Origin of the sequence: Halomonas sp. H10-59 (assembly GCF_040070555.1) — a bacterium.
GTDB classification, from domain to species: domain Bacteria; phylum Pseudomonadota; class Gammaproteobacteria; order Pseudomonadales; family Halomonadaceae; genus Halomonas; species Halomonas litopenaei.
Map to the genome: position 1 here is coordinate 2283143 of NZ_CP098828.1, position 57339 is coordinate 2340481.

The 57339-nt window shown below is 63.0% G+C and carries 53 protein-coding genes (2 of these 53 only partly in view); 38 read left to right on the plus strand and 15 right to left on the minus strand.

Going from position 1 to position 57339, the window contains the following annotated elements; genetic code table 11:
- From NFG57_RS09870 to can, 5 genes are all read right to left on the minus strand, one after another.
- A protein-coding gene (locus NFG57_RS09870) for an ABC transporter ATP-binding protein (RefSeq protein ID WP_108133615.1) crosses the window boundary here: on the minus strand, positions 1 to 755 show its 5' portion. It extends 268 nt beyond the left edge of the window; 755 of the gene's 1023 nt are visible here — the first part of the coding sequence; it begins with the start codon at positions 753 to 755; the stop codon falls past the left edge of the window.
- 10 nt (positions 756 to 765) lie between these two features.
- Entirely contained in the window at positions 766 to 1707 is a 942-nt protein-coding gene (locus NFG57_RS09875) for an ABC transporter permease (protein ID WP_045992061.1), read from the minus strand.
- On the minus strand, positions 1704 to 2750 hold the full coding sequence (locus tag NFG57_RS09880; protein WP_348816105.1) for an ABC transporter permease: 1047 nt from the start codon (positions 2748 to 2750) through the stop codon (positions 1704 to 1706). The genes NFG57_RS09875 and NFG57_RS09880 overlap by 4 nt, the downstream gene beginning before the upstream one ends.
- 104 nt (positions 2751 to 2854) lie before the next feature.
- Complete coding sequence (locus NFG57_RS09885; protein WP_108133617.1) at positions 2855 to 4426, minus strand: ABC transporter substrate-binding protein; 1572 nt, start codon at positions 4424 to 4426, stop codon at positions 2855 to 2857.
- 397 nt (positions 4427 to 4823) lie between these two features.
- Positions 4824 to 5471: a carbonate dehydratase gene (gene can / locus NFG57_RS09890; RefSeq protein ID WP_045992064.1), complete on the minus strand. Its 648-nt coding sequence runs from the start codon at positions 5469 to 5471 to the stop codon at positions 4824 to 4826.
- Between the two features lie 222 nt (positions 5472 to 5693).
- Between can and gorA the strand changes: the two genes are divergently transcribed.
- The 12 genes from gorA to NFG57_RS09950 all read left to right on the plus strand — a co-directional run bounded on the left by gorA (position 5694) and on the right by NFG57_RS09950 (position 18755).
- Positions 5694 to 7055 carry a glutathione-disulfide reductase gene (gorA, locus tag NFG57_RS09895; protein ID WP_240184148.1) on the plus strand — a complete coding sequence of 454 codons (1362 nt, stop codon included), beginning with the start codon at positions 5694 to 5696 and terminating at the stop codon, positions 7053 to 7055.
- A 460-nt stretch (positions 7056 to 7515) separates the two neighbouring features.
- Positions 7516 to 8094, plus strand: a complete 579-nt coding sequence (gene ectA / locus NFG57_RS09900; RefSeq protein ID WP_045992066.1) for a diaminobutyrate acetyltransferase — start codon at positions 7516 to 7518, stop codon at positions 8092 to 8094.
- 85 nt (positions 8095 to 8179) lie between these two features.
- Positions 8180 to 9445 (plus strand): diaminobutyrate--2-oxoglutarate transaminase, encoded by a 1266-nt coding sequence (gene ectB / locus NFG57_RS09905; RefSeq protein ID WP_045992067.1) that lies wholly within the window; start codon positions 8180 to 8182, stop codon positions 9443 to 9445.
- 194 nt (positions 9446 to 9639) lie between these two features.
- Positions 9640 to 10032, plus strand: coding sequence for an ectoine synthase (locus NFG57_RS09910; protein ID WP_045992068.1), 393 nt, complete (start codon positions 9640 to 9642; stop codon positions 10030 to 10032).
- Positions 10033 to 10315: 283 nt separating this feature from the next.
- Positions 10316 to 11287, plus strand: coding sequence for a transporter (locus NFG57_RS09915; RefSeq protein ID WP_348816107.1), 972 nt, complete (start codon positions 10316 to 10318; stop codon positions 11285 to 11287).
- Positions 11288 to 11876: 589 nt separating this feature from the next.
- Positions 11877 to 12884 (plus strand): TRAP transporter substrate-binding protein, encoded by a 1008-nt coding sequence (locus NFG57_RS09920; protein ID WP_045992069.1) that lies wholly within the window; start codon positions 11877 to 11879, stop codon positions 12882 to 12884.
- A gap of 57 nt (positions 12885 to 12941) precedes the next feature.
- Entirely contained in the window at positions 12942 to 13571 is a 630-nt protein-coding gene (locus tag NFG57_RS09925) for a TRAP transporter small permease (protein ID WP_231498708.1), read from the plus strand.
- A gap of 2 nt (positions 13572 to 13573) precedes the next feature.
- Positions 13574 to 14854: a TRAP transporter large permease gene (locus tag NFG57_RS09930; RefSeq protein ID WP_348816108.1), complete on the plus strand. Its 1281-nt coding sequence runs from the start codon at positions 13574 to 13576 to the stop codon at positions 14852 to 14854.
- A gap of 74 nt (positions 14855 to 14928) precedes the next feature.
- Complete coding sequence (locus NFG57_RS09935; protein WP_348816109.1) at positions 14929 to 16071, plus strand: mandelate racemase/muconate lactonizing enzyme family protein; 1143 nt, start codon at positions 14929 to 14931, stop codon at positions 16069 to 16071.
- Positions 16068 to 16931 carry an amidohydrolase family protein gene (locus NFG57_RS09940; protein WP_348816110.1) on the plus strand — a complete coding sequence of 288 codons (864 nt, stop codon included), beginning with the start codon at positions 16068 to 16070 and terminating at the stop codon, positions 16929 to 16931. Before NFG57_RS09935 ends, NFG57_RS09940 begins: the two co-directional genes overlap by 4 nt.
- 49 nt (positions 16932 to 16980) lie before the next feature.
- Complete coding sequence (locus NFG57_RS09945) at positions 16981 to 17793, plus strand: NAD(P)-dependent oxidoreductase (RefSeq protein ID WP_213227834.1); 813 nt, start codon at positions 16981 to 16983, stop codon at positions 17791 to 17793.
- A 203-nt stretch (positions 17794 to 17996) separates the two neighbouring features.
- Positions 17997 to 18755, plus strand: coding sequence for a FadR/GntR family transcriptional regulator (locus tag NFG57_RS09950; RefSeq protein ID WP_348816111.1), 759 nt, complete (start codon positions 17997 to 17999; stop codon positions 18753 to 18755).
- Positions 18756 to 19154: 399 nt separating this feature from the next.
- Here NFG57_RS09950 and NFG57_RS09955 read toward each other — a convergent pair whose 3' ends face one another.
- The 3 genes from NFG57_RS09955 to NFG57_RS09965 all read right to left on the minus strand — a co-directional run bounded on the left by NFG57_RS09955 (position 19155) and on the right by NFG57_RS09965 (position 20452).
- Positions 19155 to 19667 carry an N-acetyltransferase gene (locus tag NFG57_RS09955; protein ID WP_348816112.1) on the minus strand — a complete coding sequence of 171 codons (513 nt, stop codon included), beginning with the start codon at positions 19665 to 19667 and terminating at the stop codon, positions 19155 to 19157.
- A gap of 72 nt (positions 19668 to 19739) precedes the next feature.
- Positions 19740 to 19955: a hypothetical protein gene (locus tag NFG57_RS09960; protein ID WP_348816113.1), complete on the minus strand. Its 216-nt coding sequence runs from the start codon at positions 19953 to 19955 to the stop codon at positions 19740 to 19742.
- 41 nt (positions 19956 to 19996) lie between these two features.
- Entirely contained in the window at positions 19997 to 20452 is a 456-nt protein-coding gene (locus tag NFG57_RS09965) for a type 1 glutamine amidotransferase domain-containing protein (protein WP_348816115.1), read from the minus strand.
- A 679-nt stretch (positions 20453 to 21131) separates the two neighbouring features.
- Between NFG57_RS09965 and NFG57_RS09970 the strand changes: the two genes are divergently transcribed.
- From NFG57_RS09970 to yidD, 6 genes are all read left to right on the plus strand, one after another.
- Positions 21132 to 21983: an ATP-dependent zinc protease gene (locus tag NFG57_RS09970; protein ID WP_108133627.1), complete on the plus strand. Its 852-nt coding sequence runs from the start codon at positions 21132 to 21134 to the stop codon at positions 21981 to 21983.
- Positions 21984 to 22044: 61 nt separating this feature from the next.
- On the plus strand, positions 22045 to 23559 hold the full coding sequence (locus NFG57_RS09975) for an inactive transglutaminase family protein (RefSeq protein ID WP_108447945.1): 1515 nt from the start codon (positions 22045 to 22047) through the stop codon (positions 23557 to 23559).
- Between the two features lie 3 nt (positions 23560 to 23562).
- Entirely contained in the window at positions 23563 to 24543 is a 981-nt protein-coding gene (locus NFG57_RS09980) for an alpha-L-glutamate ligase-like protein (RefSeq protein WP_045992077.1), read from the plus strand.
- 72 nt (positions 24544 to 24615) lie between these two features.
- Entirely contained in the window at positions 24616 to 25134 is a 519-nt protein-coding gene (locus NFG57_RS09985; protein WP_348816116.1) for a transcriptional repressor, read from the plus strand.
- 5 nt (positions 25135 to 25139) lie between these two features.
- The gene (hisI, locus tag NFG57_RS09990) at positions 25140 to 25583 is read left to right on the plus strand and encodes a phosphoribosyl-AMP cyclohydrolase (protein WP_108447947.1); all 444 of its coding nucleotides are present in this window, start codon (positions 25140 to 25142) and stop codon (positions 25581 to 25583) included.
- 100 nt (positions 25584 to 25683) lie between these two features.
- Positions 25684 to 25983: a membrane protein insertion efficiency factor YidD gene (yidD, locus tag NFG57_RS09995; protein WP_348816173.1), complete on the plus strand. Its 300-nt coding sequence runs from the start codon at positions 25684 to 25686 to the stop codon at positions 25981 to 25983.
- Positions 25984 to 26017: 34 nt separating this feature from the next.
- Here yidD and NFG57_RS10000 read toward each other — a convergent pair whose 3' ends face one another.
- Positions 26018 to 26443, minus strand: coding sequence for a SufE family protein (locus tag NFG57_RS10000; protein ID WP_045992080.1), 426 nt, complete (start codon positions 26441 to 26443; stop codon positions 26018 to 26020).
- Between the two features lie 173 nt (positions 26444 to 26616).
- Here NFG57_RS10000 and NFG57_RS10005 point away from each other — a divergent pair, with 173 nt between their 5' ends.
- The 3 genes from NFG57_RS10005 to NFG57_RS10015 all read left to right on the plus strand — a co-directional run bounded on the left by NFG57_RS10005 (position 26617) and on the right by NFG57_RS10015 (position 27480).
- Complete coding sequence (locus NFG57_RS10005) at positions 26617 to 27036, plus strand: hypothetical protein (RefSeq protein WP_213227843.1); 420 nt, start codon at positions 26617 to 26619, stop codon at positions 27034 to 27036.
- A complete protein-coding gene (locus NFG57_RS10010; RefSeq protein ID WP_156088610.1) occupies positions 27036 to 27194 on the plus strand; it encodes a hypothetical protein in 159 nt (52 codons plus the stop codon). The genes NFG57_RS10005 and NFG57_RS10010 overlap by 1 nt, the downstream gene beginning before the upstream one ends.
- 157 nt (positions 27195 to 27351) lie before the next feature.
- Positions 27352 to 27480, plus strand: a complete 129-nt coding sequence (locus NFG57_RS10015; protein ID WP_348816117.1) for a hypothetical protein — start codon at positions 27352 to 27354, stop codon at positions 27478 to 27480.
- Positions 27481 to 27564: 84 nt separating this feature from the next.
- Here the strand turns inward: NFG57_RS10015 and NFG57_RS10020 are convergent, their stop codons facing one another.
- Entirely contained in the window at positions 27565 to 28767 is a 1203-nt protein-coding gene (locus NFG57_RS10020) for a site-specific integrase (RefSeq protein ID WP_222516804.1), read from the minus strand.
- 221 nt (positions 28768 to 28988) lie between these two features.
- On the opposite strand from NFG57_RS10020, the gene NFG57_RS10025 reads away from it, so the two are divergent.
- The 6 genes from NFG57_RS10025 (at position 28989) to NFG57_RS10050 (ending at position 40655) form a co-directional block, all read left to right on the plus strand.
- Positions 28989 to 29198: a hypothetical protein gene (locus NFG57_RS10025; protein WP_108195028.1), complete on the plus strand. Its 210-nt coding sequence runs from the start codon at positions 28989 to 28991 to the stop codon at positions 29196 to 29198.
- A gap of 910 nt (positions 29199 to 30108) precedes the next feature.
- Positions 30109 to 31143 (plus strand): DNA-binding protein, encoded by a 1035-nt coding sequence (locus tag NFG57_RS10030; RefSeq protein ID WP_348816118.1) that lies wholly within the window; start codon positions 30109 to 30111, stop codon positions 31141 to 31143.
- Positions 31144 to 31536: 393 nt separating this feature from the next.
- On the plus strand, positions 31537 to 34761 hold the full coding sequence (tssI, locus tag NFG57_RS10035; protein WP_348816119.1) for a type VI secretion system tip protein TssI/VgrG: 3225 nt from the start codon (positions 31537 to 31539) through the stop codon (positions 34759 to 34761).
- 107 nt (positions 34762 to 34868) lie between these two features.
- Positions 34869 to 39689: a polymorphic toxin type 17 domain-containing protein gene (locus tag NFG57_RS10040; protein ID WP_348816120.1), complete on the plus strand. Its 4821-nt coding sequence runs from the start codon at positions 34869 to 34871 to the stop codon at positions 39687 to 39689.
- Positions 39655 to 40029, plus strand: coding sequence for a hypothetical protein (locus tag NFG57_RS10045; RefSeq protein ID WP_306168751.1), 375 nt, complete (start codon positions 39655 to 39657; stop codon positions 40027 to 40029). Before NFG57_RS10040 ends, NFG57_RS10045 begins: the two co-directional genes overlap by 35 nt.
- Positions 40030 to 40427: 398 nt before the next feature.
- Positions 40428 to 40655: a hypothetical protein gene (locus NFG57_RS10050; RefSeq protein ID WP_124804743.1), complete on the plus strand. Its 228-nt coding sequence runs from the start codon at positions 40428 to 40430 to the stop codon at positions 40653 to 40655.
- Between the two features lie 641 nt (positions 40656 to 41296).
- Here the strand turns inward: NFG57_RS10050 and nfuA are convergent.
- Positions 41297 to 41887, minus strand: a complete 591-nt coding sequence (gene nfuA, locus NFG57_RS10055) for a Fe-S biogenesis protein NfuA (protein ID WP_045992189.1) — start codon at positions 41885 to 41887, stop codon at positions 41297 to 41299.
- A 320-nt stretch (positions 41888 to 42207) separates the two neighbouring features.
- Here nfuA and metH point away from each other — a divergent pair, with 320 nt between their 5' ends.
- From metH to NFG57_RS10080, 5 genes are all read left to right on the plus strand, one after another.
- Positions 42208 to 45909: a methionine synthase gene (gene metH / locus NFG57_RS10060; RefSeq protein ID WP_348816121.1), complete on the plus strand. Its 3702-nt coding sequence runs from the start codon at positions 42208 to 42210 to the stop codon at positions 45907 to 45909.
- A complete protein-coding gene (locus NFG57_RS10065; protein WP_181248657.1) occupies positions 45909 to 47324 on the plus strand; it encodes an MATE family efflux transporter in 1416 nt (471 codons plus the stop codon). Before metH ends, NFG57_RS10065 begins: the two co-directional genes overlap by 1 nt.
- Positions 47325 to 47464: 140 nt before the next feature.
- Positions 47465 to 49117, plus strand: coding sequence for a nitrite/sulfite reductase (locus NFG57_RS10070; protein WP_045992193.1), 1653 nt, complete (start codon positions 47465 to 47467; stop codon positions 49115 to 49117).
- The gene (locus NFG57_RS10075) at positions 49110 to 49652 is read left to right on the plus strand and encodes a DUF934 domain-containing protein (protein WP_045992194.1); all 543 of its coding nucleotides are present in this window, start codon (positions 49110 to 49112) and stop codon (positions 49650 to 49652) included. Before NFG57_RS10070 ends, NFG57_RS10075 begins: the two co-directional genes overlap by 8 nt.
- A gap of 553 nt (positions 49653 to 50205) precedes the next feature.
- Positions 50206 to 51039, plus strand: a complete 834-nt coding sequence (locus tag NFG57_RS10080; RefSeq protein ID WP_348816122.1) for an AraC family transcriptional regulator — start codon at positions 50206 to 50208, stop codon at positions 51037 to 51039.
- A 57-nt stretch (positions 51040 to 51096) separates the two neighbouring features.
- On the opposite strand, the gene NFG57_RS10085 is transcribed toward NFG57_RS10080, so the two are convergent.
- Together NFG57_RS10085 and smrA are read right to left on the minus strand one after the other, a co-directional pair.
- Positions 51097 to 51543, minus strand: coding sequence for a hypothetical protein (locus NFG57_RS10085; protein WP_348816123.1), 447 nt, complete (start codon positions 51541 to 51543; stop codon positions 51097 to 51099).
- 245 nt (positions 51544 to 51788) lie between these two features.
- On the minus strand, positions 51789 to 52406 hold the full coding sequence (gene smrA, locus NFG57_RS10090) for a DNA endonuclease SmrA (protein ID WP_124804749.1): 618 nt from the start codon (positions 52404 to 52406) through the stop codon (positions 51789 to 51791).
- 168 nt (positions 52407 to 52574) lie between these two features.
- Between smrA and NFG57_RS10095 the strand changes: the two genes are divergently transcribed.
- From NFG57_RS10095 to NFG57_RS10115, 5 genes are all read left to right on the plus strand, one after another.
- A complete protein-coding gene (locus NFG57_RS10095) occupies positions 52575 to 53006 on the plus strand; it encodes a gamma-glutamylcyclotransferase family protein (protein WP_348816125.1) in 432 nt (143 codons plus the stop codon).
- A gap of 81 nt (positions 53007 to 53087) precedes the next feature.
- Positions 53088 to 53438 carry an arsenate reductase family protein gene (locus NFG57_RS10100; RefSeq protein ID WP_108133412.1) on the plus strand — a complete coding sequence of 117 codons (351 nt, stop codon included), beginning with the start codon at positions 53088 to 53090 and terminating at the stop codon, positions 53436 to 53438.
- Positions 53439 to 53509: 71 nt separating this feature from the next.
- Positions 53510 to 54130 carry an NAD(P)H:quinone oxidoreductase gene (gene wrbA, locus NFG57_RS10105; RefSeq protein ID WP_045992200.1) on the plus strand — a complete coding sequence of 207 codons (621 nt, stop codon included), beginning with the start codon at positions 53510 to 53512 and terminating at the stop codon, positions 54128 to 54130.
- Positions 54127 to 54531 (plus strand): DUF2069 domain-containing protein, encoded by a 405-nt coding sequence (locus tag NFG57_RS10110; protein WP_045992201.1) that lies wholly within the window; start codon positions 54127 to 54129, stop codon positions 54529 to 54531. The genes wrbA and NFG57_RS10110 overlap by 4 nt, the downstream gene beginning before the upstream one ends.
- A 131-nt stretch (positions 54532 to 54662) precedes the next feature.
- Entirely contained in the window at positions 54663 to 55151 is a 489-nt protein-coding gene (locus NFG57_RS10115; RefSeq protein ID WP_045992202.1) for a cytochrome c, read from the plus strand.
- A gap of 12 nt (positions 55152 to 55163) precedes the next feature.
- Here the strand turns inward: NFG57_RS10115 and NFG57_RS10120 are convergent, their stop codons facing one another.
- The gene (locus tag NFG57_RS10120) at positions 55164 to 55979 is read right to left on the minus strand and encodes a cytochrome b/b6 domain-containing protein (RefSeq protein WP_348816126.1); all 816 of its coding nucleotides are present in this window, start codon (positions 55977 to 55979) and stop codon (positions 55164 to 55166) included.
- Positions 55980 to 56243: 264 nt separating this feature from the next.
- Between NFG57_RS10120 and pdxH the strand changes: the two genes are divergently transcribed.
- Entirely contained in the window at positions 56244 to 56885 is a 642-nt protein-coding gene (gene pdxH, locus NFG57_RS10125) for a pyridoxamine 5'-phosphate oxidase (RefSeq protein ID WP_348816127.1), read from the plus strand.
- A 78-nt stretch (positions 56886 to 56963) separates the two neighbouring features.
- Here the strand turns inward: pdxH and NFG57_RS10130 are convergent, their stop codons facing one another.
- Positions 56964 to 57339, minus strand: partial view of a bifunctional acetate--CoA ligase family protein/GNAT family N-acetyltransferase gene (locus NFG57_RS10130; protein ID WP_348816128.1) — the end only. The gene runs 2372 nt beyond the window's last position; only the last 376 of its 2748 coding nucleotides appear in the window; its start codon lies off the right edge, out of view; the stop codon is at positions 56964 to 56966.

The following is a 57339-nucleotide window of genomic DNA, read 5'->3' on the forward strand; positions in this document are numbered from 1 at the left end:
CCTTGGGTGTAGGGATGCTGGGGATCATTGATGATCTCTCGGGTCGGGCCCTGCTCGATCACCCGTCCGGCGTACATCACCAGCATGCGCTGGGTCACCTGGCTGACCACGCCGAGATCGTGGGTGATCAGGATCAGGCCGACGTTGTGCTTCTCGCACAGTTCCAGCAACAGCGCCATGATCTCCGCCTGAATGGTCACATCCAGGGCGGTGGTGGGCTCGTCGGCGATGATGATATCCGGGTCGAGCAGCAGCGCGATGGCGATGATGATGCGCTGACGCATGCCGCCGGACAGCTCATGGGGATACTGGTCCAGGCGCTTTTCCGGCGACGGGATCTGCACCTGCTCGAGCTTGCGCAGCGAGATCGCGCGGGCTTCCTTGCTGGAGATACGGCGGTGGGCCTTGAGGCATTCCACCATCTGCTCACCGATGGACAGCACCGGATTGAGCGTCATCATCGGATCCTGGAAGATCATCGAGATGCGGTGGCCGCGCACCTTGCGCAGGGCGCGCTCGCCGAGCCCGGTCAGTTCCTGGCCATCGAAGGTGATGCTGCCACCGGCGATATAGCCCGGCTTGGCGATCAGATTCAGCAGGCTGAAGGCGGCGACCGACTTGCCTGCGCCGGATTCGCCCACGATGCCCAGACGCTCGCCACGATCCAGGCTGAACGACACATCGCGCAGTGCCTTCACGTCGCCCTGTCGCAGGGCGAAGCGCACGTCGAGGTGATTGACGTCGAGTAGTGCCATGATGTCTACCTCAGCCCTTGTACAGTCGTGGATTGAGCACGTCGCGCAGCCAGTCGCCGAGCAGGTTGATCACCAGCACCAGCACCACCAGCACCAGGCCCGGAATCAGGGTGATCCACCAGGAACCGGACTGGATATAGTCGAAGCCGGACTTGATCAACGAGCCCAGCGACGGCTGGGTCTCGGGCATGCCGAGGCCGAGAAACGACAGCGCTGCCTCGGAAATGATGGCATTGGCCACCTGCACGGTGGAGATGACGAAGATCGGCGACAGGGTGTTGGGCAGGATGTGACGGAACATGATCCGCCGGCTGCGCAGGCCCATCACCCGGGCGGCGTCGACGTACTCCTTGGAGCGCTCTGCCAGCACCGAGGCACGCACGGTACGGGCGTACTGGGGCCATTCGGCCAGGCCGATGATCAGCACCAGCAGCCACATGGCATAGTCGGAGTAGGTGGCGCCGCCGAAGATCGCCTTGAACAGGGCGCCCACCACGATGGCCACCATCAGCGTCGAGAACGACAGCTGGATATCCGCCAGGCGCATCAGAAAGGCGTCGACGCGCCCACCCAGGTAGCCCGCCAGCAGACCGAAGCACACCCCCAGGGTGGCCTGCAGCGCCACGGCGCCGAAGCCGATGACCAGCGACACCCGCATGCCGTAGAGGATGGTCGAGAGCAGGTCGCGCCCCTGGGAATCGGTACCCATCAGGTACTGGGGGTCGGCGCCGTCGATCCAGAACGGCGGCAGCTCGGATGCAAGGATGTCGATCTGGGCCAGGTCATAGGGGTCGGCCGGCGCAAGCCAAGGCGCCAGCAGCGCGGCCAGGACCATCACCACGAAGATCAGAAGACTGGTCTGGGCGATCAGGTCGCGTTTGAAACTGTACAAGAGGTAGGAGTCGCGAAACCGCTCCCACCGGCTGCTCGTCGCAGTGCTCTGGGTGCTCATGCGGGCTTACCTGTCAGCTTGACGGTGGGATTGACCAGGCCGTAAATCAGGTCGACCAGGGTGTTGGTGATCACGAAGATCAGGCCGACGATCATCAGGTAGGTCACGATCAGGGGGATGTCCGAGCGCTCGATGGCGTCGAGGAACATCAGGCCCATGCCGGGCCACTGGAACACCGTCTCGGTGAGGATGGTGTAGGCCACCAGGGTGCCGATCTGCACGCCGCCGACGGTGATGACCGGCAACATGGTGTTCTTCAGCGCGTGCAGGAAGTAGATGCGACGCATCAAGATGCCCTTGGCCCGGGCGAACTTGACGTACTCCGACTGCATCACCTCGAGCATCTCGGCGCGGATCAGGCGAATGAACAGCGGCAGCATGATCGAGGCCAGCGAGATGGCCGGCAGCACCAGGTAGGTCAGCCCTTCCAGCGAGGCGAAGTTGGTGGTCCAGGTGCCGAACACGTGGATCGGGTCGCCGCGACCGTAGGCCGGCATGCCGCCCTCGGTGGACAGCAGGCCGTTGAGCCAGGCGCCCCAGCCGGTATCGGCGGGGAAGGGCGTGAAGCTCACGCCGATGGCGAACAGCTGGATCAACACGATAGCGGTGAGAAACACCGGGATGGAGATGCCGATGATCGACACCCCCATGAAGAAACGGGACAGCCAGGCGCGGGGCTTGATCGCGCTGTAGACGCCGATCGGCACCGACAGGAAGATGATCAGGAGGGTCGAGGCGAATACCAGCTCGAGGGTCGCCGGCAGGTGTCGCAGGACCACCTCGGTAGTCGGCTCGTTGTAGATGTACGAATAGCCGAAGTCGAACTGGGCGGCGTTGACGGCGAAACGGAAGTACTGCACCAGGAAGGGATCGTTGAGCCCCAGTTCCTCGCGCAGCACCTCGCGCTCGCTCTCGGGCACCGACTGACCCACCATCTGCTGGATGGGATCACCCAGGTTGTCCTGGATGGCGAAGGCGATCACGCTGATGACAAACATCACCAGCAGCGCATGAAAGAGGCGCTTGATCAGAAATGCGATCATGGGGATTGTCCAGGGTACAGGCGCTCGACTCCGCGACCATGTCACGGAGCCGAGGCAGCTGCTGAATGGGAGCTTGCAGGCACCGCGTGGCGGTGCCTGTCGTCTTACTCTTCTTCGATGACCAGATCCCCGAGGTAGGGGAAGTTCATCACGTTGACCACCGGCTCGATGTCGACGTTGGCCGCCGAGGCCCAGGCCAGGTTCTGCCAGTGCAGCGGAATGAAGGCGGCATCGTCGTAGAGGCCCTGCTCGAGCTCACGCAGCATCTCGCCACGCTTCTCCAGATCCACCTCGAGGTTGGCGTCGACCATCAGCTGGTCGAGCTCCTCGTTGCAGTAGTTGCCGGCGTTGTACTGGCCGCCACCGCTGTCGGCGTCCGGACACTCGGTCAGGTACTGGTGGAAGTTGGCGGAGTCTTCGGTGTCGGAGTGCCAGCCGATCATCATCATGTCGGCAGCGCGATCATCGTACTCGCCCCAGTACTGGGCCTTGGGCAGGGTCTTCAGGTCCACCGTGACGTTGATCCGCGCCAGCATGGCGGCTACCGCCTGGGCGATCTTGGCGTCGTTCACGTAGCGGTTGTTGGGCGCCATCATGCTGACCGAGAAGCCGTCCTCATAGCCCGCTTCGGCCATCAGTTCCTTGGCCCGGTCGAGATCGAAGCGCGGCTCGAGATCCGGGTTGTGGCCGGAGTAACCCTCCGGCGAGAACTGGGCGGCCGGGGTGGCGAAGCCCTTCATCAGACGATCGGCGATGCCTTCCTGGTTGATCGCGTAGTTGAAGGCCTGGCGAACACGCGGGTCCTGGAAGGCCTCGACCCGCTCCTGGTTCATGTGGAACAGGATGATGCGGGTGCCCGACATGGTCACCAGATTGGTGTCCTCGTCGCTCTCGATACGCTCCAGATCGTTGGGCGGTACCGGCGCGATGAAGTCGACGTCACCGGACAGCAGGGCGGCGACGCGGGTGGCGTTCTCGCCGATCGGAGTCAGGGTGATGGCGTCGACGTTGCCCGGGGACTCGCTGTCCCAGTAGTCATCGAAGCGTTCGAAGTCGACCCGAACGCCCTGCTGGCGGTTGGTCACCTGGAAGGGGCCGGTACCGGAGATGTTGCGCGAGGCGTAGGAGTTGCCGTTCTTGACGATCTCGTCCTTGGCCTTGCCGCCGTCGGTCTCGCCGGAATAGAACTGGCTGTCCATCGGGAAGATGTAGGTGGCCATGTTCAGCAGCAGCGGGTTGGGCCGCTTGGAGATGATCTCCACGGTGTGCTCATCGACCACGTTGACCGTCTCGATAGGCTCGAAGATCGCTTTGAAGTCCGGGCTGCGCTTGAGGCGCTCGACGGTCCAGGCGACGTCCTCGGCGGTGAAGGGGTTGCCGGAATGGAAGGTGACCCCTTCGCGCAGGCTGATGCGCATGGTGGTGTCGTCGACCTGCTCCCACTCGGTGGCGAGTCTGGGCTCGAACTCGAAGTCCTTGGTCCAGCGCACCAGCGGATCGAAGGCCATGTGCGACAGTTGCAGGATACCGCCGGAGAGCTGCTCATGGATGTCCAGCGACACCGGATCGGCGTCGTAGGCCATGCGCAGGGTGTTTTCGGCCAGTGCGGTCTGGGGCAGGGCAGCCGTCAGCATGGCGGCACCGAGGGCACCGGCCAGAAGGGTCTTCTTGAACATGGAAGGAGTTCCTGCTTGTTGAGGTTGTTGTAATTGCCAGTCGGACGCCTTGGTCAATGTTGTAAGCGCCGGCTAGTCAATGTCCTGCATCAACATAGTGAGGTGTCGCGTTTAAACACAATCGAAATTGTGACAGCACCCATGCGAGGAACGAATATGGGCCCGGGGAGCGTGTCTTCAAGGAGCAGACAAGCGCTGAGCGACGAGAAGGTGGCGCAGACAGAAAAGTAAGGGGAAATAGAGGAGCTGAGGTAGCCGGCGGAGGCGAGTGAGGTAACCGCAAGTGCAAGCGCCCCCGAACGAGATTCGGGGGCGCGAAAGGGCAATCGACACAGCGCCGAGGCGACAGTGGTGCCTAGGGTCGCCTGGCGGTCAATCGGTCAGTTCAGACCAGCCGTCACTGCTGGGGCGGGCAGACGCGATCGATGCGATAGAGCTGGGCGACCTGATCCAGGCCGTGGACGCTGCATTCCAGGTCGGTGACACGACCGTCACTGAGGCCATACACCCAGCCATGCACCGACAGCGCCTGGCCGCGCTGCCAGGCACGCTGGACGATCTTGGTACGACACAGCGTCTTGACCTGAGACTTGACGTTGAGCTCGCACATGCGATCCACCTGCTCGTCCAGCGGCAGATGCTCGAGTTCCGAGCGATGCATGCTGTAGAGTTCGCGTACGCTGTGCAACCAGTTGTCCACCATACCGTTCTCGCCGCCGGTGACCGCAGCGCGCACGCCGCCACAGTTGTAGTGGCCGACGATCATGATGTGACGTACCTTGAGCACGTCCACCGCGAACTGCACCACCGACAGGGCGTTCATGTCATTGTGGTAGAGCAGGTTGGCGACGTTGCGGTGGACGAACACCTCACCCGGGGGAAGGTCGATGATCTGGTTGGCCGGCACGCGGCTGTCGGAACAACCGATCCACAGATACTCCGGGCTTTGCTGCTGAGCAAGGCGGGCAAAGAAATCAGGGTCTTCCTGGCAGATTCTGTCGGCCCAGGCCCGATTATTGGCGAGCAGATTGTCGATATCACTCATGAACTTTCCCCGTGCAAGCAGTGGATGGCTAAAGTGGTGCATGTTTTTACCCCCCTCGGTCAAGGTGGTCAAGCACCCTCCCGTGGTAGCCAGCCCGCTGGTATCATGGGAAGGTTTCCCATCCTGGTGGGCCTCGAGGCAGGTCCCTGGTAGGCCAGGCCCCTAATGATCCGAAAGCGGTCCCGACAACAAGGGCCCCAGCAACAGAATCAGGAGACGCAAGTGTCACAATTCGACTATGACCTCTTTGTCATCGGTGCCGGCTCCGGTGGTGTCCGCGCTGCCCGTACCGCGGCGGCAACCGGGGCCAGGGTGGCCGTCGCCGAGGATCGCTACCTCGGCGGTACCTGCGTCAACGTGGGCTGCGTGCCCAAGAAGCTCTACTCCTACGCCGCACACTTCCACGAGGCTTTCGACGACGCTCGCGGCTTCGGCTGGCAGCTCGACCAGGCGCCGAGCTTCGACTGGGCGACCCTGCGCGACAACAAGATCGGTGAGATCAAGCGACTCAACGGCATCTACGGCAAGCTGCTGGACAACGCCGGGGTGCGCCTGATCAACGGTCGCGCCAAGGTGGTGGACGAACACCGTGTCGAGGTCGGCGGCGAGACCATCAGCGCCGAGAAGATCCTGGTGGCGGTGGGTGGCTGGCCCTGGGTGCCGCCGTTCCCCGGCAGCGAACTGGCCATGAACTCCAACCAGATCTTCGACCTGGATGAGTTTCCCAAGCGCTTTCTGGTGCTTGGCGGCGGCTATATCGCCGTGGAGTTCGCCAGCATCTTCAACGGCCTGGGCGCCGACGCCCACCTGCTGTATCGCGGCGACCTGTTCCTGCGCGGCTTCGACCAGGAGGTGCGCGAGTTCACCCGCGACGAGATGGCCAAGAAGGGCGTCAACCTGCACTTCAACACCAACATCGAGTCCCTCGAGAAGGTCGAAGGCGGGATCAAGGCCACCCTGACCAACGGCGAGACCCTTGAGGTGGATGCGGTGCTGTCCGCCACCGGCCGCAAGCCGCATCTTGAAGGCCTGGGCCTGGACCAGCTCGACATCGCGCTCAACGAGAACGGCTCCATCCAGGTCAACGATCGCTTCGAGACCTCGGTGCCCTCGATCCTGGCGCTGGGCGACGTGACCGGCGGTCCTGAGCTTACGCCGGTGGCCCTGGCCGAGGCCATGCATCTGGTTGCACACCACTACGGTGACGCGCCCAAGGCGCCGATGAACTACGACAACATCGCCACTGCGGTGTTCTGCCATCCCAATATCGGCACCGTTGGCCTGTCCGAAGAGAAGGCCCGCGAGGTGTGCAAGGCGGTCCGCGTCTACAGCGCCGACTTCCGTCCCATGAAGCACACCCTGTCCGGCAGCGATGAACGCTGCCTGATGAAGTTGATCGTCGACGACGAAAGCGACGTGGTGGTAGGGGCGCACATGGTCGGCGAGGAGGCCGGCGAGGTGATCCAGGGCATCGCCATCGCGGTGCGTGCGGGCCTGACCAAGGCAGATTTCGACGCCACCGTGGGCATCCACCCAACCGGCGCCGAAGAGTTCGTCACCATGCGCACGCCGACGCGTACCTGAGTCCGGCGTCACGATACGACAAGGGCACCAGTGGGTGCCCTTATCTTTTGACGAGAGACCAAGGCCGCCTGTTTTGGATGCCACCGTCGGCATCCACCCGACCGGCGCCGAAGAGTTTGTCACCATGCGCACGCCGACCCGTACCTGAGACCGGCGTCACGATACGACAAGGGCACCTGTGGGTGCCCTTTTTTGTGGCCTTTTCTCGCCGATCCGAAAGGGCCGACTATACTGCTTCAGGCGGACGAAATCGTCTCGTTGGAGAGGCAATCGATTACGCCAAAGGGATAGGGGGAGGTGAGCGGCAGTGATCGCTCCGAGCCGCCATGAGACGTGGCCTGGCGCCGCTCGCATAATTTTTTTTTATGCTTCCAGGGGTTAAGAATAATCCAGATTTTGAAATGTCATACTCGACTGTTATAATGGTTGTCCAAATTCGCTACAGCGAAGCATAACGAACATGACCGCAAGCACTGAGCCCTTCACACCATCAGCCGACCTCGCCAAGCCTACGGTGGCGGACGCGGTGGTGGGTCACGAAGCGGCGCCGTTGTTTATACGCAAGTCCACTCCCGAGGATGGCTGGGGCATCTACGAGCTGGTCAAGTCCTGCCCGCCCCTGGACGTCAACTCCGCCTACGCCTACCTGTTGCTGGCCACCCAGTTCCGTGACAGTTGTGCCGTTGCCACCAACGAGGAAGGCGAGATCGTCGGCTTTGTCTCCGGCTACGTGAAGTCCAATGCTCCGGACACCTACTTTCTATGGCAGGTCGCGGTGGGCGAGAAGGCCCGCGGTACCGGCCTGGCCCGCAGACTGGTCGAAGCCATACTGACCCGCCCTGAATTTGCCGAGGTCCACCACCTCGAGACCACCATCACACCGGATAACCAGGCTTCCTGGGGCTTGTTCCGCCGCCTGGCCGATCGCTGGCAGGCGCCGTTGAACAGCCGCGAGTACTTCTCTACCGACCAATTGGGTGGAGAGCACGATCCGGAAAACCTGGTGCGCATCGGTCCCTTCGACACGACGCGTATCTAACGGCTTCCAGGGTGGTGACAGGGCGCCAGCGTCCGTCGCCACCGATACCCGATAACTTCCCCTACGAACCCGACAGGAGGTCGCAATGCAGACCCAGATCCTCGAACGCATGGAATCCGAAGTTCGTACCTATTCCCGTTCCTTTCCGGTGGTCTTCACCAAGGCGCAGAACGCTCGCCTGACCGACGAGGAAGGCCGCGAGTACATCGACTTTCTGGCCGGTGCCGGCACCTTGAACTACGGCCATAACAACCCGCACCTGAAGCAGGCGCTGGTCGACTATCTGGCCACCGACGGCATCATCCACGGTCTTGATTTCTGGACCGCCGCCAAGCGCGACTATCTGGAGACCCTGGAAGAGGTGATCCTCAAGCCGCGTGGTCTCGACTACAAGGTCCACCTCCCGGGGCCGACCGGCACCAATGCCGTCGAGGCTGCCATTCGCCTCGCTCGTGTGGCCAAGGGTCGTCACAACATCGTGACGTTCACCAATGGCTTCCACGGCGTGACCATGGGAGCGCTGGCCACCACCGGCAACCGCAAGTTCCGCGAGGCGACCGGCGGTATTCCGACCCAGGGTGCAGCCTTCATGCCCTTCGATGGTTACATGGGGAGCGAGACCGATACCCTGGACTACTTCGAGAAGCTGCTCGGCGACAAGTCCGGCGGTCTCGACGTGCCCGCCGCGGTCATCGTCGAAACTGTCCAGGGCGAGGGTGGCATCAACGTGGCCGGCCTGGATTGGCTCAAGCGTCTCGAGGGCATCTGCCGCGACAATGACATCCTGCTGATCATCGATGATATCCAGGCGGGCTGCGGTCGTACCGGCAAGTTCTTCAGCTTCGAGCATGCCGGCATCACACCGGACATCGTCACCAACTCCAAGTCGCTGTCCGCACTCGGCCTGCCGTTCGCCCACGTGCTGATGCGCCCGGAGCTCGACAAGTGGAAGCCGGGTCAGTACAACGGTACCTTCCGTGGCTTCAACCTGGCCTTCGTCACCGCTACCGCTGCCATGCGCAAGTACTGGAGCGACGATACCTTCGAGCGTGACATCCAGCGCAAGGCGCGGATCGTGGAAGAGCGCTTTCAGAAGATCGCCGCCTGGCTTAGCGACAAGGGGTATCCGGCTTCCGAGCGTGGCCGCGGCCTGATGCGCGGCATCGACGTGGAAAGCGGCGATATCGCCGACAAGATCACCGCCAAGGCCTTCGAGAACGGCCTGGTGATCGAGACCAGTGGCCAGGACGGTGAGGTGGTCAAGTGCCTGTGTCCGCTGACCATCACCGACGAGGATCTGATCGAAGGTCTCGATATCCTCGAGCGCAGCACCCACGAGGCGCTAAGCTGAAACAGGATACGCCCGCAGGCTATCTGCGGGCAGGCGCCAGCAGCAAGGTGCCGCTGATCCTGCCCTGAGCAATATGTAAAGCGAGGGCTCGCCCTCGCTTTTTCTGCGGACGCCACCAGCGCTCGAAGCCTCGCACAGGGCCTTTCGATGCCCGGCACCGCCGACGCCCCCGACACCCGACAACGGAGAATTCGATGATCGTTCGCAACCTGGAAGAAGCTCGTCAGACCGACCGCCTGGTAAAGGCAGAGAACGGTAACTGGGACAGCACCCGCCTGATGCTCGCCGATGACGGCGGTCAGTGTTCCTTCCACATCACCCGTATCTTCGAGGGTACCGAGACCCACATCCACTACAAGCATCACTTCGAGGCGGTGTTCTGCATCGAGGGCGAAGGCGAGGTGGAGACCCTGGCCGACGGCAAGATCTGGCCGATCAAGCCGGGCGACATCTACATCCTGGATCAGCATGACGAGCACCTGCTGCGTGCTTCCAAGACCATGCACCTGGCCTGCGTGTTCACTCCGGGCCTGACGGGCAAGGAAGTGCACCGCGAAGATGGCTCCTACGCGCCCGCCGGCGAGTAAGGGCGTACCGTCAGGATTGAACAGGAAAGAGCAAGTGTGGGAGCGGGTAAGTCTCGCTTCCCGCACCCGACAACGGCGCCCCTTGGGGCGCCGTTGTCGTATCTGGCCAATCGACCGAAGTAATCGCAGGACGACCGAAGTAGTCGCAGGACGCTGGAGGTAGACGTCACGGGAAGAGCAGCAGGGTACGTGGGGGCATAGGAGGCAGGTACGTCAAAATTGTGCCCAAAAGTTCGTAGTGCTTCCTATACTTTGCAGCAAACTTCTCAATGGAACCGTCCCCATGGCCATTTGTCGCCCCCGACTCCTGACCTCCGGTATGTATCACTACCTGCTGGCAGCGCCGATCCTTGGTGCAGCACTGCTGGCCCCAGCGACGGCTCATGCCTCGGAAGGTGGCAGCAGCATCTATGTACCGGGCGCCTATAACGACTTTGCCGCAGGCTTGGCCCCGCCACCCGGGGTCTATGCGCGCAACGACCTGGTGCGCTACGAGGGCGATATCGGCGCGCGCCCCCTGGGCGGGCGGCTGTCGGCGGGTCTCGACCAGACGCTGTGGTTCAACCTGCTCAAGCTGACCTGGGTGACCGACGTCGAGTGGCTCGGTGCCACCTACATCGCCGGGATCAATCTTCCCTACGTGTTTGACGTCAGCGTCGATCTCGAGGCCAGCATCCCAGGCCAGGAACGCTTCAACACCGGAAGCAACAGCGGCTTCGGTGATCCGTACCTGGTGCCGGTCGCCCTCAACTGGGCCAACGGGACTCACCACACCACGGCGGCGGTGGGTATCAATATTCCGGTGGGGCGCTACGACGAGAACGATCGGATCAACCTGGGGCGGCACTACTGGTCGATCGATCCCACCATTACCTACAGCTGGCTGCCCGAAAGCGGATGGGACCTGTCGATGACCGCGGGCATCCTGTTCAACTTCAAGAACGATGCCACCGACTACACCACCGGCGACGAGTTTCACTTGGACGTACTGGCGGCGAAGTACCTGACACCAAGCTTCGGACTGGGTCTGGCCGGGTACGTGTACGAACAGCTCGAGTCGGACTCGGGACCGGTACCGGATCGCCTGGAAGATGGTTTTCGCAGTAGCGGGGCAGGGGTAGGGCCGGCCTTCATGAAGAGCGTCTCACTCGGCCAGGCGCCGGTCACCTTGATCGGCAAGTGGCTTCACGATGTGTCATCCGAAAATCGCTTCGATGGCGATACGGTGTCGCTGTCGGCGGCCTGGGCCTTCTAGCCATCTCCCGACCAGCGCCCGATCCGATGGTTCGGGCGCGCCGCCTCGATCCTTCCCCCGAACGAATCTCCGCCATGTTCTCGGGCGCTCAGCGGCGCCCGTTTCTACGGTTGTTCTGCATCGATATTGTCTACGCTGAACGTCTTTATCAGCCGAGGCCCTGCACGTCCCTCGAGACTTCCTGCCGCCTATGCAGCTCAGGCGGCACAGGGACACAGCTGGCCACGCGTCACGCTCGAAAATGACAGCATTTTACAACTAAGCTGCCGCTGCAGCGGGACCTCTCTGCACCAGGAACCGGTTTCGGACAGATCGTTATTGCCCGCTAATAAAGGGCTTTTCCGAAAAATGTCGATCATGTTGGCCGCCTTGGCTAACGCACCTCGACAGTGGCATTGCACTTTAGTCAAAAAGTGTCAGGAAGGGGTTGCAGCCAGGAAGTCCTCTCTTCTACTTTGTCATACATAGTATGCCATGGTTTCCAGAAAACGGCTCAGGCCATCGCCATGTGATGGCAGTAAGAGAGGGCCGGACACTTGCCCAACCGGGTATGACAACAACGCCAACAAGGTCAACCAGAGGACTCGCCATGAATCCCGCCGCTTCACGCAAGCTCACCCGCGCCATCCATCTTGCCGGCCTGGCCGCGACCACCGCCTTGCTGGCAACGCCAGCCCTGGCCGAACAGTGGCGCGGCTGGAACATTCATCCTCCCGAGTACCCCAACAGCATTGCGCTGGAGACCTTCGCCAAGGAGGTGGACGAGCGAACGGAAGGGCGCATCACACCAAAGGTCTATCACAACGCCGTGCTGGGGGATCAGCCTGATGCCATCGAGCAGACCCGCAACGGTGCTCTGGATTTCGGCAACTTCAACATGGGCCCCATGGGTCCGATGGTGCCGGCGGCCAACGTACTCTCGCTGCCTTTCATCTTTGAAAGTGAAGAGCGCATGTACGAACTGATGGATGGCGAGATCGGCGAACGCTTCGCCGCAGCGATGGAGGAGCAGGGCCTGGTCGCGCTGGGTTGGTTCGGGGCAGGCTCGCGCAGCCTCTACAACACCGACCATCCGGTCGAGACTCCGAAAGATGTCGAGGGCATGAAGGTCCGGGTCATGAACAACGACCTCTACGTCGACATGATCGATGCGCTGGGTGGCAACGCCACCCCCATGGCCTACGGTGAGGTCTACCAATCGCTGACGACCGGTGTGATCGACGGCGCCGAGAACAACTTCCCGTCCTACGAATCCAGCGGCCACTACGAGGTTGCCGGCTACTACTCACTGACCAACCACCTGGTCATTCCCGAGTGCCTGTGCATGGCCCGCAGTACCTGGGACGAGCTGTCCGAAGAGGACCAGGCGGCGGTCCGGGAGGCCGGGCAGGTCGCCACCGAGCAGCAGCGTGAACTGTGGGAAGAGCGTACCGCGGCCAGTCGGCAAACGGCGCTGGATGCAGGCGTCGAGATCAATGAGGTTCCGGACAAGTCAGAATTCCAGGCGCTGATGCAACCGGTCTATGAGGGCTTTCTTGCCGAGAACCCGGACCTGGCCTCGCTGGTCGACGATATTCGCGCGGCTCAGGCCGACTGATCCCATTGATCCGAGAGCCCCGTCCCCGGTGCCGGGGGCGGGCGGGGAGGCTGATGCGTGAACGCACCCACAGACACCTCTGACGTCGGGTCCGAGCAAACCGAGTCAGAGCAAGAGGGCGCCACGGTACGCCGTGGTGCCTTTCCTCCGGCATCGCCGGAGTCACGAAGCATACGCTACAAGCGTGAAACACCCAGCCGACTGGACCGCATCCTCGACAGTATCGCCCATGGTTGCATCATGGTGGCCGGGGTGCTGCTGGTGTTGCTGATCATCACCTTTGGCTGGCTGGTATTTGGCCGCTACGTGCTCAATGACACCCCCACCTGGGTCGAGCAGACGGCGCTTCTGAGCGTGGCCTACATCACCTTTCTCGGCGCCGCTGCCGGCGTTCGTCACAACAGCCACCTGTCCATCGACCTGCTGCGCGACAACATGCCGGCGCCGATCAAGGGTCTGATGCACCATCTGGCGGATCTGTTCGTGGTGGCCTTTGGCGGCTTCATGGCCTGGCAGGGCTGGCAGTTGATGATGACCAACCTGGCACGACCTATCCCGATGCTCGGACTCTCCGAAAGCTGGCGTGCTGCGCCGCTGGCGATCTGTGGCGCGCTGATGGTGCTGTTCGCTGTGGCCAACATCGTCAAGCGGCTTGGCGGCCGGCACAACCCGACCCAGGAGGACTGAGCATGGGACTCGCTATCGTTTTTGGACTCTTTGCCCTGGGACTGGCGGTCGGCGCTCCGGTGGCCTTTGCGGTAGGACTGGCAGCAGTAGGGGGCTTTCTCTATGAGGGACTGCCGCTGTTCGTGGCATTCCAGCGCATCCTCTCGGGCATTTCGGTGTTTTCGCTGCTGGCGATTCCGTTCTTTATCTTCGCCGGCGAGCTGATGCTGCACGGCGGAATTTCCCAGCGCCTGGTGCGCCTGGCCTCTGCCGCAGTGGGCCGGGTGCGCGGAGGGCTCGGGGTGGTCAATGTGACCTCTTCGATGCTGTTCGGCGGCATTTCCGGTTCCGCGGTGGCGGACACCTCGGCGCTCGGCTCCATCCTGATTCCGGTGATGAAGGAGAAGGGCTACGACGCGGACTACGCGGTCAACGTGACGGTGACCTCGTCGGTGGCCGGGGTGGTGATTCCGCCCAGCCACAACATGATCCTCTACGCCGTGGCGGCCGGCGGTGGCCTGTCCATCACCAAGCTGTTCATGGCGGGCATCGTGCCGGGCATCCTGATGTGTGGCCTGCTGGCCCTGGCCGCCTATCTGGTAGCGGTCAAGCGTGGTTACCAGGGCGAGCGCTTTCCGGGCTGGCAGGCGCTGGCGATCAGCTTTGCCGCCGCACTGCCAGGGTTGCTGACCGCGGTCATCATCGTGGGCGGCGTGCTGTCAGGCGTGCTGACGGTGACCGAGTCAGGCGCCTTCGGGGCCATCTACGCCATCGTCATCACCGCGCTGGTCTATCGCGAGCTGCACTGGGCATCGTTCAAGCAGGCGGTCTATCAGTCGGTGCGCACCACCGCGCTGGTGATGATTCTGGTCGGCTGCGCCTCGGCATTCTCCTATCTGCTCGCCCTCTATAGCGTGCCGGAGTTGCTGTCCAACACGCTGCTCGGGATCACCGACAATCCGCTCGCCATCCTGCTGATGCTGAACCTGATCCTGCTGGCACTCGGCATGATCATGGACATGGCGGCGCTGATCCTGATCTGCACGCCGATCTTTCTGCCGATTGCCGCCCAGTTCGGCATGGATCCGATCCAGTTCGGCATCATGATGATGATGAATCTGGGGCTCGGGCTGTGCACGCCGCCGGTGGGTGCCTGCCTGTTTGTCGGCAGCGTGGTCGGCAAGATCAAGATCGAACAGACCGTTCGCACCATCTGGCCGTTTTACCTGGCGTTGTTCGCCGCCCTGATGCTGGTGACCTACGTACCGGCACTGTCCATGGCGCTGCCCAACATGCTGGAGTGATGGCGACCATGCCAAGCCACCCTTTGACGAGGCGTCACACACCGCTGACCACCTACAGGAAAAGAGGCACACCGATGAAGATCGCCAGGGTCGAGACCCATCTGCTGGATCATCCCCTTGAACAGGCCTTCGAAAGTGCTTCCATGCGCTTCGAACGCCGCCAGCACTGCCTGGTGGAGATCACCTGCGAAGACGGCACCGTCGGCTGGGGGGAGTGCCTCGGTCCGGCCCAGGCCAACGCCGCGGTGGTGGCCACCTACGCCGACACCCTGATCGGCGCCAACCCGCTGGAGCATGAAAAACTGTGGCTCATGCTCTACAACCGGCTGCGTGACCAGGGCCAGCGGGGGCTGACCATGACCGCCCTCAGCGGCATCGACATCGCGCTGTGGGACATCAAGGGCAAGCACTACGGTGCCAGCGTGTCGGAGCTCTTGGGAGGGCGTTTTCGCGAACGCGTCCAGGCCTACGCCACCGGCTCCTTTCGTCGCGATGGCGTGGACCGGGTCAGTGATATCGCCGCGGAGGTGGCGGGCTACGCCGAGGAAGGCTTTCACGGGGTCAAGATCAAGATTGGCTTCAACGTCGAGGAAGATCTTCGGGTCATCGCCGCCGTGCGCGAGGCCATCGGTCCCGATCGGCGTCTGATGATCGATGCCAACCACGGCTATGACCTGCTGGAGGCCCTCGAGGTCGGCAAGCGGGCGGCGGCTTACGACGTCGACTGGTTCGAGGAACCGGTACTACCGGAGCAGATTCATACCTATCGCGCGGTGCGCGATGGCCAGCCTCTACCGGTCGCCAGTGGCGAGAACTGGCATGGCCGCTACGCCATGCAGGAGCCGCTGGCCAGTCGCGCCATCGATATCTGCCAGCCCGACATATGCAGCGTCGGCGGCTTCACCGAGATGCGGCGCGTCGTGGATATGGCGGCGCTTCATGGCGTGCGCCTGATTCCCCATGTGTGGGGCACCGCCGTGTGCATCGCCGCCAGCCTTCAGGCCATGGCGGCGCTGCCGCCCAATCCGCCCAGACGTGAGCCGATCGAACCCATCATGGAGTTCGATCGGACCCACAATCCCTTCCGTCAGGCCATTGTTACCCAGCCGCTGGAGCATCATCAGGGCTGGGTCGATATCCCCGACGGCCCTGGACTTGGCATCGAGATCGATCGCGACGCCCTGACACGTTTCGCCCTCAAGGAGACAAGACAGTGATACCGGCCAATACCCGTCTGCTGGAAGGGCGCGCGCCCAGGCTGAAGGCGCCCGCCGGTGCCACCGATTGCCATGCCCACCTGTTTCTGGAAGGCTTCGAGGGACACCCGCAGGCCGCGCCGATCAAGGAGCTCGCGACCCTCGAGGACTTCAGGCGCTATCAGCGCTGGATGGGGCTCGACAGGGTGGTCGTGACCCAGTCCAACGCCTATCAGTTCGACAATGGCGCCTTGCTTGAATCGCTCGACCAACTAGGCCTGGACAAGGCCCGCGGGGTCGCCGTCGTCAGTCCCGACACCCCTTTGAAAACCCTCGAAGACTGGCATGGCCGAGGTGTGCGCGGCGCACGCATCATGAACCTGGGCGGAGGCGCCATGCCGTTGGCTCGCCTGCCCGAGGTCGAGCCGTTGATCGCGCCCATGGGCTGGCACCTGATGGTGCAGTTCAATGGCCGCGAGCTCGACCAGCACCTGCCGAAGCTGGAACGTATCGAGTGCCCGTACATCATCGATCATATCGGCAAGTTCATCGATCCGGTGCCGGCCGATGATCCTCGCGTCGACGCCATCCTCAGGTTGCTCGATCGCGGCAACGCCTGGTTCAAGATCTGCGCCGGTTATGAAACCAGCCTCAGCGGAGGGCCCGACTATGACGACGTCGGCGCCATCGCCCGGCGGGTCATCAACCACGCACCGGAGCGCATCCTCTGGGGCAGCAACTGGCCCCATGTTGGTGTCCCGCGAGATCAGTATCCCGACGACCCTGACCAGCTCGACGTACTGCTGGCCTGGGCCAATGAGCAGCAGCGCCAACGCATCCTGGTCGACAATCCCGCCGAACTGTACGGCTTCGGTCGCTGAAGCGCGTATCACGAGACACGAGACACGACACGCGAGAAGGAATTCTGACATGTTGAATCGACTGCTGGTCACCGGCGCCGCCGGGGGCCTGGGCACCGCTCTGAGACCTCATTTGAGTCGCCTGGCGAAGGAGGTCCGGCTGTCCGACATGGTCGCCGTCGACCAGGACGTGACCCACGACACCCGCCATGAAGAGATCGTCACGGCAGACCTGACCGACGTCGATGCTGTTGCTCGCCTGGTGGAAGGCTGTGATGGAGTTATCCACCTGGGCGGTGTATCCGTGGAGCGTTCCTGGCAGCAGATCCTGCCGGCCAACATCATGGGCACCTATCACCTCTATGAGGCGGTGCGCCGTCATGACAAGCCGCGGGTGGTATTCGCCAGTTCCAACCACGTCATCGGCTTCTACCCACAGCATCAGCGGTTGGACGCCAAGGTGCCGAAACGCCCGGATTCGCTCTATGGCGTGTCGAAAAGCTTCGGCGAGGACCTCGCCAGTCTGTACTTCGACAAGTTCGGGGTCGAAACCCTGGCGGTGCGTATTGGCTCCTGCTTCCCCGAGCCCGCCGATGCCCGCATGCTGGCCACCTGGATGAGCGTCGAGGATTTCGTGGCGTTGCTCGAGCGCGCCTTCTGTGTCCCTGAACTGGGCTACACCGTGGTCTACGGCGCCTCCAACAACGCCGAACAATGGTGGGACAATCGCGAAGCAGGCTTTCTGGGCTGGGTGCCAAGGGACAGCTCCGAACCCTGGCGTGCCGAGATCGAGGCCAGAGGAGGGCGGTTGGCTCCCGATGACCCATCGGTGCGCTTCCAGGGCGGCAAGTTTGCAGGCCAGGGTCATCCTGACGATGAATAGCCACTGAATCGTCGCGGAAAGCCACCAGGCATCCGTCTCCGGCACTGGCAGAGGGACAGAGGATCGAGCAGCCTGACACCGGGGACCTGACGCCAGCGCCTTGATACACTGGCGTCCTGATAGTCAGTGCTGATATACAGCCCTGTTAAATAGCGCTTTGCGGCACGTCGCGTGATGCCACGCGAACTGATGAGGAATCGACCATGGCAGCCAAGCCAGCACCCCGCACGGAACCGGCAACGCTCAACGTCAAGAAGCTGACGCGTGAAGGTAGTCTGTCGATGAACGTGGCCGACCAGCTGGAAGGTCTGATCACCGCCGGAACCATCGCCGTCGGCGAGAAGCTGCCGACAGAAAGCGGCCTGTGTGATTCCTTCGGTGTCAGCAGGACGGTGATTCGCGAGGCGGTGGCTCACCTCAAGTCGCTGGGCCTGGTCGAGGCACGGCGTGGCGTCGGCACCACGGTGATCCGGGCCGCACCGGCCGAGGCCATGCCCGCCAAGCGGATTCGTCCGACCACCGTCGAAGACATCCTGCATGTCATCGAGCTGCGGCTTAATCTGGAGCCTGCGGCGGCGGCGTTGGCCGCCGAGCGCTTCGAGGCCGACGACGAGACTCGCCTGCGTGACACCCATGCGGCCTTCGTCAAGGCTCGTCAGCAGCGTAGCCAGGCGCGTAACGAGGACTTCGAGTTCCACCACGCGATTGCCAGGGCCACCCATAATCCGTTCTTCCCACAGGCGCTGGAGCAGCTCAACCTGAGCGCGATTCCGCGCTCGAAGCTGGCGACCAGCGAGGTCAATACCGACTCCACCAGCACCTATCTCAAACGCGTGGAAGCCGAGCACCAGGACGTTCTCGACGCCATCCTGTCACGCGACCCCGACGCCGCCAGAGCCGCCATGGCGCGCCACCTGGAACGCGCCCGGGAGACCTACCAGCGGTTCAAGGAGAAGGGTTGAGTCAGTGCCGGCCACCAGAGCATCAGATCGTGCTCGTGTGAATGTGAGTGGCCGCCACGTAGGGATGCCAGTTCGGTGATCGGAATCCGTTGAGCTTGGTGGGAAGCTACCGCCGAGTTCGAGGTAAGTTCGAGGTAGATAAGGACAGCGATTGATGCGGGGTTCTGGTGACAAGAGGCTGTTATCAGCCTTCACAAGCTTTCATGACCCTTGGTTCGCATAATCTATATTATGTTAAATGAGGTGTTTGCCGGTTGTCCCGGACAAGCCTCTGCGCTCTGCATCATTCCTATCGATGGACGTTAATGATACGTGCCGGCTTTCTGTCCCATCCATTTCTGTCCCATCCATCCGGCTCCCTCTGCCGACACTCTCATCGCCGCTTGCACCTCTGGCGGTTCAGGATGAAAACGCCGGATCATACGTGACCTCCCCGGTCGGCATGCTGCCGCGATCATCCAACGGCAGCGCCAGAAAAAACTCAGCCGGCACTTGGGCGAGCCATAGCCCCGGATGTCGCGAAAAGCCGAAGCGCCCGTAGTACTCGGGCTCACCCAGCACCACCACACCAGCGGCGCCTTGCTCTTGCATGCGCCCAAGTCCTTCGCGGATCAGGCGTGCGCCGATGCCCTTGCGCTGACATGCCGGCGCGACTGCTACAGGGCCGAGCCCAAACCAGGCTGTCGCCTCGCCATCGATCAGCACCGGTGACAGACACAGATGCCCGACGATCATGCCCTGGTCGGCCGCCACCAAGGACAGCGTCAGGCGTTCGCTTGCCCTCAGCGCCCTGACGATCAGGTGTTCGGTAGGCCCTGCGCCCGGTGCATGCTGGGGATGGTCGTCGAAGGCCGCAAGAATCAATGCTTCGATGACGTCGTGATCCCTTGGCGCTTCTTCACGAACAATCATTGGCGATCTCCGATAGCGTGCACATACCCAATACCGACACGGTGGCCGCCGCCAACAGGTTTCGAACCAAGGCTACCTGGGGTCGAACTCACGCTCGATCTCACGTTCGATTTCACATCGTGCCACACCGTCGTCTGAAACCCGTCCTCCGGCATCCAGGCAGGCGTCCTGGAGATGCCAGAGCTGGTAACGGCTTCCTGCGTAGAACCCCATGACGAGTCCGGCGACCAGCGCCGTGGTGACGATAATCGCTATCGTGCGTCTTCCCTGACGATGTCTGGCTGCCATGGTGATGTCCGGATAGAAAAGATCTTGCTGACCGACGGTGATCAGTCGCCCAACGCTTCCAGCACCAGTTCGGCCACGCGTCGGCCCGAGGCTGGATTTTGCCCGGTGACCAGCCGCTCATCGACTACGGCGAATGGCTCCCAGGCGCGATCCGCCTTCAAATAGAGCCCGCCACGCTCGACAAGCTCCGTTTCGGTAAGAAACGGCACGATGTCGTCGAGCTTGGCCAGGTGCTCCTCGTGATTGGAGAAGCCGGTCACCTTCATGCCCTTGATCAGGTATTCCCCATCATCCCGGGTCACATTGAGCAAGCCCACGGCACCGTGACACACAGAGGATACGATACCGTCTGCCTCGTAGATGTCCCGACACAGGCGTTGGAGCGTCTCGTTGCCCGGAAAGTCCCAGATGACTCCATGCCCGCCCGCCAGATAGATTGCCCGATAGTCCGCTGCGTTGACCTCGTCCAGGGCCAGCGTCGTACCCAGGCGGTTCATGAAGTCCTTGTTCTGATAGTAGTCCCAGTCAATCGCTTCGGCGGCCGCCAGACTGTGGGGATCGATGGGCGTATAGCCCCCCCTTGGGGCTTGCGATGTCGCAGGTCCAGCCAGCCTGTTCGACATGATCGATGAAATGCACGGCTTCACCTAGCCACAGACCCGTGGCTCGATCATGATTGGGATACTTGGCGTGACTGGTCACTACCACAAGAATCTTGTTATCCATGGCGAGGGCTCCGACGAGAACGTTGAACCTTGTAGTCGACTCTGTCGCTATCTTGTTGCGTTATTGTAGTCAGCCTCGTGCTAGCTTCAGCAAAGCACGAAAGGTTCTGCATAGTGGAAGCGGAATGCCCAGGGGCGTGTATAGGGACTTGTGTAGCCGCCAATACTCAGGCAACTCCTTGGGTCTATTGTCCCGATTTCTGATGAGGTAGACATGGGCCCCGCTCAGTAGACACCCTTGCGCTTTTTCAGGGGTGCGGGCTCGGGATTGTGGGCGGTTCTCAGCAGTACAGCGGAGCACCTGAGGCGTGATCAACCCGGCCCCAGCATGGACAGCGCTGGCGTCGCTCCTTATCATCGCTTCAATTTGTCTCGTTCGATTAGCTTCCTCGGAAGTGGTCTTGTCGAGTCACACCATTTTTGTCGATGCCGATACAAGGACGCTAGCGTCATGCCCCTCCGACCGACTCGTTTTCTTTCTTTGGCCGCCGCCGCGATGCTCGGTGGCTGTGCTCTGGCACCGGTCGACGCTCCGCCTCCTCCTGAGCCTCTCACGCCTTCGGAATTCCACGCCGAGATCCGAGGGCTCGAGACGCGCCTGGCGGGACGCTGCGACCTGACCCACGACATGCTCAGTGAACAGGCGGCGCAGGATCGCCGCATGACCGCCGATATCCGCGAAGTCGGTAGCCTGCTGCGCGGCGTACGCCAAGATCTGGCCGGGCTCGAGCGCGGCAGCGCGGAGCCCGGTCCTCGGACGACGCAGTGCGAGGCCAGCACCGAGTCCGGTATCGACAACAAAGAACTGCTGGGTCGCAGCGAGTGGGTTGGCTTGCCCGATGTGGGCACCTATCTGAAGGCGCGGATCGACTCCGGGGCCAACACCTCATCGCTGTCCGCTACCGATGTCACCACCTTCGAACGGGATGGTGACGAATGGGTGCGCTTCAAGCTGGGCCTCAATGAAGAGGATTCGGTGGTCGAGGCCGTGCGCGATGAATGGATCGAGGCACCGGTAGAACGCAAGGTGACCATCGTCCAGGCCAACGGTGAAGAAAGCCGCCCCGTGGTCAGCCTGCTGATGACCCTCGGCCCGCTGCGTGAACAGGTCGAATTCACCCTGAACGACCGCACCCACCTGAGCTATCCCGTCCTGCTTGGCCGTCGTTTCCTGTTGGATATCGCCGTCATCGACGTGGCACGCCACTACCTGCACGACCGTCCCGAATTCCCAGGAGGGGAATCGGCCAGCGAAGCCGCCGACGAGGAAGCGGCCGATCGTGATGATCAGGAACAGCCCTGAGATAACGCTGTGTGCCGACGCCCCGGGGCGTCGGCCTTTCGCTCCCGATTAAGGAAGACCCATGTCCAGACTGCCCTTTTATCTGATCGTCGCCCTGCTGATGGTGGTTGGCATCGCGATGAGCATTCACCGCCACGTGGAATTCGAGGTCCCCTGGACGCCGGGTGAACAGCGCCAGGTCTGGGAAATCGAGGCTCAGGTCACCTTCGATGGCCAGGGCGAGCCGGCCAAGGTGGACATGGCCCTGCCCTCCTCTCAGGCCGGTTTTCGGGTGCTGACCGAGCACACCGCCTCACCGGGTTACGGCCTGGCGTTCCTGCAGGAAAACGGCGCACGTCGCGCCGAGTGGTCCACCCGCGAGGCGGTGGGCGATCAGCGCCTCTACTACACCGCCCAGGTACTGGTGACCGAAGGTGCCCGCAAGGCAACCGCTCCGCCCCCGCCGCCGCCGGTGACCGATGTCGCCTGGGAGCGTCCCTACGACACCGCCGCCCAGCAGGTGATCGACCGCGCCTGGGCACGCTCGTCCGACGCCTTTACCTTCGCCCGTGAATTGCTGAGCGAATTCGCCGATGACCGCCAGGGGGAAAATGCCAGGCTACTGCTGACCCAGTTCGATCGTGTGCCGCTGGCCGTGCGCCTGTTGAACCAGGCCGGCGTTGCCGCCCGTGAGGTCAGTGGCCTGATGCTCGACAGCGGCCGTCGGCGCCAGAGCCTGACCTCGTGGATACAGGTCTATGACGGCGACAAGCGCGCACTGTTCAATCCGGCCACCGGCGAACAGGGCAAGCCCGACAACCTGTTGATGTGGGAAAGCGCTGGCAATGCCGTGCTCGAGGTGGAAGGCGGTCGCGATTCACGTATTTCCTTCTCCATGCTGGTACGCAACCAGCCCGCCGCGGCGGCGGTACGCAGCCAGCTCGCCGAGGACAGCGATACCCTGCTCAACTTCTCGATTCACAGCTTGCCGCTCGAGGAGCAGGCGCTGTTCCAGACCATCCTGCTGATCCCGATCGGTGCGCTGGTGGTGGTGCTGCTGCGGGTGCTGATCGGCATCAAGACGTCCGGTACCTTCATGCCGGTACTGATTGCCCTGGCCTTCATCCAGACCACCCTGCTCACCGGCCTGGTCGGGTTTCTGCTGGTGGTGGCCGTCGGTCTGGTCATCCGCAGCTATCTGTCACACTTGAATCTATTGCTGGTGGCCAGGGTGACGGCGGTGATAATAACGGTGATAGCGATCATCTCGATCTTCACCGTGCTGTCCTATCGCTTTGGCCTCAATGCGGGCCTGACGATCACCTTCTTCCCGATGATCATCCTGTCCTGGACCATCGAACGGATGTCGATCCTGTGGGAAGAAGAAGGCCCCAAGGAAGTGCTGATCCAGGGCGGCGGCAGCCTGCTGACCGCGGTACTGGCCTATCTGGCGATGAACAATCCGTGGATTCGTCACATCACCTTCAACTTCCTCGGCCTGCAGCTCATCCTGATGGCGCTGATCCTGCTGCTGGGCAACTACACCGGTTACCGACTGCTCGAACTGCGTCGTTTCAAGCCGGTCACGGAGGACTGAGCCATGCTCAACTGGACCAGTCCCGGCAAGCTCAAGGCCAAGGGCATCATCGGCATGAACCGGCGTAACATCCGTTACATCGGTCGCTACAACAGTCGCAAGCTGTATCCGCTGGTGGATGACAAGCTCAAGACCAAGCTGCTGGCACAGGAATACGGCATCACCACGCCGGAGCATATCGGCACGGTGTCGACCCAGTTTAGTGTCAAGCACATCAGCGAGATGCTGGCGGGCCACAACGGTTTTGTGATCAAGCCAGCCAAGGGCAGCGGCGGCAAGGGCATCCTGGTCATCGAGCGCGTCGAGGGCAAGCACTTCATCAAGCCCAGCGGCGCGGAGCTGGATATCGAGGATGTCGAACGCCACGTCTCCAATATCCTTTCGGGGCTCTATTCGCTTGGGGGCTCCCCGGACGTTGCCCTGGTCGAGGGGCTGATCAACTTCGATACCACCTTCGCTGCCTATACCTACGAAGGGGTGCCGGATATCCGTGTCATCGTGTTCAAGGGCTACCCGGTGATGGCGATGATGCGGCTGTCCACCGCCGCCTCCGACGGCAAGGCCAACCTGCACCAGGGCGCGGTGGGCGTCGGTATCGATATCGCCAGCGGGCGCGCCGTACGAGGTGTCCAGTTCGATCGTTCGCGCACCGATCATCCCGATACTGGCCACGAACTGGCCAGCCTGCAGATCACTGGCTGGACCACCCTTCTTGAACTCGCCTCCGGCTGCTACGAGATGACCGGGCTTGGCTATCTCGGCACCGACATGGTGCTCGATCGTGACCGCGGCCCCATGTTGCTCGAGCTGAACGCCCGCCCTGGCCTGGCGATCCAGATGGCCAATGGCGAAGGCTTGCGGCGACGCCTCGATCTGATCGAGGCGCAGACTGAGGAGCGTAGCGCTGCCGAGCGGGTGGCCTTCGCCCAGCACCACTTCGCCCGCCAGGGCGAGCTGCAGGAAGCCCCGGCAGAAGCCATTTGACAGTTTCGCGTGTCTGGCCCGCCGGCGGGCCAGCGCGTAGACTAGGTTGCCGCTTCGTGAATATTGGACCCCATGACCGAAACCGCCCTGCTACAACAGGCTGAAGCTCACTGCGCACATCGTGGCGTGCGCTTCACCCCCATCCGGCGACGTGTACTGGAACTGATCGGTGAGGCCAGCGGCGGCCTCAAGGCTTACGATCTGCTGGATCGGCTAGCCAAGGATCACGCCGCCGCGCGCCCCCCGACGGTGTACCGTGCGCTGGAGTTCCTGATCGAACAGGGACTGGTACATCGCATCGAGTCGCTCAATGCCTACGTCGCTTGCCCCTGCCCCGAGCATGCCCATCGCTTCCAGTTGCTGATCTGCCGGGACTGCGGGCGCGTCGAGGAATTGCACCTCGACGAGATCAACGAGCAACTGGCAAGTCGTGCCAGGACACTGGGCTTCCAGGTACAGCGCCAGACCATCGAACTGCTTGGCCTGTGCCAGGCCTGCCAAGGCAGCCGCAACGATGGTGCCGAGGAGCGTGCCGACGCGACCGTTGATCCAGTCAATACAGCCTCTTCCACCCCCAAGGACGCCACCTGAGCCCCATGACCGACCTGCTCAAACGCCTCGAGCGCGAACCCTGCGATAGCCGTCATTCTCTCGAAGAGGTGCTGGCCAATGTGCGATTCAACGGCGATGGCCTGCTGCCGGCCATCGCCCAGCAGCACGATAGCGGCGAAGTGCTGATGATGGCGTGGATGAACCGGGAGGCGCTGGAGGAAACGCTGCGCACTGGCCGGGTATGCTACTACTCCCGCTCCCGCGCCAAGCTGTGGCGCAAGGGCGAGTCTTCCGGCCAGCAGCAGCATCTCAGGAGTGCGTCGCTGGACTGTGACGGCGATACCCTGCTGCTGCAGGTCGAGCAGACCGGTCCGGCCTGCCATACCGGCCGTCGTAGCTGTTTCTATCTGTCCCTGGAAGCGGACAGCGCCCGTATCAACAGCGCTGCGCTGATCGATCCCGATGAGCTCTACACCAAGGGATCCTGAGTCATCGGCGACGGCCGGGGCTGACAGCGGCCGTGGTCGCGATGATCGATCGCCCCCCGCGCAGGAGCCATCACTCCGAGCGCGCGGACCGAAGCGCTGGCTGGCATGGCCGTTACTGGCGCTGATTCGCCTCTACCAGGGTGTCATCAGCCCATTGCTGGGCCCACGCTGTCGCTACTGGCCAAGCTGCTCGCACTACAGTCACGAAGCCATAACGGTTCACGGCCCGATACGGGGCGGTTGGCTAGCGCTCAAGCGTATTCTGCGCTGCCATCCTGGCGCCAAGGGCGGCATCGATCCTGTGCCTGGCGGGCCCAGCGAGAGGCTTTGCCGCCAGGATCCGGAGCTCGACGAGTGGTTTGAGGTGCGCGGCGACAGCGACTCGAGATCAGCGGACTGACGCGGGCGCCTCGTCGACGCCCAGGGTTCAAGCGTCAGGCAGCTTCCTGCTCAGCGACGCGATAGATGCGCTCGAGCATGGCGTTGAGGCCATTGCTGCGGGTCGGCGACAGGTGCTTGTCGAGGCCCAGGTCCTTGAGAAAATGTGGACTGGTGGCGAGGATGTCGCTGGGCTTTCGATCGTTGTAGATGCGCATCAGCACGGCGATCAGCCCTGACACGATGGCGGCGTCCGAGATGGCGGCAAAGTGCAGGGTGTCGCCCTGGCGCTCGTGGTGCATCCACACATTGGACTGACAGCCCTGAATCTTCAGCTCGTCACGCTTGTGCTCATCGGGGAAGGCCGGCAATGCCTTGCCCATGTCGATGATGTACTGATAGCGGTCCATCCAGTTGTCGAACAGTTCAAACTCTTCCAGCAGCTCCTGCTGGGCCTGTTCTGCGGTACTCGTCGTGGTCATGGTGACTCCCTAGAATGCTGCCAGGATTATACCTGCCAGGCCCCGCCGTCGTCCTCCCCCGGTCAGCCCCGGTTCGGAGAACCCGGCCAGGCGTCATGCTAGAATTCGCCCTGAGCGGGTGACAACGGAGCACTCGCTGTCGCTCGCCGCCTAAGCTACATAAAGAGATCGACATGCAAGCGCCAGACCCCCAAGGACAGGGCCCGCATCGCTCACGTGATAGACGACTCGATGCACTGGAAAAGGAGCTCGACCAGTACCTGGGCTCGTCACGGGCCGGCAAGACCGGCACGCCGGCCTCCGAGCGAGGCCTGACGCAGCAGCAGCTGGAAGAGATCATCGCTCACCTGGCCGCCCAGCGACGGGCCAAGCGAGCGGCCATCCTTACCAATCTGCTGGATCTGGCCGATCGCGCGGGCACCACCGTCGGCGCGCTTTCGCTGATTGCGCTGTTCTTCGCCGACAAGGATAGCTCGGGGGCGACGCTGGTGGTGGCCAGCACGGCCAAGCCGCTTTGGGGCGCCTTCGTTGGCTTTGGTCTGGCACTCGTGGCATCCTATGCCAAGGCCCTGCTCACCTGGAGGGACAAGTGATGACATTCCATATCGCCATGCTGATCATGCTGGGCGCCACCTTGGCGCTGGCGGTGGCCGCCTACCGACTCGACCGTGGCTACAAGTCCGACGTCAAGGCGCTCACCGAGCACGCCAATCGTTATATCGCCCGAAAGCGCGGCCCCCTCGAGCACTAGGATTGCCTGGTTGGCTCCATTGGCGGGCTCTGCTAGCCGCCCTCAGCCAGAAACCTGTCCAGGGGGGGGGCTGTTTCTTCATTCCTTATTCTCCCCCCTTCCCTTGACCCCATCTTGGTCCTTCTGCCTGGCCAAGGCCGTGCAGCGACTGCTGGCGATGCCACTCCTCGTCTTCGGTGTGGTGGCCGCCTACCGACTCGACCGTGGCTACAAGTCCGACGTCAAGGCGCTCACCGAGCACGCCAATCGTTATATCGCCCGAAAGCGCGGCCCCCTCGAGCACTAGGATTGCCTGGTTGGCTCCATTGGCGGGCTCTGCTAGCCGCCCTCAGCCAGAAACCTGTCCAGGGGGGGGCTGTTTCTTCATTCCTTATTCTCCCCCCTTCCCTTGACCCCATCTTGGTCCTTCTGCCTGGCCAAGGCCGTGCAGCGACTGCTGGCGATGCCACTCCTCGTCTTCGGTGTGAAGGTAGCGTGACGTCGTCTCCAGGCGTGAGTGACGTGCCGACTGCGCCAGATAACGAAGCTCCACGCCCGCCTGGGCCTGATGGGTCAGAGCGGTATGCCTGAGCCAGTGCGGCGTAGCCTGTCGTAGCCGTGCCACCGCCTGGGGATCCCCGCCCTGCTCTTCCAGGCAGCCCGCGGCCTGGCTGAAGGTCGTGCGTATCAGTCGGTACAACTGGTTGTCACCCAGCGCGGTCTTACCATCCAGGCGTCTCAACAGTGGCGCTGGATCCCCGGCGGGATCGGCCGGCTCGCCGTAGAGCGTCCGCGCCTCCCGGACCAGCTCGATCATGTCGGGCGGCACCGGAATCTCGGCAAACTTGCCGCCCTTGCCAACCACCTGCCACCACCAGCGCCCTTCCCGCCTCACCAGATCCTCCATGCGCGCCTGGCTCATCTCGTTGATCCGCGGGGCCAGCAGGTAGGCAAAGCCGAACACCAGTCGCCGCCTGGTCCAGAGAAATCTGGCTCGTCGGTCGGCACCTGGCTCCAGCGGCTCGTTGAGCCAGGCCCACAGCCAGTCCCACAGCGGACGCTCCAGATAGCGCTCGACACGCCGCTGGCCATTGTTGAGGCGCCTGCGCTTGTCGCGCATCAATCGAAACGGGTTGCGCGACAGCCAGCCCGCCTCCACCAGCCAGGCCATCATGCCTTGCAGGATCACCAGGCTCTGGCGCCGACTTGCCGGCGACAGGGGGCCGCGAAACGGCCGCCAGCGAGGATCCTGACGCGGCCTGACCGGGCCTACCCACTGCTCGCGGGGGCGCGGGTCGGCGAGAAAGGCCTCGAACTCATCCAGGTGAGCCCGGGTCATCTGGGCCAGCGAAAGGCGGCGCTCTTCAAGCCACAGCAGCAGCCGCTCGGCCTCGCGGCGGTAGGCGCGCTGGGTCTGCGCGCTGCCGCCGTATTCGGCAAGCCAGTGGGCCACCGCCTGCCAGTCATCTTCCGCCTCGATCAGGGCCTGCGGGGACGACGAAGACGGTAATTCGCCGTCGACCAGGGTGCCTCCCGGCGTGCTGTCGAAGACCGCCCTGCCGTCCTGTGCCTGTATCGGAGGTGTCTTGCTCATATGACCTGCCCATTGGCTTGCGCCATTGCGTGTCCTCGCTTGGCGCGGCTGAATAGATAAAAAGTCCTGCTGACCAGCTGGCCGCTCAAGACACCGATGGCCACATCCGGTTGCGCGCGGCCAATGTGCGAGAACGCGATAGCGCGCAGCCTGGTTGCGCCGGTATCTGAGGGTCTCGGGTATGCTGACGTATGAACGACAGGGAGCCGTCGAGATCGATCATGAGTCACAACCAGCATTTCGTTGCCCGTGGCTTCGGGGACTTCGTTGACCGGGTTGGTGCCACCATCGCGGCACTCAGTGTCATGGGCGGCCTGTTCACGTCTCAGATGCCCGCACTCCTTTCGCTCGCGGGGGTGCTGCTGGGGATTGGCTGTGCAGCTCTCGGAATCACTACTAAGAAGAGGTTTTCCTCTGAGGAGGACGTATGACACCGGATATTCTCGAATCCCTGAAGACGTTCCTGTTCGTGGCTTCGCCGCTGATCATTCTGGCGCTTGGAACGGCAGCTTATGCCAAGTGGCGTGGGCATAACCCTTGATGCCCTGCTGTCAGGGTGGCTTGACCGCTACTCACCTGCCCGCCCTCTCCCGCCCTCGTGCTTCTCTACTTTTGCCGCTCTCTATTCTGGCCCTTCTCTGATCTAGCCATTCTCAGCTCTCGCTTTTCCCCGGCCTGGCCCTTCTCTGCTCTAGCTCTTCTCGAGCCGTTCTCCGCTCTCGCTTTCCCCGGTCTGGCGCTGCCATGCCCGCGCTCTTTCCTGGTCTCGTTTTTCCCTGCTCCAGGCTAGCCAAAGGCCGCCTCGCAGGCGAAAAAGGCAATCGTGTAACACATTGATTTTACATTACATGTTGTCCGGACAAGAACTTCTCCCATAGACGTTCTCTACCCGCCCTTTGTTCGACGTCGATGAGAAGGCGCACCGCTTCTACCGCTGCAACCAACTCGCCGCAGCCCTTTCCGCGCTATACGACGCCAGCTTCTCCCATGCATCCGCAACGAGCGCTGGTTGTCTTAGTCTGCCCCTGTAAGTGCGTAAATTCAAGATAAGGCGCGTAATCTTGATTTATCGTCGCATATCATAAATATTCCTACGTATTTACGTGTTATGTAATTACACGTACTATCGCCTTCGCTTAATGGAAATGATGGCTGGCGGGCATCAGCCGCCCCCTCACGAAGCAGGCAGGGGTTCGCAGGAATGTGAGCACCGCTCACGTGACGTCACCGCACGGCAGTGCCAGCAGGTGTCACAGAAAGCGAACCGGAGCATGGCGAGCGAGGGGGCATTCAGGCATGATCAGCCGCTGGCGGAATCGACCACCGCACAAGGAGAGCTTCATGGCCCGTACCGGGATCACCTACGACGACGTTCAACGAGCGGTGGATACCCTGCTCAAGCAGCAGGAAGCCCCCAGCGTTCAGAAGGTCCGAGAGATACTCGGCACCGGCAGCTTCACCACCATCAGCGAACATCTGCGCGAATGGCGTTCACGCCGGGAAGAGCGACGAGACGTTCCGCCACCCCAGGGGATGCCCGTGGAGCTTCAGGGATTGGCCGAAGAGCTCTGGAGCAAGGCCCAGGAGGCAGCAGCGGAAAACCTGGCCCACTATCGCCAGGAGGCCGATCGCAACGTGGAAGGCGCGCTTGAAAAGGTGGCCGCCGCTGATCGTCGCGCCGAGGACGCCGAACAGCGCGAAAGCGCCCTGTCGGCCCATCTGTCATCCATGGAGCAGCGCCTGCAGGAGGCGGCCTCGGAATCGGCACGACTGGCGAGCGCCAATCAAGCGCTGGAGCAGCAGCTCATCAAGGAAGGCGAGCGCGCCACCCAGCTCGAAGCTCAGCTTGATCGTCTGCAGCAGGACAAGGAGCGTGAAGGCAGGGAGTACCAGCAGGCGCTGGATGACCAGCAGAAGCAGCATCGCGAACGCCTGGCCCAGGAAGAACAACGCCACGAGGCCGCCGAGGCGCGGCTGATGGCCATGCTGGACGAAGCACGCCAGGAACGACAAAGTGCGGAAAAGGCCCATGCCCAGCGCCTCAAGCAGGCCGATCAGCGCCAGGAGGTGTTGCAGCAGCAGCTTCAGGCACTGCGGGGCGAACTGTCAGAAGAGGAAAAGCGCCATCGCGAGACGCAGATGGAGCGCTCGCGAGCCGAGGAGAACCTGCGCGCTCGAGGCCACGAGGTAGACCTGCTCAACGAGCGTATCGAAGAGCAGAGGCGCCTGCTGGCAAATCAGTCAGAGCGACTCAAGGCGCTCGAGGCCAAGCTTGACGAGAAGATCTGGGCGCTGGCCAGACAGCAGCGCGAACGCGCTGATGACAAAGAAGGCACATCCAGCGGAAACGCCAAACAACAGACCTCTTCGCCCTAGGGCTGCGCCTCCAGGATTCAGGCAGCGGCCTGGCCGTGTGATTGCATAGGGTGGCATTCACACGGCACGCCCGGGATCCAGCGCAGTGGCACTGCAAACCACAAGCCGCCATTCAGGGCCCAAGCGGCGTGCACCGCCTCCTTCAATGCCCGGTTTGCGGTGTTGCCAAGGCACAGCTTGCTCGACATGTCGTTTTCCTGCGTAAGCCCTTTCTGAAAACGCCTTTCCCCTGCTGCCCGGGCCCCGTCCCGCCGGTAAGATCCTCCAGATTCGGACTGACGGAATCGTTCAGGGAGGAACCGCCATGCCATCTGCTCCCCATCATTTGCGCGCATTACTGCGTCTTCCATCGGCGCCCACCGAGTGGGCACGTTTGGCAGGAGGGTGCTGAGCATGGACGACCCCTCCTGGTCCTCGTATCGCCCAAGCGACCTGCTGGGTGCCTTTGACGTCACACTGAGTCAGGATCAGCGCCTGCTCAAGTTTCATCTGGCGGGGCAATCGCTGATCCCTCATCGCCTGGTCGGTGAAGAGGCCATTTCGCGCCCCTTCTGCTACACCCTCGACGTGATCTCCCAGCGCGGCGACATCGAGCTCAAGTCGCTGATCGCCCAGCCGGCACTGATCGAGATCCGCCAGGCCGACGGCGGCTACCGGCCGCTCTCTGGCCTGGTCGACACCGCCGCCCTGCTCGGCGAAGACGGTGGCGTCTACTACTACCAACTGGTGCTGGTGCCCTGGCTATCCCTCTTGAGCCTCGGTCGTGACAGCCGCATCTTCCAGGACAAGACCGTCATCGAGGTGATCGAGGCGGTGTTCCAGGGCCACGAGATCGCCAAGGGGCGCTACCGCTTTGATCTTCGTCGCGACTACCCCGCGCGCAGCTACTGCGTGCAGTACCGAGAGAGCGACTTCCACTTCGTCAACCGGCTGATGGAACAAGAAGGACTGTTTTTCTATTTCAGCCATGGCGAAGGCGATCACTGCCTGGTGGTCACCGACAGCGTAGATACCTGCCCAGCGGTCACCCCCCAGGCCATCCGCTTCCATCGCCAGGCCGCCACCGAGGCCGAGGACGCACTGACCCAGTGGGGTGGGCACCGTCAGCAGCAGCCCACCCGCGTAAGCCTCGCCACCTTCAACTACAAGCAGCCTCGCCACCCCAGCGACATCGCCCAGGACACCATCCGCGACCAGGGCCACCTGCCGGACACCGAGGTCTACGATTATCCAGGCGAGTACTACTACCCGGACCACCGTCGCGGTGAACGACTGGCGGTCAATCGTCTGGAAGCCCTGGAGTCCCGCGCCAAGCGCTTCCATGGTGCCGGTGGCGCCCGCCAGCTTCAGGTCGGTGGCCACTTTACCCTGACCCAGCATGGCCAGCATGAGCGCGGCGACGACAGCGAGCGCGAGTTTCTGGTGCTGGGCCTCACCCTGCATGCAGAGAATGCCCTGCCGGTATCGGCGCATCTGTCGACCCTGCCCGGAAGCTTGCAGGAACAGCTCGATCAGGCGCGTCGCGCCCACGGGCTGGATCTCTCGGATAAAGGCTCCAGCCTCCACCGTGACGATTACCAGCGCGCCGGCACCGGCCACTATCTGGTCGACATCGAGACCCAGCGCCTGTGCCTGCCCTATCGCTCGAGCCTCGACCATCCGCGCCCGGTGATGGGAGGCCCCCAGACCGCCACCGTGGTGGGGCCGGAAGGCGAGGAAATCCACACCGACCGGCTCAACCGGGTCAAGGTGCAGTTTCACTGGGACCGGCTGGGTCACCACGACGCTGGCTCGAGCTGCTGGCTGAGGGTCAGCGAGCCCAACGCCAGCGCCGGCTGGGGCGCGGTCTTTGTCCCGCGCATCGGCCAGGAGGTGATCGTTGACTTCCTCGAGGGCGACCCGGATCGCCCCTTGATCACCGGTCGGGTCTACAACGGCGATGAACGTCCGGAATGGCACTCCAACGGCCTGCTGTCGGGCTTCAAGTCGAAGACCTATCGCGGCGGCAAGTACAACGAGCTGGTGTTCGATGACGCCACCGACCAGGAGCGGGTGCGGCTCAACTCCGAGCACGCCAAGAGCCAGTTGAACCTCGGCTATCTGATCCACCAGCACGGCAATACCCGCGGCGACTTTCGCGGCACCGGCTTCGAGCTGCGCACCGACGCCTACGGCGCCGTGCGCGCCAACCAGGGCCTGTTGGTCAGCAGCTGGGGACAGCTTGGTGCCAACGGTGAGCAGCTCGACATGCGCCCCGCCTGGCGCGAGCTACAAAGCGCCTGGCAGCTTGCCGACAGTCTCAGCGACAGCGCTGTCGACCACGACGCCGAGGCGCTTGCCAGCCGCACCGACCTGCACAAGGCCAGCGACGACGCCCAGGGGCGCCACGGTAGTGCCGACTCTGCCACAGCCTTCGACGGCAGCAGTGCGACAACGGCAAGCAAAGGTGGGCGTGGCGAGGCCGCGCGACTCAAGGAGCCCTGGCTGCAATTGGCCTCCCCGGCGGGCATCGCCATCAGCACCCGCCAGTCCACTCACCTGGCCCAAGGCAAGTCACTGAGCGTCACCGCAAGCGAGGACATCAACCTGGCCGCTGGCAAACGCCTGGTCGCCAGCATCGCCGACCGGCTGTCGCTGTTCGTCCAACGCGCCGGGATCAAGCTGTTCGCCGCCCAGGGCAAGGTCGAAGTGCAGGCCCAGAGCGACGAGATGGCACTGACTGCAGAGAAAAAGCTCAGCATCACCTCCACCGAAGACGCCGTGCACATTGCCGCTGCCGAGGAAGTGCTGCTGACCTGCGGTGGCGGCTATATCCGACTCAAGGGTGGCGACATCGAAATTCACGCCCCCGGCACTATCGACGTCAAGGGCAGCCAGCACCTGTTTGGCGGGCCCACGAGTCTGAGTTATCCGCTGGACAACCTTCCAGAAACCGAACCCTCCAACCTGGATCTTGAACACCTCTATGGCAACGGTCGGCCGGTGCCCGGCGCCCGCTATCGCGCTTTCCTCGCCGATGGCTCGGTACGCCAAGGGGTGCTGGACGCCGCCGGCAAGGCAACGCTGTCTGGGCTGCCTCTGGGGGGTGTCCAGGTCGAGTACTTCCAGGACCCGCGAGAAATCGACAAGCGGCCACAGGCGTGGCCCAGCAAGGTACCGATCAAGCCAACGTATGCCACGACGTCCGGCGATACCCAGGCCGCCGTATCGGGCAGCGCCGGTGGCCTGGGGTCGACCAGCCAACCAGCGCCCAGCCTCCTCCAGTCTCCTGGCTGGGCCGGCGGAACGTCCGGAAGAATGCCAAACACTTCCGGCGTGGGTCTATCGTCGCCAGGTTGGCCCGAGGGGCCTCCGTTGCCAACCATCCCAGGTGACATTCCGAGCGATCTTGCGGGGCGAGTCGAGCAGCAAGCCCGGGCACAACTCGAAAAGATCGCGCAGGAGAAGCTTCAGGAGCAGCTCCCAGGGCTTGGCAATACCGAGCTGTCATCACCCGGCTGGAAGGGTGGCGTCCCCACCAGGCCGACATTCGGCGACCTCAAGGATACCCCTCACGCTCAGGACACCGACCTGACGTCGCCAGGCTGGCCGGGTGGATCACCGAAGAAACGCTCCTGAGTCGACAGGCCAATATCGCCAAGGGGCTCGGTGGGTAGCGGTCAATACCTCACTGAATGCATCAGGGATGGCGCCCTCTTGTGGGGACATAAGGAAGGAAACTTAGCATGGCCGCGAGAACAAGCTGGGGCAACCACGTCATTCCAGGTTTGGACCACGACCCTCTGAAAGAGGCACTCAACCATCGCCGGGTGATCACCGCCGAGCCCTACAGCGAAGGCGAGACCCCGGAAGCCGTGATCATGATGGACGTGGAGGAAGATTCCGTCACGGTACTCGACGTGGTCGTCCAGGCCGCCTACATGCTGCCGGTGGTCGGTAACGTCATGGCCATCGGCGACGTCGCCCGCGACGTGGTTGACCTCGATGGCAACGACGCAGACGGCACGCCGAACTACCAGAACGTCTGGCTCTGGGCGGTGCTGGTGATCGACGCCATCGGTCTGGTGCCCGCCTTCGGCAACGCCTCCCGCCCTGCACGTGCGGGGATCCGCGAAGGCATACAGGCGTTTGCCCGCGGTGAAGGCGTCGACATCGTCGCTCAGATTCTGGTCAACCAGGCCAGCGGTGCGGCGATGGATTTTCTGGCAGAACTCGAATCCAAGCTCGAGGAACAGAAACCGAAGCTGTTGCGCGAAATTGACACCATCGTCGGCAAACTCGCCGAGTTCATCAACAACCCGGTCGATGCCGCCACACAGCTCAAACTGATCGACGATAACCCCGAGTGGTGGAACCTTCTCGAGAAAGGCAAGCGTGTCGTATTCATTGCCTTTGACCGCCTGCTCGAGGCCTTTGGTGACGACCGTCAGCGCCTCATCGCCTTCCTCGGCCAGCTCGGCGGGATGGCCAGGTCCATGGTCAACGCCGGGTTCGAGCGCCTGTTGCCGATGATACGCGACCTGGCCCAGGCGACTCGCCGCCGGTCGTCGCAACGTGGGGACGTCAATCACCAGGGCACCGCCGTCACCGGGCAACGTACGGTCCACTACCTGTCGGCAGACAATCGCCAGACCACCCGCCACGAAGCCGAGCCAAGCGCCACTCCGGCCGGCTGCGTGTGCTCGCTGCATCGCCCCACCCCCACCAGTCCCAACCCCGTGGACTATGTGATGGGTGACGAGAACCTGTGGCACACCGACTTCAGCGTACCGGGGCTGATCGACGTCGAATGGACCCTCTACTACCGCTCCAGCATCGACGAACTCGATGACAGCGAGCTGGGCGCCCGCTGGAGCAGCCCGTTCCATACCCGCTTCGAGGCCCTGGGCGAGCAGTTGACCTTTATCGACAGCCTGAACCGCGCCCTGCCCATCGCCCCCCTCGAGGTCGGCGGAAGCCGCTTCCTGCCGCGTGAAAGCGTCACCCTGGAACACCCCGACAGCGAGCACTACCGGCTTCACTACCTCGACGGCAGTCAGGAGCTCTACCGCCGCATCGGCAAGTCCGGGCGGGGCGAGCGCGTCCACTTCCGCCTGGTCGAGCAGCGCGAGCGCGACGGCCGCGCCCTGCACCTGAGCTATCGCCAGGGCCGACTGGACCGGCTGACCGACGGCGCCGCCCTGCTGCTGCGCTTTCACTACAGCAGCGCGGGGCTGCTGACCAAGGTGGTGCGCCACTATCCCGGTGCAGACGTCGGCAAGGACGGCACCAAACCCAACGACAAAGCCGCCGAGGCGCACGAGCCCGAGGTGCTGGTCCGCTACCTGCACAGCGCCGACGGTGATCTGATCGAAAGTCGTGATATGCGCGGCTACACCCGCGAGTACCAGTACCAGCACCATCTGGTCACCCGCTACACCCACCGCAGTGGCCTGGCGGTGGAGCTCGAGTGGGACTGGCCGGGCAAGGCCCAGGGCGCCCTGCCCGCCGCTCACGACGCGCGCTGCGTACGCAACCGCCTGGAAGACGGCAGCGAGGACACTCGCTTCGAGTACCATCGCGGCCTGTGGTACACCCGCGTCACCGACGCAGACGGCGTGGTGACCTTCTACCGCTACAACTATCACAACCAGATCGAGTCGATCACCCATCCCTTCCACCCGGCGCTGGGCAGCGAGCACTGGCGCTGGGACGAGCACGGCCGGCTGATCCGCCATATCGACGGCGAGGGACGCACCACCCACTATCGCTATGACGACCAGGGCCGGCTGATCGAGACGGTCGATCCCCAGGGCCTGAGCACCCGCATCGACTACGACGACAAGGGCCTGCCGGTGCGCGTCACCGAGCCTGACGGGCGCGAACGCTCGCTGCGCTTCGATGAACGCGGCCTGCCGCTTCAAGAAATCGCCCCGAGCGGGCGTGTCACCACCTTTCGCCACGACGCGCGCGGGCTGCCCACGGCGATGACCGACGCCGCCGGTAATACCTACCAGTATCGCTGGAACGACCAGGGCCGGCTGACCAGTGCCAGCGACTGCTCACGCAAGACCACCCAGTTTCGCTACGACCACCGCGGCTGGCTGATCGAGCGCCGTGACGCCGCCGGGCATCGCACCCATTACACCCGTGACGCCACCGGCCTGCTGTTGAGCGTCGAGCACCCCGACGGCGCCATCGAGCACTTCTCCCACGACGGCGAAGGCCGGCTGACCCAGTATCTCGATCCCACCGGGCAGCGCACCCGCTATCGCTATAACGGCAAGGGCCAGCCCATCGAGCGCCGCGACCCCATGGGCCAGCGTTTCGCCTACCACTACGACCGTCTGCTGCGGCTGTCGGCGCTGACCAATCAGAACGGCGACCGCTGGCAGTTCCGCTACGACGGCGGTGGACGACTGATCGAGGACACCGGCTTCGACGGGCGCACCCGCCACTACCGCTACGACGATGGCGGCGCCCTGATCGAGCGCCGAGAAGGCGACCTGGTCACCACCTTCACCCGCGACGCCATGGGCCGGGTGCTGGAGCGCGAGAGCCAGCGACCGGGCCAGCCCGCGCTGACCACCCGCTACGGCTACGACCCGCTGGGACGTCTGACCCGTGCGGCCAGCCACCACAGCGAGACGCGCTTTCACTTCGACACCGCCGACAACCTGATCGCCGAGGAGCAGCGTCATCAGCTGCCCAACGGCGGTGACTATTCCAGCGTCACCCGCCACACCCACGACGCCCTGGGCAACCGCGAGACCACCACCCTGCCCGACGGCCAGACCCTGGCCTGGCTGCGCTATGGCTCCGGCCATGTCCACGCCATGACCCTGGACCAGCGCGAGCTGATGGCCTTCGAGCGCGACGACCTGCATCGCGAGGTGCGCCGTCACCAGGGCAGCCGCGAGGTCGAATCACGCTTCGACCCGCTGGGACGCCTGATAGAGCAGCACATCCGCACCCTCGAAGCATCCGTCGAGGACCGCCCCCGACACCCCACCGTCAGGCGCCAGTGGCACTACAGCGCCAACGGCCTGCTCAGCCAGGTGGACGACAACCTGCGTGGCACCACCCGCTACGGCTACGACCCGTTGGGCCGGCTGCGCCAGGCAAGCGCCCCCGGCCTCGAGGAAGTGTTCGCCTTCGACCCGGCCGGCAATCTGGTCGATCCCGTGCCACCACAAACAAGAGGCGAAAAAGGAAACGAAGGTACAACCTCCGACGCCACCCGCTGGCGACGCGGGCGCCCCCGCGATCATCTCGACCACGGATCCGAGGAGCGCATTCGCCTCGATTACCCAGGCGCACCGGCCAGCCTGTCGCCGGCCATGGGCAACCTGCTCAAGCGCTACGCCGGCACCCACTACCACTACGACGCCAGCGGCAACCAGACCCGACGCATCGCCGCCAGCGGCGAGACCTGGCACTACCAGTACGACCCCGAACACCGGCTGATCGAGGCCTGCCACTACCCCCATGCCCCCGCCGCGGGCGATGACACCCTGCCGCGCATGCGTGCCCGCTACGCCTACGACGGCCTCGGCCGACGGGTATGGAAAGAGGTGAACCGCCAGGGCCAGCCCAGTGAGCTGACGGTGTTCAACTGGGACGGCGACCTGCTGCAAAGCGAAGAGCACTTTGTCGGTGGCCTGCCGCCGCTGTTTCGCCCCGAACGCCTGGAGCTGGCCCGCGAGAACCCCGAACGGCCTCACTCGCTACCGATCGCCCAGCGCTGCCATCGGCTCGAGTATCCCGGCCTCACCCCCGAGCGGCGGGTGATCTACCTGTTCGAACCCGACAGCTTCGTGCCCGCCGCCAAGCTCGAAAACCGCTTCGAGGCCGTCCACACCCGCAGCGCCACCGGCGCGGTGCTCTACACCGAATACCAGCCAACCGAGCCGACGCTCTACAGCATCCACACCGACCACCTCGGCACCCCGATGGAGCTGGCAGAATGCGACGGTAAGCTCGCCTGGGTCGGCCACTACCGCGCCTGGGGCAAGCTCACCAAGGCCAGTGACGGCCACGGCAACCCCAGCACCACCGACAACCCCCTGCGCTTCCAGGGCCAGTACCTGGATGAAGAAACCGGGCTGCACTACAACCGCCATCGGTACTATGATCCAGAGACGGGACGCTTCACCACCCAGGACCCCATCGGCTTGGCCGGCGGCGAAAATCTGTACATGTATGCCCCCAATCCGACAGGATGGGTGGATCCGCTGGGGCTGAGTCGGTGTTGTGAGGAATCTCGCGGCAGTAGACCGAGGACAAAAACGGCTAGGATCAAAGATGCTCAGTTGCCAACCTCAGGAAGAATTCGATATGTACCTCCAGAGAGTTGGGATGGTTCAACTCCAATTCCAAGGGGCCCCAACCGAGGCTATCTTGATCGATTTGGGAACGAGTGGACTAAAGGCCCTTCTCGAACAGCCGGAGAGCCCTTTGAATGGGATGTCCAGTTATCAAGAACTGGTCGCGAGCAGATAGGATGGACGACAAGAGACGGAACACACGCTAATGTTTCGCTTGATGGAAAAATTACTCACAGGTGATCCAGTTTTGAAAGGAATAGTCAATCTTCATGTTTTTACTGAGGCTGCAGATGTGGAGCAAGCGCGTGCAGCAGGTGATATTCTACTCCAGAAACTAGAGGCGTATGAAGAAATAGAGTTGTGTCGACTAAAAAGGTATTGGAAGATTCCAGAATATTATGAATTCTCGATAGAAATCGGCAGTCCAATTATATCGAAAAACACACCCCAAGAAATATCCAAAATTTTAGGTGGGAGGTGGAAGAAAGCTGGAGATAGCTTGATTCTATACCAAACAAAGGGAAAGCCATTTCCCATGCCAAATATAAAATGGGCCAGCTTAGAGTACATAGATTTATGATTTTACATGTACGCTCCGAATCCGACAGGATGGGTGTATCCGCTGGGGTTGAGTGGGTATTGTGCAAATGTGAATGCTCAGGCAGCTTTAAGAGCTAAGCTATCAGGACTACAAAAAGCACAGCAAAATGCCGCTACAACTCGCACTCTCCCTGATGGAAGAGTACGCTACTACACTCAAGAAGTTCCTGCGCGTACAGAGGGTCCGACTAAGGGGCATTTTTTGTAACAGAGTATAATCAAAATTCTGGTTCGGTGAGGCAATGGATGGAAGGTCTTGATCAGTCTGGATCAGTAATTCGGGTACACCCGAAGAGCATTAATGGGAAGACGTTAGACTCCCAAAGCTCCCAACACTCCCCCCCCCGACCGGCTACGAACTTAAGAACTGGAGCAGAAATGAGTGATTCCCACATTGCGAAGGAGCTCAAAAAAGTATGCCCTGGAAAATACGATGCACATGCTATATCTAGAGCTGCATTTATCATACACCAACAAAGTGATATTTATATATCCTCAAAAACAGAGAACATACTTCTCACATTGATGGCAATGGATATGGGCGAAGAGTTTGAGTTAAGCGAGCAGGAATTCTGTGACCTACTATCCGAGTTGCCAGAAAGTTAGGGATCTGCGAAGTTGGATGTGAATTGTATCACAGAGAGCATCTGTGACATCATGATGTCTCCACCGGCCAACGCACCCGCTATCATCGCACCCGATATCATCCTGGCGCACCGGCTAGCCTGTCGCCGGCCATGGGTAACCTGCTCAAGCGCTACGCCGGCACCCACAACCACTATGACGCCAGCAGCAACCTGACCCGACGCATCGCCCCCAGTGGTGAGACCTGGCACTAGCAGTACGACCCCGAACACTGGCTGATCGAGGCCTGTCACTACACCCATGCACCCGCCGCGGGCGATGACACCCTGCCGCGCATGCAAGGACCAGCCCATCGAACGCCGTGCCCCCATGGTCCAGCTCTTATTATTTATATTCGAGCTACCACTACGACTGCCTGCTGCGGCTCTCGGCGCTAACCAACCAGAACAGCGACCGCCGGCAGTTCCGCTATGACGTCGGTGGATGGCTGATCGCGGACACCGGCGTCGACGGGCGCACCTGTCGCTCCCCAACCAGTCTCGCGCGCACCCTACCCTTACTGGTTTGCCCAAACACAACAACGCCGCTCTCTTGAGCGGCGTTGTTGATTCACCTTTGATCCTGAGGGCGGAACCTCAGTGCGCCAGTCGTCCGGTTGAACGTCAACGGTAGTAGGCGTTGGTGGTGTCGGTGTGGTCGGTGACGTCGCGGATGCCGGCGAGTTCCGGGATGCGCTCCATCAGCGTCTTCTCGACGCCTTCCTTGAGGGTCAGGTCCACCGCGGCGCAGCCCTGACAGCCGCCGCCGAAGGCCAGCACCGCCACCTGGTCGTCGGTCAGCTGCATCAGCTTGATCTCGCCACCGTGGGCCGCCAGGCCCGGGTTGATCTCGCTGTAGAGGATGTAGTTGATGCGATCCTCGAGCGGGCTGTCGGCGTTGACCTTGGGCATCTTGGCGTTGGGCGCCTTGATGGTCAGCTGGCCGCCCATGCGGTCGGCGTTGAAGTCGACCACCGCCTCTTCCAGGAACGGAATGCTGTTGGCGTCGAGATAGACGGCGATCTTGGAAAGCTCCAGGCGCTCGTCGCTGGGCTCTTCCTCGCCCGGCCGGCAGTACGCCAGGCAGGTCTCGGCGTAGGGCGTGCCCGGCTGGGTGATGAAGATCCGCACCGCGATACCTTCGACGTTCTGCTTCTCGAGCAGCTCCGCCAGGTAGTCCTGTGCGCTGTCGGTGATCTGGATATTCTCGCTCATGGGTCTCTCGCTAGTTCGCCCCGCCTGACAGCGGGCGCTGTGGCCCCGCGGGTTTGGTCAGGACCATGGTAAGCGACACCTGCGTCAGACTCAATCCCGAGTATTTTACTCGGATTTTGGTTTCCGCCTGCGCAGGTACGCTGCCCCTGCCGCCAGGCCCGGTGCTTTGGTACCATATGGCCCCTTCGACCGACTCCCGAGACATCGCCGTGTATTCCGGCATGCACATGGGGGTCCTGCCGCGTGGACACAAGCGCTGGCCCATAAAAATTTTATCGTTCGTCGACCTGACAAGCGTCTAGCTGGAGACACACCCGCCCATGGCCGTAGCAGCACCGACCCCTCAGACAGCCCGCCTCATCGATAGCCTGAAAGACCGCATTCTGATGCTGGATGGCGGCATGGGCACGATGTTGCAGAATGCGGCCTTGAGCGAGGAAGACTTCCGCGGCGAGCGCTTCAAGGACTGGCCGTCGGACCTCAAGGGCAACAACGATCTGCTGGCCCTGACCTGCCCGGACCTGGTGGCGCGCATCCATCGCGACTATCTGCTGGCCGGTGCCGACATCCTCGAGACCAATACCTTCAACTCGACCCGCCTGTCCCAGTCGGACTACGGCATGGAGGAGCTGGTCCCGGAGCTCAATCGCGAAGCCGCTCGGCTGGCCCGCCAGGTGTGCGACGACGTCGGCGAAGAGACCGGGGTGCCCCGCTACGTGGCCGGGGTGCTTGGCCCTACCTCGCGCACCGCCTCGCTGTCGCCGGACGTCAATGACCCGGCCAAGCGCAACGTGACCTTCGATGCCCTGCGTGACAACTACCGCGAGGCAGCCCTGGCACTGATCGAAGGCGGCTCCGATCTGATCATGATCGAGACCATCTTCGACACCCTGAACGCCAAGGCGGCGATCTACGCCCTCGAAGAGATCTTCGACGAGACCGGCGAGCGCCTGCCGGTAATGATCTCGGGCACCATTACCGACGCCTCCGGGCGCACCCTGTCGGGCCAGACCACCGAGGCCTTCTGGAATTCGGTGCGCCACGCCCAGCCGCTGACCGTGGGCCTCAACTGTGCCCTCGGCGCAGAGGAGCTGCGCCCCTACGTCGAGGAGCTGTCGACCAAGGCCGACACCTTCGTCTCGGCTCACCCCAACGCGGGCCTGCCCAACGAGTTCGGCGAGTACGACCAGACCCCCGAGGAGATGGCCGAGATCGTCGCCGAATTCGCGCGCAGTGGCCTGGTCAACATCATCGGTGGCTGCTGTGGCTCCACACCCGAGCATATCGCCGCCATCCACCGCGCGATCAAGGATCTGCCCCCGCGCCAGATTCCGGACCGCAGCAGAGCCTGCCGTCTGTCCGGCCTTGAGCCGTTCAACATCGAGCACGATTCGCTGTTCGTCAACGTCGGTGAGCGTACCAACGTCACAGGCTCTGCTCGCTTCAAGCGACTGATCAAGGAAGAGGACTACACCACCGCCCTGGAGGTGGCGCTCGAGCAGGTCGAGAACGGCGCCCAGGTGATCGACATCAACATGGACGAGGGGATGCTCGAGTCCCAGGAAGCCATGGTGCGCTTTCTCAATCTGATCGCCGGTGAGCCGGACATCGCTCGGGTGCCGATCATGGTCGACTCCTCCAAGTGGGAGATCATCGAGGCCGGCCTCAAGTGCATCCAGGGCAAGGCGGTGGTCAACTCGATCTCGCTCAAGGAAGGCGAAGAGGCCTTCCGCCACCAGGCCACCGAGTGCCGCCGTCATGGCGCTGCCGTGGTGGTGATGGCGTTCGACGAGTCCGGCCAGGCGGACACCTTCGCGCGCAAGACCGAAATCTGCCAGCGCGCCTACCGGGTGCTGGTGGACGATATCGGCTTCCCCGCCGAAGACATCATCTTCGACCCCAACATCTTTGCCATCGCCACCGGCATCGACGAGCACAACAACTACGCGGTGGACTTCATCGAGGCCACCCGCTGGATTCGCGAACACCTGCCCCACGCCATGGTGTCGGGTGGCGTCTCCAACGTGTCCTTCTCGTTTCGCGGCAACAATCCAGTGCGCGAGGCGATCCACTCGGTATTTCTCTACCACGCGATTCGCGCAGGGCTCACCATGGGCATCGTCAACGCCGGCCAGCTGGCGGTCTATGACGACCTCCCGGAAGAGCTGCGCGAAGCCGTCGAGGATGTGGTGCTCAATCGCCGTGATGACAGCACCGAGCGGCTGCTCGATATCGCCGACAAGTACAAGGGCGACGGCTCCGGCGGTGAGAAGAAGGAGGACCTCGAGTGGCGTAGCTGGGAGGTCGAGAAGCGCATCGAGCATGCTCTGGTCAAGGGCATCACCGCCTACATCGAGGATGACACCGAACTGGCCCGCCAGCGCGCGACCCGCCCCATCGAGGTGATCGAGGGGCCGCTGATGGATGGCATGAACGTGGTCGGCGACCTGTTCGGTGCCGGCAAGATGTTCCTGCCCCAGGTGGTCAAGTCGGCGCGGGTGATGAAGCAGGCGGTGGCCTACCTGATCCCCTACATCGAGGCGGAAAAGAGCGAAGACACCCAGGCCAAGGGCAAGATCGTCATGGCCACGGTCAAGGGAGACGTCCACGACATCGGCAAGAACATCGTCGGCGTGGTGCTCCAGTGCAACAACTACGAGGTGATCGACCTCGGCGTGATGGTGCCCGCCGACAAGATCCTCAAGACCGCCCGGGAAGAGAACGCCGACATCATCGGCCTGTCGGGACTGATCACCCCCTCGCTTGACGAGATGGTCCACGTGGCCAAGGAGATGCAGCGCCAGGGCTTCGAGCTGCCGCTGCTGATCGGCGGCGCCACCACCTCCAAGGCGCACACCGCGGTCAAGATCGAACCCCAGTACGAGCAGCCGGTGATCTATGTGACCGACGCCTCACGTGCCGTGGGCGTGGCCGGCAAGCTGCTGTCACCGGGGCTGAAAGAGGCCTACGTCAACGAGATCCGGGAAGAGTACGTCAAGGTCCGCGAGCGCAACGCCAAGCGCCGCCCCAAGGCCGCTGACCTGTCCTACGCCGATGCCCGGGCGCGCAAGCCGGCGCTGGACTGGCAGGGCTATACCCCGCCGGCGCCGACCTTTACCGGTCTCAAGGTGTTCGAGGACTACGACCTCAACGAACTGGTCGATCGTATCGACTGGACGCCCTTCTTCATGAGCTGGGAGCTGGTCGGCAAGTATCCGAAGATCCTCGACGACAAGGTGGTCGGCGAAGCCGCACGCCAACTGTTCGACGAGGCCCAGGTGATGCTGCGCAAGTTGATCGACGAACGCCTGATCCAGGCGCGCGGGGTCATCGGCCTGTGGCCCGCCAACAGCGTCGATGATGACGTCATCGAAGTCTATTCAGACGAGACCCGCGGCGAGGTGATCGAGCGTCTGCACCATATTCGCCAGCAGACCACCAAGAACCGAGAGGGAGTCTGCTACAGCCTGGCCGACTTCATTGCCCCGAAGGACAGCGGCAAGCCGGACTGGATCGGTGGCTTCGCGGTCACCGCCGGTCACGGCGTCGAGGGGCTGTCTGCGGCCTACAAGGCCAAGGGCGACGACTACAACGCCATCATGGTGCAGGCGCTGGCCGATCGCCTGGCCGAGGCCTTCGCCGAACTGATCCATGAGCGGGTGCGCAAGGAGTTCTGGGCCTACGTACCCGAGGAACAGCTCGACAACGAGGCGTTGATTGCCGAGAAGTACCAGGGCATCCGCCCTGCCCCCGGCTACCCCGCCTGCCCTGACCACACCGAGAAGGCGACGCTGTTCCGCATGCTCGACGCCGAGGCCAGCACCGGACTCGAACTGACCGAGAGCTTTGCCATGTGGCCGGCGGCGGCGGTGTCCGGCTGGTACTTCTCCCACCCGCAGTCGAAGTACTTTGCCACCGGCAAGATTACCCGGGATCAGGTCGAGGCCCTGGCCAGTCGCAAGGGCATGGAGCTGGACGTCATGGAACGCTGGCTGTCGCCGGTACTGTCCTACGACGCCTGATGCGTTCCCTGCAACAACAGGCCCTGCTGCCCGACCTGACGCGCTGGCGTCTGATCCTGCGCCTGGCGCTGCCGATCATGGCCGGCATGTTGAGCCAGAGCCTGATGAACCTGGTCGATGCCGCCCTGGTGGGCCGGCTCGGCGAGACCGAGCTGGCCGCCGCCGGCATCGGCGGCTACGCCATGTTCATGGTCACCGCCTGCCTGTTCGGGCTGTCGTCGGGGGTTCAGGCCCAGGTAGCGCGGCGCCATGGCGAACGCCATCAGACGCCCGTTGCCTCGGCGGCCGCCGACCTTGGCGTTGAGCTGCGCCACGATCCACGCGGGGAGCCGCTGGCGGCGGGACTTACCCTGGCCGTCATGATCGGCCTGCCGTTGATGGTTCTGTGTCTGTGGCAGGCCGGTCCGATCATGGCCTGGCTCAACGACGATCCGCGGGTGACGTCGATGGCGGTGGACTACTTTCGCTGGCGTCTGATCGCGCTGCTGCCGGTGGCGATGATCTTCTGCTACCGAGGCTACTGGAACGGCATCCAGCAGACCGGCCTGTACCTGCGGATCATGCTGGTAATGCATCTGGTCAACCTGCTGGCCAGCATCGGCCTGATCTTCGGCTACTGGGGCCTGCCCGCCATGGGCGTCAGCGGTGCCGGGCTCGGCAGCAGCCTGTCGCTGTTTGCCGGTGTCGCCATCTGGGCCTGGTTGAGCCATACGCCTGGCCATCGCGGCCCTCGTCACAGGCCGTGTCATTCGCCTTGGCGACTCGGCGGCAGCACCATGGCCACCACCCTGAAGCTGGCCACGCCGCACTCCTTTCAGCAGCTCTGGTTCGCCGCCGGCTACGCCGTGCTGTTCTGGATCCTCGGTCAGGTCGACACCGCCAGCGTGGCGGTGGGCCATGTGCTGGTCAACTTATCGCTGTTGCTGATTCTGCCCGGCGTGGGCCTGGGCATGGCGGCGATGAGCCTGGTCGGCGAGGCGCTGGGGCGCGAGTCGCCGGAAAGGGCCCACCGCTGGGGCTGGGAGGTGGTGCACATGGCCTGGTTGCTGCTCGCTGCCCTGTCCCTGCCCATGGCGTTGATGCCGGAAGCCGTGCTGGGCCTGTTTCTACATGACCCCGAACTGATCGCCCTGGGCGTCGATCCGCTGCGCCTGACCGCGCTGATGATCGTGCTCGACGCCGCCGCCCTGGTGTTCACCCAGGCATTGCTCGGCGCCGGCGCCAACCGTACGGTGATGCAGCTGACCTTGACCGGTCAGTGGCTGGTCTTCCTGCCGCTGGCCTGGTGGTTCGGCGTGCATGAAGGCTTCGGCCTGGCCGGCATCTGGTGGTGTCAGCTAGGCTACCGCGCGCTCAACTCACTGTGCTTTGCGGTGATCTGGCAACGCCGCCGCTGGCAGAGTCTGAAGGTGTAGCGCCCCGCACGACGCCTATCAACACCTTTTAATTACCTTTTGCACCCAAACTATGACTATTTATTCTTTTATAGCATAATGGCGTGCAGGTAGAGTAACCCGCAACGTCCCGTCATTCCCTGGCTGCAGGAAAGCGCTGAATGTATCGCTACGACAACCATGATCAGACCCTGGTCGACGAACGCGTCGCACAGTTCCGCGACCAGATGCGTCGCTACCTCGAAGGCAAGATCAGCGAGGAAGAATTCCTCCCGATCCGGGTGCAGAACGGTCTGTACGTACAGCGTTACGCGCCCATGCTTCGCATCGCCATCCCCTATGGCATGCTGGCCTCCTACCAGCTGCGCAAGCTCGGTGAGCTGGCCGCCCGCTATGACCGCGGCTACGGCCACTTCACCACCCGTACCAATCTTCAGCTGAACTGGCCGAAGCTCGAGGACGTGCCCGAAATGCTGGCACAGCTCGCCAGCGTGCAGATGCACTCGATCCAGACCAGCGGCAACGATATCCGCAACACCACCACCGACCAGTTCGCCGGCATCGCCGCCGATGAAGAAGTGGATCCGCGTCCCTGGTGTGAGCTGATTCGTCAGTGGTCGACCTTCCACCCGGAGTTCTACTACCTGCCGCGCAAGTTCAAGATCGCCGTGACCGGCGCCGCCGAGGATCGTGCCGCCATTCAGGTCCACGACATCGGTCTGCGTCTGTGGCGCAACGACGCCGGCGACGTCCGCGTGAAGGTGCTGGTCGGTGGTGGTCTCGGCCGTACTCCGATGATCGGCGAGACCATCTGCGAGGACCTGCCCTGGCAGCACCTGCTGACCTACCTCGAGGCAGTGTTGCGGGTCTACAACCAGTTCGGTCGCCGCGACAACAAGTTCAAGGCGCGCATCAAGATCCTGACCAAGGCACTCGGCATCGACGAGATGCGGCGGCGCGTCGAGGAAGAATGGGCCCACCTCAAGGACGGCGCCCAGACCCTCAATCAGCAGGCCATCGACGACATGGCGGCGCACTTCGTCGATCCGCCCCGTCGCAAGGTGGATGACGCCGCCATCGAGGCCTTCGAGGCGTTGCGTCGGGACAACCGGGCCTTCGCCCGCTTCGTCACCAACAACGTCACCGACCACAAGGTGCCGGGCTACAAGGCCGTCACCCTGTCACTCAAGCGCAGTGGTCACTCGCCGGGTGACGTCACCTCCGAGCAGATGGCCCAGATCGCCGACCTGGCCGATGAATACAGCTTCGGCGAGCTGCGGGTGACCCACGAGCAGAATCTGGTGCTGTCCGACGTGGCCGTCGACCGTATCGAGGAACTGTGGCACAAGCTCGAGGAGCTGCGCCTGGCCAACCCCACCGTGGGCACCCTGGCGGACCTGATCTGCTGCCCCGGCGGCGACTACTGCGCCCTGGCCAACGCCAAGTCCATTCCGGTGGCCCAGGCGATCCAGGAGCGCTTCGACAGCCTCGACTTCCTCTACGACCTTGGCCCGCTGGATCTCAACATTTCCGGCTGCATGAACGCCTGCGGTCATCACCACGTCGGCCACATCGGCATTCTCGGCGTGGACAAGAAAGGCGAGGAGTATTACCAGATCTCCCTCGGCGGCAGTCAGGGCAACGAATCCTCGCTGGGCAAGATCCTCGGCCCCTCCTTCTTCCGCGAAGATGTGCCGGAGGTCATCGACAAGGTGCTGCAGGTGTATGTTGGCGCCCGCGAAGCCGACGAAACCTTCATCGACACCTATCGCCGCATCGGTCTGAAACCCTTCAAGGAGCACGTTTATGCCTGAGCAGACGCCGCAACGCCCGCTGATCAAGGAACGCCGCCTGGTGGAAGACGCCTGGGTGCTCCAGTCTGACGTCGATGACGAGGGTGCAACCCCCGTCAAGCCCATGACCATCGTCCGCCTGGACGTCTGGCTGGCCGCAGAGCGTCGCGACGACCTGGCGCCCTGGCTACCCAGCGACACCCAGCTCGATGAGGACACCGTCGCCGCACTCAGAGACGCGCCGCTGATCGCCATCGACTTTCCCAAGTTTACCGACGGCCGCGGCTATTCGCTGGCCCGGGTACTCAGGGAGCGTCACGGTTTCAAGGGCGAGATCCGTGCCGTGGGCGACGTGCTGATCGACCAGTTGTCCTATATGGCACGCTGTGGCTTCGACGCCTTTTCGCTGCGCGAAGACCAGGTCGTGGAAGACGCCCTGGCCTCGCTCACGGTGTTCTCGCGCCACTACCAGGTGTCCGTCGACAACCCGGAGCCGATGTTCCTGCGCCGTCAGCGCGAGGCGCGTGAACGCCAGCGCGAAACCGCCGTCGCCTGACCCTATCCGGGTTGGACGGCTTGCCTGGTTCGACCGACCTCCTGCCAGGCAAGCAGGAAGCATCACCATCAACAATGCCGCGATCTCCGGCGCCGTCGCCCCAGTGGTGACAGGCTGGCGCCAGCAGGAATCGCGGCATTGTCGTGTTTGGTGGAAGGGGCACCAGCAGATGGGATATCGATGCGCCGCGTTTCATGTCAGCCCATGCCCATCCATGCACAATATGTAAGCCAGCGATCCTGAAAGACGAGCCAATCTCATCTTTTTCTCAGGCATTGGAGGTAGCTCGCCACTGGCCGCCGAACCAGTTGGCGTAGTGATCTATGCTGAACAAGCGCCGCTGCTCGAACGCGCAACAGATGATGATCACGCACCCCAGAACTTGTTCAGGCTCCTTATGTCCAGCGAAGCGCCATCCCCCCTGGCGGCCTTTCAGCGCTATTCGACAATGTCGGTAGCACCCGAGTTGCGCTTCGACTATTGGCGCAGCCTGCATTCCGACATACAGCTCGAGCTTCCCCAAGGCCGGCGCGCTGACGACTATCGAGCCTGCGTGATCAGTGCTTCAAGCGCTGGTGGTGCCGTCCTTGGCTGGTGTACCAACGACGACACCGCTGCTCACTTTGCCCAGGACAACAGCGACTTTGTGCTGGTCAGCCTGACGCTCGCGGGGGAAGCACGCCTACAGCAAGCCGACGGCCAGCGACATCGTGTCACCAGCCAGAGTGGTCTGGTGGTACTGGATAGCCTCCAGCCCCTGTCCAGCCTCGCCATGCAGCACTCGATGCTGTACCTGATGATTCCCCGGCCCCAGGTCAAGGCCAGTGCGCCTGATGCGCTGACGCGGGCCGAGTCGAGCCCCTTCAGCCTTCCCGACAACGCCATGACCCGGTTGCTCACGACCCATCTGCTTGGCGTCATCAAGGAGCAAGAGGCCCTCGCCGGCGAGGACTTGGCCTGCGCACTGGATACCGCTCGCGACATGAGCCTGGTAGCGCTGGCGCAGTTGAAAGGGCCGCTGTCGCTCGAGTGGGAGGCGACCCAGCGCGAAAGCCTGATGAATGCCGCCTGTCGTTATATCGAACTGCACGCCGGTGAGCCTCGGTTGAACGTCGACAGCATCGCTCACGCCTTGGGCTGCTCCCGTGCCGGGCTCTACCGCGCCTTTAGCGACCACCCAGAGAGCGTGGCCGAGACGCTCAGGCGCACCCGGCTGGAACAGGCAAGGGCCAGACTCAAGACCCGCCATCCGCCCAGCATCGATCAGCTTTCGTACCACTGCGGCTACCTGAACGCCGCCAGCTTCACCCGTGCCTTCAAGCGTCAATACGGTGCCAGCCCCCAGGACTGGCACCGAGAGTGGTGCGAGCGTCAGTTGCTGCCCTGATGTCTGGCGACATCAACGTCCTTGTCTGTCGTCTCCGCCCCCGATGCCAGAGGTCGACTAGCCAAGCTCTTTGAGCAGATGGGCCCGGGCATCCTCCAGAGGCTCGATGACGTGAAGCGTGTAGAAAGACAGCAGCAAGGCCCGCTCTTGCTCGTCAAGCGGTCGAGAGCTCCCCTGGTCGCCCAGCGCCAGCCGCTGCTGACACCTTGTCGCCGTTTCACTCGCCTGCTCGACTAGTGCCATGGCGCGATCACGCAGATGATCCAGCTTTTGCTGGTCATGGTCGGTGAATACCGGGCCGAAGTCCTGAATCCGCCGGTTCGCCCGGTCCAGCCGGCGCAGCAATGGCATCAGCTCATCGCAGTGCCAGTAGCGGTGCCCCAAGGTAGGTATCGAGTGATGCTTGAACCACTGCCAGTGGTCGTGAAGTTCCGCGATGATCATGTAGCCCCCTGCCAACTGAATGACGTCGTAAGGCCACTGCACCGGCAGTGGATGACTCATCAAGTCGCTCCCCACCTTGCCGTGACCCTGCCAGCGCATTGCTTGCCACTATCGCGCTATAGGAACCCTAGTCGCGGCAGCCAGTGCAGACTGTTCCAACTTGATGCCGATTGTCTCGATGGCGTCCTTGGCGAGGCCACGCAAGCGATACGGCGCCATCTGCAGGATGGCGCCGGGTGGAAAGGAAGTAACAAGAGGATCGATGCAGGAAAGCCGCCGGGAAGCCGCAACAGGCTTCGCCAGGTCTATCCGCGACGCTTCTGCTGGCGTTCACGGTTCGCCGCGCGGGCACGCTCGCTCTTCCTGAGCATCACCCAGGTGGCGCCGAGTCCACCGTCAGCCTCCTGAGCAGACACGAACGCCTGGACCTCGTCGAGGGCGGGTAGCCACTTGGCCAGACAGGAGCGCAGCACATTGGCGGCGCCATCGATCTCGCGGCTGCGTCCATGGACGATCAACACCGAGCGCAGATCGGCCGCGTAGGCGTCGCGGATGAACTGGGGCAGACTCCCCCGGCATTCATGCAACGGGCGCCGCAGCAGGTGAAGACTGGCCTGCACCGGATACCCGCCCTGCCGCAGGCGCTCGACCACCCCGGTCTGAATGCCATCGCGGCGATATTCCAGCGGATCGAAGGGAGGCACCAGGTCGACGAAGTCGTCACTGAGACCGTCAAGCCCGTCGTCTCCACTCAGGGCATGACGGCGCCTGGCCATCTGTGATTCGGTTGGCGCGCCTCGGCGACGGCCGGCATCGGCACGATTGTTGGCCTGGCGCAGTGGTTGGACGTCCCCCATCATGGCCTTGAAGTCCACATCATCATGGGCACCATCAAAAGACTCGGCGCGGAGAAATTCGCTCATGGGGCACCTCCTCGTCTTGGCGGGAATCTTTATCCTAGCAAGGCCGGGACCGCCGCCGATAGAGGGAAACCTCGGTTCGACAAGCCGGCCGCCTGGTGAGAGGCTAGTCAAGCGAGACACGCCACCTTTCGATTTCCGGCACACACCGCTCATTTGTCACTGGTCCCCATGAACACCCTGACGCTCTGGCTTGCCCGCCTGCTCTGTCTTGTTGGCGCACTGATCATCGGCCTTTATGGCTGGTTCTGGTACACCTACCAGAGCCCCTATGGCTATACACCTCCGGCCGCCATGGAGCAGTCCGCTGACGGCCCCCACCCAGTCTTTGTCTACGGCACCCTGCGCTCCCCATGGGTGCGCTGGCTGGTGACCGGAGAAAGACTCGAGTCGACGCCCGCACTGCTCCCGGGGTATCGCCGAGAGGGGCTCGACCTGGAGGTCGCTCGTGACGACCAGGTGGCCGGACAGCTACTGGCGGTGGATAGCGAGACCCTGGCCGAACTGGACCGCTACGAGCGTCTGGGCGTGCGCTATGAACGCGTCAGGCTAACCCTCGCTCGCGGCGATGAGGTCTGGGCCTATCGCCTTCTCGAGCAATGACCTGTCTTGGCGGCGCGTCGTTGTGGCCGGTCGCGCCGGCGATCTACAATAGCTGCCGATTCCCACTCGACCGGAGCTGTCATGGCCGCACTCACGCTATTGCATAATCCTCGCTGTTCGAAGTCCCGCGAAGCCCTTGCCCTGCTGGAGCAGGCCGGCGCCGAGGTCCAGGTCCGCCGCTACCTCGACGATCCCCTGGACGGTGAGGAATTGCGTGGCCTGATCGCCCGGCTGGACGGCAAGCTCAGCGACCTGGTGCGCGCCAACGAGACCGAATGGAAGAGTCTGGGCGCCGACCGTGAGGATGAATCCCAGGTGGTGGCTGCCATCCTGGCCCATCCTCGAATCCTCCAGCGCCCGATTCTCGACAACGGCGAGCGAGCGGTAATCGGCCGCCCGCCCGAGGCCATCACGTCACTGCTGGAGAGTTGAGGCCAGCCAGCCTCTTCGCCCGTTGCCTCGGGCTTTCGTCAACCCATAGGCTCTTGCCATAAGGAAAGTGCATGTCGGATCTGCCCTACGTTCTGGTCCTCTACTACTCCCGCCAGGGCGCCACCCGGGCGCTGGCCGAGCGCATCGCCGCCGGTGTCGAGTCTGTCGCCGGCGTCGATGCTCGCCTGCGTACCGTGGCTCCGGTGTCGCCGACCTGTGAAGCGGTGGACCCGGAGATCCCCGCCGAAGGCGCTATCTACGCTGACCTCGACGATCTTCGCAACGCCAGTGGCCTGGCGCTCGGCAGCCCCACACGCTTCGGCAACATGGCGGCTCCTCTCAAGCACTTTCTCGACGGCACCAGCGAGCTGTGGCTGTCAGGAGCGCTGATCGACAAGCCCGCCACCGCCTTCACCTCTACCTCGAGCCTGCACGGTGGCCAGGAGACGACGCTGGTGACGATGCTGATGCCGCTGCTCCACCATGGCATGGTCTACGCCGGGCTGCCCTACAGCGAGACGGCCCTGACCCGCACCCAGGGCGGAGGCACCCCCTACGGCGTCAGCCACCTGGCAGGCGTTCGCAGCGATCGCCCACTGGATGAACACGAGCGTGAGCTGGCCTTCGCCCAGGGCGCGCGCCTGGCGCGGCTGACGCTCGCTCTGGCTGACGCCCGCAAGGGGGCCTCATGAGAGCCTGGCTTGAGGGGGTAGAACAGCGCCGCGGGCTTGACCGCCTGACCCGACAGTCGCGCCAGCTGGTGCTGGTCGGCTTTGGCCTGCTGCTGGCAATGATGGTGTACCGCGGTATCGCGGTGGAAGCCGACGGCAATCGTTTCGGCCCGATGATCGCCTTTGTGCTGCCTCTTGTGCTGTTTCTGCCATCCATCCTGACCCGCCGTCCACGGGGCCATGCCTGGCTGGCCTTCGTCAGTCTGCTCTACTTCGCCCAGGGGGTGATGATCGCCACCCTGCCGGGACTCGGTCTGCGTGGCGTGGCAGAGGCACTGGTGGCGCTGGTGCTGTTTACCGGCTGCATGGGCTACGCACGCTTTCGCTCTCGTCAGATGCGACAGCACCAGGGCAATTCATAGCTCTTGTTCAGGCCGACCGTCATGCCCTTCTGGCGGCAGCCGCTCTCCTTGCTATCTTGAGGATGTCGTTGCATTCGCGACGCCATCCTCGACAACGCCCGGCCCATGTCGCCAGGCAAGGAGTAAGGACAATGACCGTGACCCCGTTGCATGCCCTCGTGACCGGACTTGGACTAACGTTGGCCAGCGCCTGTGCACTCGCCGAGGAACTCCCCGATGCCAGCGTCGAGATCGAAGACGCCATCGAATACCGTCAGGACGCGCTGGGCGTGATGGCCTGGCAGATCGGCCCGCTGGGCGCGATGGCCCAGGGCAAGCGCGACTTCGACGCCGAACTGTTTCTCGAGAAGGCGCGTCGCCTCGCCGCCGTGGCGCCGCTACCCTGGGAAGGTTTCGTCAAGGGCTCACTGCAGGGAGACGACCATGGCGTCGAGACCGATGCCCTGGCGGACATCGCCGATGACTACGAAGACTTCGACCAGCGCTACCACACCCTGATCGAGGAAACCGCAAAACTCGCCGAGATGGCCGACGGTGGTGACCAGGATGCGCTGTTCAAGCAGGTGGCCACCGTCGGCAATACCTGCAAGGGGTGTCACGACAACTTCCGCGCCGAGTGACCCTTCGCCGCTTCACAAGCGCCCCCACAGCCACATCACACACCCCGTACTGAACAGGGCCAGCAGCGCCGCTCGCACCATCAGGGCCGAGCGGCCAGGCTCTACCCCTTTGCCGCTGCTTCCACTTTGCCCTTGCTGGTGATCTGACTCTTGATCTGACTGTTGCTCTGGTTGTTGGTGGGTCTCTGTGTCCGTCTCAGCCCAGTGCGCACCACGCGGCAGCGTCTTGCGGCCGCTGAACATGGCGCCTACCAGTCGCTCGCCGAGGCAGCGATGGGCTAGCAGAGCCCCCAGGTGAAGCACGATCAGCGCCAGCAGCACATTCGCGTTGAGGTGATGAATCCACAGAGCCATGTCGCTGACTGCTGCTGGCACCAGGGTATGCAGCGGCGCCTCGAAGAAGATGTCATCGGTGACAAAGAGCCCCGTCAGTGCCTGAATCGTCAGGCTCGTCAGCATCGCCAGCACCGCCCAGCCCCCCAGCGGATTGTGACCGGCAAAGATATCGGCACGTCGCTTCATCAGGTCTCTGGCATAGGCCAGCGTTACCGAGGGAGAGCGCAGCCAGGAGCCGATGCGCGCGTGGTGATCGCCGACCAGCGCCCACCCCCATCGAAACAGCACAAGCCCAAGCGCTATCAGCCCAGCCCTGGCGTGCACGTTCTGCGGAAAGTCGAACAGGTCGGTCTCCACCTTCATGGTCAGGAATGAGAGTACAACGCAGGCCACCAGCCCCCAGTGGAATAGCCGGATGACTAGGCTCCAGACACGCCGGCTACGCCCTGATGGCCTGTGCTCGGCGGCTGACGTTGACTCGATAGATGGCATGGTCGCTCCCCCTCGCTGATAAAGGCACAACGCCTGGCGCCAGTGACGATATACTCAAGATAGCCACTCCCTGTGGTGGCGCCTTGCCAAAGCGGTACTTGCTAAAGCTGTAGCAGCTGACATTCATCATGACTCGCGACGATGACGGTGGTGTTCCCGGCGACGCGGGGCGACATCTCGGACACAAGGTGCGATGATTTATCAATTGGACGACGGTACCCCTAGTGGCCGTCCTTTTTTTGTCTGATTCCACCGGAGATACCGATGACCCGTGATATTGCGGACATTCGACGTGACTATGAAGGCGGCAGCCTGGACGAAGGCCAGGTTCCCAACGATCCCTTCACCATGTTCGATGAGTGGTTCGCCCTGGCCCTGGATACCGATCCCCAGGATGCCAATGCCATGACCCTGTCGACCGTGGATAGCCAGGGCCTGCCCCACGCGCGGGTGGTGCTGCTCAAGGGGTTCGATCAAAACGGGATGGTCTTCTACACCAACTATCACAGCCACAAGGGTAGCGAACTGGCCAACGTCCCCCATGCGGCCCTGACCTTCTGGTGGCCCAAGCTGGCGCGCCAGGTGCGCATCGAGGGACGCACCGAGCAGGTCGCCGAGCAGGAGTCGGACGAGTATTTTGCAAGCCGTCCCCGCGGCAGCCAGCTCGGGGCCTGGATCGCCACCCAGAGCGTGGTCATCCCCGATCGCGACTGGATCGAGCAGCGCCAGCGGCGCTTCGAGAAGGCCTACGAAGGCCAGGATATCCCGCGCCCGGTGCACTGGGGCGGCTACCGCGTCGTCCCCGAAATGATCGAGTTCTGGCAAGGACAGCCCAGTCGCCTGCATGACCGGGTTCGCTACGGCCGCCGCGATGGCCACTGGGAAGTGGTGCGGCTGGCACCCTGAACGAATCATTCGACCGGCTCCCGCCTTGCAAGCACAGGCGGGAGGCCAGGCCGGCGGTCCTGGAATCGAACCGACCTGCTACTCCATCGGCCGTTCCAGGCGGTGGCGCTGCCAATCGTTGCCCGGCTCGTTGAGGCGCAGCACTGCGTCCACCACCTGCTCCTCCATGTTGAAGCTTTGTCGGAACCCGAGGTGCTTCATCAGTGCGCGCATGGGGTGATTGTCGATCATGATCTTGCCGACCATCTCCAGGGTGCCGACCCCCTTGCAGTAGCGGATCATCTTTTCCATCAGACGACTGCCGATACCGAGCCCCTGAAGGTCATCGCGGATGATGATCGAAAACTCGGTTCGGATATTGTCGGGATCGTTCCAGACCCGAACCACCCCCAGCATCTCCTTGCTGCCGTCTTCGCAAAGACGCTCGGCGATAAACGCCATCTGTCGGTCGTAG

Excerpts from the sequence above, each read along its gene's own strand:
- NFG57_RS10000 (WP_045992080.1), bottom strand. The coding sequence starts at position 26,443 with ATGACCACGACGAGTACCGCAGAACAGGCCCAGCAGGAGCTGCTGGAA.
- NFG57_RS10025 (WP_108195028.1), top strand. The coding sequence starts at position 28,989 with ATGAGTCACAACCAGCATTTCGTTGCCCGTGGCTTCGGGGACTTCGTT.
- NFG57_RS09965 (WP_348816115.1), bottom strand. The coding sequence starts at position 20,452 with ATGAACCGCCTGGGTACGACGCTGGCCCTGGACGAGGTCAACGCAGCG.
- NFG57_RS10070 (WP_045992193.1), top strand. The coding sequence starts at position 47,465 with ATGTATCGCTACGACAACCATGATCAGACCCTGGTCGACGAACGCGTC.
- ectB (WP_045992067.1), top strand. The coding sequence starts at position 8,180 with ATGCAGACCCAGATCCTCGAACGCATGGAATCCGAAGTTCGTACCTAT.
- tssI (WP_348816119.1), top strand. The coding sequence starts at position 31,537 with ATGGACGACCCCTCCTGGTCCTCGTATCGCCCAAGCGACCTGCTGGGT.
- NFG57_RS09910 (WP_045992068.1), top strand. The coding sequence starts at position 9,640 with ATGATCGTTCGCAACCTGGAAGAAGCTCGTCAGACCGACCGCCTGGTA.
- NFG57_RS10075 (WP_045992194.1), top strand. The coding sequence starts at position 49,110 with ATGCCTGAGCAGACGCCGCAACGCCCGCTGATCAAGGAACGCCGCCTG.
- NFG57_RS10120 (WP_348816126.1), bottom strand. The coding sequence starts at position 55,979 with ATGCCATCTATCGAGTCAACGTCAGCCGCCGAGCACAGGCCATCAGGG.
- NFG57_RS10045 (WP_306168751.1), top strand. The coding sequence starts at position 39,655 with ATGTTTCGCTTGATGGAAAAATTACTCACAGGTGATCCAGTTTTGAAA.
- NFG57_RS10095 (WP_348816125.1), top strand. The coding sequence starts at position 52,575 with ATGAACACCCTGACGCTCTGGCTTGCCCGCCTGCTCTGTCTTGTTGGC.
- NFG57_RS09880 (WP_348816105.1), bottom strand. The coding sequence starts at position 2,750 with ATGATCGCATTTCTGATCAAGCGCCTCTTTCATGCGCTGCTGGTGATG.
- NFG57_RS10030 (WP_348816118.1), top strand. The coding sequence starts at position 30,109 with ATGGCCCGTACCGGGATCACCTACGACGACGTTCAACGAGCGGTGGAT.
- NFG57_RS10015 (WP_348816117.1), top strand. The coding sequence starts at position 27,352 with ATGCCACTCCTCGTCTTCGGTGTGGTGGCCGCCTACCGACTCGACCGT.
- metH (WP_348816121.1), top strand. The coding sequence starts at position 42,208 with ATGGCCGTAGCAGCACCGACCCCTCAGACAGCCCGCCTCATCGATAGC.
- NFG57_RS10115 (WP_045992202.1), top strand. The coding sequence starts at position 54,663 with ATGACCGTGACCCCGTTGCATGCCCTCGTGACCGGACTTGGACTAACG.
- NFG57_RS10040 (WP_348816120.1), top strand. The coding sequence starts at position 34,869 with ATGGCCGCGAGAACAAGCTGGGGCAACCACGTCATTCCAGGTTTGGAC.
- NFG57_RS09955 (WP_348816112.1), bottom strand. The coding sequence starts at position 19,667 with ATGATTGTTCGTGAAGAAGCGCCAAGGGATCACGACGTCATCGAAGCA.
- NFG57_RS09985 (WP_348816116.1), top strand. The coding sequence starts at position 24,616 with ATGACCGAAACCGCCCTGCTACAACAGGCTGAAGCTCACTGCGCACAT.
- NFG57_RS09980 (WP_045992077.1), top strand. The coding sequence starts at position 23,563 with ATGCTCAACTGGACCAGTCCCGGCAAGCTCAAGGCCAAGGGCATCATC.
- NFG57_RS09935 (WP_348816109.1), top strand. The coding sequence starts at position 14,929 with ATGAAGATCGCCAGGGTCGAGACCCATCTGCTGGATCATCCCCTTGAA.
- NFG57_RS10110 (WP_045992201.1), top strand. The coding sequence starts at position 54,127 with ATGAGAGCCTGGCTTGAGGGGGTAGAACAGCGCCGCGGGCTTGACCGC.
- NFG57_RS10085 (WP_348816123.1), bottom strand. The coding sequence starts at position 51,543 with ATGAGTCATCCACTGCCGGTGCAGTGGCCTTACGACGTCATTCAGTTG.
- NFG57_RS10020 (WP_222516804.1), bottom strand. The coding sequence starts at position 28,767 with ATGAGCAAGACACCTCCGATACAGGCACAGGACGGCAGGGCGGTCTTC.
- can (WP_045992064.1), bottom strand. The coding sequence starts at position 5,471 with ATGAGTGATATCGACAATCTGCTCGCCAATAATCGGGCCTGGGCCGAC.
- hisI (WP_108447947.1), top strand. The coding sequence starts at position 25,140 with ATGACCGACCTGCTCAAACGCCTCGAGCGCGAACCCTGCGATAGCCGT.
- NFG57_RS09970 (WP_108133627.1), top strand. The coding sequence starts at position 21,132 with ATGCCCCTCCGACCGACTCGTTTTCTTTCTTTGGCCGCCGCCGCGATG.
- pdxH (WP_348816127.1), top strand. The coding sequence starts at position 56,244 with ATGACCCGTGATATTGCGGACATTCGACGTGACTATGAAGGCGGCAGC.
- NFG57_RS09885 (WP_108133617.1), bottom strand. The coding sequence starts at position 4,426 with ATGTTCAAGAAGACCCTTCTGGCCGGTGCCCTCGGTGCCGCCATGCTG.
- NFG57_RS09915 (WP_348816107.1), top strand. The coding sequence starts at position 10,316 with ATGGCCATTTGTCGCCCCCGACTCCTGACCTCCGGTATGTATCACTAC.
- wrbA (WP_045992200.1), top strand. The coding sequence starts at position 53,510 with ATGTCGGATCTGCCCTACGTTCTGGTCCTCTACTACTCCCGCCAGGGC.
- nfuA (WP_045992189.1), bottom strand. The coding sequence starts at position 41,887 with ATGAGCGAGAATATCCAGATCACCGACAGCGCACAGGACTACCTGGCG.
- NFG57_RS09950 (WP_348816111.1), top strand. The coding sequence starts at position 17,997 with ATGGCAGCCAAGCCAGCACCCCGCACGGAACCGGCAACGCTCAACGTC.
- ectA (WP_045992066.1), top strand. The coding sequence starts at position 7,516 with ATGACCGCAAGCACTGAGCCCTTCACACCATCAGCCGACCTCGCCAAG.
- NFG57_RS10050 (WP_124804743.1), top strand. The coding sequence starts at position 40,428 with ATGAGTGATTCCCACATTGCGAAGGAGCTCAAAAAAGTATGCCCTGGA.
- NFG57_RS09975 (WP_108447945.1), top strand. The coding sequence starts at position 22,045 with ATGTCCAGACTGCCCTTTTATCTGATCGTCGCCCTGCTGATGGTGGTT.
- NFG57_RS10010 (WP_156088610.1), top strand. The coding sequence starts at position 27,036 with ATGACATTCCATATCGCCATGCTGATCATGCTGGGCGCCACCTTGGCG.
- smrA (WP_124804749.1), bottom strand. The coding sequence starts at position 52,406 with ATGAGCGAATTTCTCCGCGCCGAGTCTTTTGATGGTGCCCATGATGAT.
- NFG57_RS09945 (WP_213227834.1), top strand. The coding sequence starts at position 16,981 with ATGTTGAATCGACTGCTGGTCACCGGCGCCGCCGGGGGCCTGGGCACC.
- NFG57_RS10065 (WP_181248657.1), top strand. The coding sequence starts at position 45,909 with ATGCGTTCCCTGCAACAACAGGCCCTGCTGCCCGACCTGACGCGCTGG.
- NFG57_RS10005 (WP_213227843.1), top strand. The coding sequence starts at position 26,617 with ATGCAAGCGCCAGACCCCCAAGGACAGGGCCCGCATCGCTCACGTGAT.
- NFG57_RS09920 (WP_045992069.1), top strand. The coding sequence starts at position 11,877 with ATGAATCCCGCCGCTTCACGCAAGCTCACCCGCGCCATCCATCTTGCC.
- NFG57_RS09960 (WP_348816113.1), bottom strand. The coding sequence starts at position 19,955 with ATGGCAGCCAGACATCGTCAGGGAAGACGCACGATAGCGATTATCGTC.
- NFG57_RS09930 (WP_348816108.1), top strand. The coding sequence starts at position 13,574 with ATGGGACTCGCTATCGTTTTTGGACTCTTTGCCCTGGGACTGGCGGTC.
- NFG57_RS09875 (WP_045992061.1), bottom strand. The coding sequence starts at position 1,707 with ATGAGCACCCAGAGCACTGCGACGAGCAGCCGGTGGGAGCGGTTTCGC.
- NFG57_RS10100 (WP_108133412.1), top strand. The coding sequence starts at position 53,088 with ATGGCCGCACTCACGCTATTGCATAATCCTCGCTGTTCGAAGTCCCGC.